The sequence below is a fragment of the Levilactobacillus lanxiensis genome (genome assembly GCF_016861655.1).
Taxonomy (GTDB): Bacteria; Bacillota; Bacilli; order Lactobacillales; family Lactobacillaceae; genus Levilactobacillus; species Levilactobacillus lanxiensis.
In genome coordinates this window covers 172,078-229,748 of sequence record NZ_BOLN01000002.1, presented here as the reverse complement: position 1 = coordinate 229,748, position 57,671 = coordinate 172,078, and the positions used below count along the sequence as shown (strand labels likewise).

General features: G+C 52.1%; 46 protein-coding genes (2 of these 46 only partly in view). 27 read left to right on the top strand and 19 right to left on the bottom strand.

Annotated features, from left to right (window positions below; genetic code table 11):
- From JUF22_RS03045 to JUF22_RS03025, 5 genes are all read right to left on the bottom strand, one after another.
- On the bottom strand, positions 1-559 hold the 5' portion of the coding sequence (locus tag JUF22_RS03045) for an ATP-binding cassette domain-containing protein (protein WP_203643174.1). Its footprint begins 53 nt before the window's first position; the window shows 559 of its 612 coding nt (coding positions 1-559); it begins with the start codon at positions 557-559; the stop codon falls past the left edge of the window.
- A complete protein-coding gene (locus JUF22_RS03040; RefSeq protein WP_203643165.1) occupies positions 559-2,565 on the bottom strand; it encodes a bacteriocin-associated integral membrane family protein in 2,007 nt (668 codons plus the stop codon). The genes JUF22_RS03045 and JUF22_RS03040 overlap by 1 nt, the downstream gene beginning before the upstream one ends.
- A 364-nt stretch (positions 2,566-2,929) precedes the next feature.
- Positions 2,930-3,895 carry an electron transfer flavoprotein subunit alpha/FixB family protein gene (locus tag JUF22_RS03035; protein ID WP_203643161.1) on the bottom strand — a complete coding sequence of 322 codons (966 nt, stop codon included), beginning with the start codon at positions 3,893-3,895 and terminating at the stop codon, positions 2,930-2,932.
- A 13-nt stretch (positions 3,896-3,908) separates the two neighbouring features.
- The gene (locus JUF22_RS03030) at positions 3,909-4,700 is read right to left on the bottom strand and encodes an electron transfer flavoprotein subunit beta/FixA family protein (RefSeq protein ID WP_203643159.1); all 792 of its coding nucleotides are present in this window, start codon (positions 4,698-4,700) and stop codon (positions 3,909-3,911) included.
- Between the two features lie 10 nt (positions 4,701-4,710).
- Positions 4,711-5,832: an acyl-CoA dehydrogenase family protein gene (locus JUF22_RS03025; protein ID WP_203643156.1), complete on the bottom strand. Its 1,122-nt coding sequence runs from the start codon at positions 5,830-5,832 to the stop codon at positions 4,711-4,713.
- Positions 5,833-6,086: 254 nt separating this feature from the next.
- Between JUF22_RS03025 and JUF22_RS03020 the strand changes: the two genes are divergently transcribed.
- The 8 genes from JUF22_RS03020 (at position 6,087) to JUF22_RS02985 (ending at position 19,232) form a co-directional block, all read left to right on the top strand.
- Entirely contained in the window at positions 6,087-7,109 is a 1,023-nt protein-coding gene (locus JUF22_RS03020) for an aldose epimerase family protein (RefSeq protein WP_203643154.1), read from the top strand.
- A gap of 1,044 nt (positions 7,110-8,153) precedes the next feature.
- Complete coding sequence (locus JUF22_RS03015) at positions 8,154-9,887, top strand: phospho-sugar mutase (protein ID WP_203637811.1); 1,734 nt, start codon at positions 8,154-8,156, stop codon at positions 9,885-9,887.
- 812 nt (positions 9,888-10,699) lie between these two features.
- A complete protein-coding gene (locus tag JUF22_RS03010; protein WP_203643153.1) occupies positions 10,700-10,945 on the top strand; it encodes a hypothetical protein in 246 nt (81 codons plus the stop codon).
- A gap of 62 nt (positions 10,946-11,007) precedes the next feature.
- On the top strand, positions 11,008-12,453 hold the full coding sequence (locus JUF22_RS03005) for a glycoside-pentoside-hexuronide (GPH):cation symporter (protein WP_203643151.1): 1,446 nt from the start codon (positions 11,008-11,010) through the stop codon (positions 12,451-12,453).
- A 767-nt stretch (positions 12,454-13,220) separates the two neighbouring features.
- Positions 13,221-14,390, top strand: a complete 1,170-nt coding sequence (locus tag JUF22_RS03000) for a galactokinase (protein WP_203643149.1) — start codon at positions 13,221-13,223, stop codon at positions 14,388-14,390.
- Positions 14,391-14,932: 542 nt separating this feature from the next.
- Positions 14,933-15,934, top strand: coding sequence for a UDP-glucose 4-epimerase GalE (gene galE / locus JUF22_RS02995; RefSeq protein WP_125763388.1), 1,002 nt, complete (start codon positions 14,933-14,935; stop codon positions 15,932-15,934).
- Between the two features lie 2 nt (positions 15,935-15,936).
- On the top strand, positions 15,937-17,400 hold the full coding sequence (locus JUF22_RS02990) for a UDP-glucose--hexose-1-phosphate uridylyltransferase (protein WP_203637805.1): 1,464 nt from the start codon (positions 15,937-15,939) through the stop codon (positions 17,398-17,400).
- Positions 17,401-18,221: 821 nt separating this feature from the next.
- Positions 18,222-19,232, top strand: coding sequence for a LacI family DNA-binding transcriptional regulator (locus JUF22_RS02985; RefSeq protein WP_203643147.1), 1,011 nt, complete (start codon positions 18,222-18,224; stop codon positions 19,230-19,232).
- 649 nt (positions 19,233-19,881) lie between these two features.
- Here JUF22_RS02985 and JUF22_RS02980 read toward each other — a convergent pair.
- Positions 19,882-20,379 carry an LURP-one-related/scramblase family protein gene (locus JUF22_RS02980; RefSeq protein WP_203643144.1) on the bottom strand — a complete coding sequence of 166 codons (498 nt, stop codon included), beginning with the start codon at positions 20,377-20,379 and terminating at the stop codon, positions 19,882-19,884.
- Positions 20,380-21,000: 621 nt separating this feature from the next.
- On the opposite strand from JUF22_RS02980, the gene nrdJ reads away from it, so the two are divergent.
- Together nrdJ and JUF22_RS02970 are read left to right on the top strand one after the other, a co-directional pair.
- Entirely contained in the window at positions 21,001-23,250 is a 2,250-nt protein-coding gene (nrdJ, locus tag JUF22_RS02975) for a ribonucleoside-triphosphate reductase, adenosylcobalamin-dependent (RefSeq protein ID WP_203643656.1), read from the top strand.
- Positions 23,251-23,572: 322 nt separating this feature from the next.
- Positions 23,573-24,160: a cob(I)yrinic acid a,c-diamide adenosyltransferase gene (locus JUF22_RS02970; protein WP_203643135.1), complete on the top strand. Its 588-nt coding sequence runs from the start codon at positions 23,573-23,575 to the stop codon at positions 24,158-24,160.
- Positions 24,161-24,535: 375 nt separating this feature from the next.
- Here the strand turns inward: JUF22_RS02970 and JUF22_RS02965 are convergent, their stop codons facing one another.
- Together JUF22_RS02965 and JUF22_RS02960 are read right to left on the bottom strand one after the other, a co-directional pair.
- Positions 24,536-26,494, bottom strand: coding sequence for a M13 family metallopeptidase (locus JUF22_RS02965; protein ID WP_373306102.1), 1,959 nt, complete (start codon positions 26,492-26,494; stop codon positions 24,536-24,538).
- A gap of 675 nt (positions 26,495-27,169) precedes the next feature.
- Positions 27,170-27,673, bottom strand: coding sequence for a MarR family winged helix-turn-helix transcriptional regulator (locus tag JUF22_RS02960; RefSeq protein ID WP_203637796.1), 504 nt, complete (start codon positions 27,671-27,673; stop codon positions 27,170-27,172).
- A gap of 330 nt (positions 27,674-28,003) precedes the next feature.
- On the opposite strand from JUF22_RS02960, the gene JUF22_RS02955 reads away from it, so the two are divergent.
- The 4 genes from JUF22_RS02955 (at position 28,004) to JUF22_RS02940 (ending at position 32,393) form a co-directional block, all read left to right on the top strand.
- The gene (locus JUF22_RS02955) at positions 28,004-28,462 is read left to right on the top strand and encodes a universal stress protein (protein WP_308439783.1); all 459 of its coding nucleotides are present in this window, start codon (positions 28,004-28,006) and stop codon (positions 28,460-28,462) included.
- Between the two features lie 257 nt (positions 28,463-28,719).
- Positions 28,720-29,604 (top strand): hypothetical protein, encoded by an 885-nt coding sequence (locus JUF22_RS02950; protein ID WP_203643127.1) that lies wholly within the window; start codon positions 28,720-28,722, stop codon positions 29,602-29,604.
- Between the two features lie 897 nt (positions 29,605-30,501).
- A complete protein-coding gene (locus JUF22_RS02945; protein WP_203643125.1) occupies positions 30,502-31,617 on the top strand; it encodes a YibE/F family protein in 1,116 nt (371 codons plus the stop codon).
- A complete protein-coding gene (locus JUF22_RS02940) occupies positions 31,614-32,393 on the top strand; it encodes a YibE/F family protein (RefSeq protein WP_203643122.1) in 780 nt (259 codons plus the stop codon). The genes JUF22_RS02945 and JUF22_RS02940 overlap by 4 nt, the downstream gene beginning before the upstream one ends.
- Before the next feature lie 51 nt (positions 32,394-32,444).
- On the opposite strand, the gene JUF22_RS02935 is transcribed toward JUF22_RS02940, so the two are convergent.
- From JUF22_RS02935 to JUF22_RS02925, 3 genes are all read right to left on the bottom strand, one after another.
- The gene (locus JUF22_RS02935) at positions 32,445-33,713 is read right to left on the bottom strand and encodes an SH3-like domain-containing protein (RefSeq protein ID WP_203643119.1); all 1,269 of its coding nucleotides are present in this window, start codon (positions 33,711-33,713) and stop codon (positions 32,445-32,447) included.
- Positions 33,714-34,188: 475 nt separating this feature from the next.
- Entirely contained in the window at positions 34,189-35,277 is a 1,089-nt protein-coding gene (locus JUF22_RS02930) for a peptidoglycan recognition protein family protein (RefSeq protein WP_203643116.1), read from the bottom strand.
- Between the two features lie 754 nt (positions 35,278-36,031).
- Positions 36,032-36,520, bottom strand: a complete 489-nt coding sequence (locus tag JUF22_RS02925) for a Fur family transcriptional regulator (RefSeq protein ID WP_225418118.1) — start codon at positions 36,518-36,520, stop codon at positions 36,032-36,034.
- A gap of 376 nt (positions 36,521-36,896) precedes the next feature.
- On the opposite strand from JUF22_RS02925, the gene JUF22_RS02920 reads away from it, so the two are divergent.
- The 5 genes from JUF22_RS02920 (at position 36,897) to JUF22_RS13760 (ending at position 42,496) form a co-directional block, all read left to right on the top strand.
- Positions 36,897-37,583, top strand: coding sequence for a VIT1/CCC1 transporter family protein (locus JUF22_RS02920; RefSeq protein ID WP_203643091.1), 687 nt, complete (start codon positions 36,897-36,899; stop codon positions 37,581-37,583).
- Between the two features lie 28 nt (positions 37,584-37,611).
- Positions 37,612-38,319 (top strand): VIT1/CCC1 transporter family protein, encoded by a 708-nt coding sequence (locus JUF22_RS02915; protein ID WP_203643089.1) that lies wholly within the window; start codon positions 37,612-37,614, stop codon positions 38,317-38,319.
- 832 nt (positions 38,320-39,151) lie between these two features.
- Positions 39,152-40,741 carry an APC family permease gene (locus JUF22_RS02910; RefSeq protein ID WP_373306101.1) on the top strand — a complete coding sequence of 530 codons (1,590 nt, stop codon included), beginning with the start codon at positions 39,152-39,154 and terminating at the stop codon, positions 40,739-40,741.
- A 393-nt stretch (positions 40,742-41,134) separates the two neighbouring features.
- Positions 41,135-41,422 (top strand): hypothetical protein, encoded by a 288-nt coding sequence (locus JUF22_RS02905; protein WP_203643087.1) that lies wholly within the window; start codon positions 41,135-41,137, stop codon positions 41,420-41,422.
- A 276-nt stretch (positions 41,423-41,698) separates the two neighbouring features.
- Positions 41,699-42,496 (top strand): hypothetical protein, encoded by a 798-nt coding sequence (locus JUF22_RS13760; protein WP_236000696.1) that lies wholly within the window; start codon positions 41,699-41,701, stop codon positions 42,494-42,496.
- Between the two features lie 48 nt (positions 42,497-42,544).
- Here JUF22_RS13760 and JUF22_RS02895 read toward each other — a convergent pair whose 3' ends face one another.
- Positions 42,545-42,994, bottom strand: coding sequence for a GNAT family N-acetyltransferase (locus JUF22_RS02895; protein ID WP_203643085.1), 450 nt, complete (start codon positions 42,992-42,994; stop codon positions 42,545-42,547).
- A gap of 278 nt (positions 42,995-43,272) precedes the next feature.
- Here JUF22_RS02895 and JUF22_RS02890 point away from each other — a divergent pair, with 278 nt between their 5' ends.
- Positions 43,273-44,319 carry a lactonase family protein gene (locus tag JUF22_RS02890; RefSeq protein ID WP_203643084.1) on the top strand — a complete coding sequence of 349 codons (1,047 nt, stop codon included), beginning with the start codon at positions 43,273-43,275 and terminating at the stop codon, positions 44,317-44,319.
- A gap of 653 nt (positions 44,320-44,972) precedes the next feature.
- Here JUF22_RS02890 and JUF22_RS02885 read toward each other — a convergent pair.
- The 3 genes from JUF22_RS02885 to JUF22_RS02875 are packed head-to-tail and all read right to left on the bottom strand — an operon-like array spanning position 44,973 to position 48,936.
- Positions 44,973-45,887, bottom strand: a complete 915-nt coding sequence (locus JUF22_RS02885; RefSeq protein WP_203643083.1) for a sce7725 family protein — start codon at positions 45,885-45,887, stop codon at positions 44,973-44,975.
- Positions 45,884-46,576, bottom strand: coding sequence for a hypothetical protein (locus JUF22_RS02880; protein ID WP_203643082.1), 693 nt, complete (start codon positions 46,574-46,576; stop codon positions 45,884-45,886). Before JUF22_RS02880 ends, JUF22_RS02885 begins: the two co-directional genes overlap by 4 nt.
- On the bottom strand, positions 46,573-48,936 hold the full coding sequence (locus tag JUF22_RS02875; RefSeq protein ID WP_203643081.1) for an ATP-dependent DNA helicase: 2,364 nt from the start codon (positions 48,934-48,936) through the stop codon (positions 46,573-46,575). Before JUF22_RS02875 ends, JUF22_RS02880 begins: the two co-directional genes overlap by 4 nt.
- A 209-nt stretch (positions 48,937-49,145) precedes the next feature.
- On the opposite strand from JUF22_RS02875, the gene JUF22_RS02870 reads away from it, so the two are divergent.
- Both JUF22_RS02870 and JUF22_RS02865 read left to right on the top strand, forming a co-directional pair.
- Complete coding sequence (locus tag JUF22_RS02870; RefSeq protein ID WP_203643080.1) at positions 49,146-49,409, top strand: HPr family phosphocarrier protein; 264 nt, start codon at positions 49,146-49,148, stop codon at positions 49,407-49,409.
- A 700-nt stretch (positions 49,410-50,109) separates the two neighbouring features.
- Positions 50,110-50,313: a hypothetical protein gene (locus JUF22_RS02865; RefSeq protein ID WP_203637778.1), complete on the top strand. Its 204-nt coding sequence runs from the start codon at positions 50,110-50,112 to the stop codon at positions 50,311-50,313.
- Between the two features lie 61 nt (positions 50,314-50,374).
- On the opposite strand, the gene JUF22_RS02860 is transcribed toward JUF22_RS02865, so the two are convergent.
- Positions 50,375-50,725 carry a hypothetical protein gene (locus JUF22_RS02860; protein WP_203643079.1) on the bottom strand — a complete coding sequence of 117 codons (351 nt, stop codon included), beginning with the start codon at positions 50,723-50,725 and terminating at the stop codon, positions 50,375-50,377.
- Between the two features lie 286 nt (positions 50,726-51,011).
- Between JUF22_RS02860 and JUF22_RS02855 the strand changes: the two genes are divergently transcribed.
- From JUF22_RS02855 to JUF22_RS02835, 5 genes are all read left to right on the top strand, one after another.
- The gene (locus JUF22_RS02855; RefSeq protein WP_203643077.1) at positions 51,012-51,908 is read left to right on the top strand and encodes a phosphate ABC transporter substrate-binding protein PstS family protein; all 897 of its coding nucleotides are present in this window, start codon (positions 51,012-51,014) and stop codon (positions 51,906-51,908) included.
- 180 nt (positions 51,909-52,088) lie between these two features.
- Positions 52,089-52,943, top strand: a complete 855-nt coding sequence (gene pstC / locus JUF22_RS02850) for a phosphate ABC transporter permease subunit PstC (RefSeq protein ID WP_225893636.1) — start codon at positions 52,089-52,091, stop codon at positions 52,941-52,943.
- A complete protein-coding gene (gene pstA / locus JUF22_RS02845; RefSeq protein WP_203643070.1) occupies positions 52,933-53,820 on the top strand; it encodes a phosphate ABC transporter permease PstA in 888 nt (295 codons plus the stop codon). Before pstC ends, pstA begins: the two co-directional genes overlap by 11 nt.
- 11 nt (positions 53,821-53,831) lie before the next feature.
- Positions 53,832-54,635, top strand: a complete 804-nt coding sequence (gene pstB / locus JUF22_RS02840) for a phosphate ABC transporter ATP-binding protein PstB (RefSeq protein ID WP_203643068.1) — start codon at positions 53,832-53,834, stop codon at positions 54,633-54,635.
- Between the two features lie 111 nt (positions 54,636-54,746).
- Complete coding sequence (locus JUF22_RS02835; protein WP_203643066.1) at positions 54,747-55,574, top strand: hypothetical protein; 828 nt, start codon at positions 54,747-54,749, stop codon at positions 55,572-55,574.
- Positions 55,575-55,723: 149 nt separating this feature from the next.
- On the opposite strand, the gene JUF22_RS02830 is transcribed toward JUF22_RS02835, so the two are convergent.
- The 3 genes in view from JUF22_RS02830 to JUF22_RS02820 are tightly spaced (each overlapping or abutting the next) and all read right to left on the bottom strand, a layout consistent with a single transcriptional unit that may run on beyond the window.
- The gene (locus JUF22_RS02830; RefSeq protein WP_203643064.1) at positions 55,724-56,794 is read right to left on the bottom strand and encodes an ABC transporter substrate-binding protein; all 1,071 of its coding nucleotides are present in this window, start codon (positions 56,792-56,794) and stop codon (positions 55,724-55,726) included.
- Complete coding sequence (locus tag JUF22_RS02825; RefSeq protein WP_203643062.1) at positions 56,791-57,594, bottom strand: ABC transporter permease; 804 nt, start codon at positions 57,592-57,594, stop codon at positions 56,791-56,793. Before JUF22_RS02825 ends, JUF22_RS02830 begins: the two co-directional genes overlap by 4 nt.
- Positions 57,591-57,671, bottom strand: partial view of an ABC transporter permease gene (locus JUF22_RS02820; protein ID WP_236000695.1) — the final stretch only. The gene runs 735 nt beyond the window's last position; the window shows 81 of its 816 coding nt (coding positions 736-816); its start codon lies off the right edge, out of view; the stop codon is at positions 57,591-57,593. The genes JUF22_RS02825 and JUF22_RS02820 overlap by 4 nt, the downstream gene beginning before the upstream one ends.

Here is a 57,671-nt window from a genome sequence, read left to right as displayed (position 1 = left end):
AGTGGGTAGCGACTATCACAATTTTACCCATTTTGGCAAAGTCGGCGAGGCTATTTAACACCAATGTTTCGTTTACCGTGTCTAATGCGCCAGTCGGTTCGTCAGCTAAGATGATTGGCGGATCCTTTAGCAATAATCTAGTTAAGGCCACCCGTTGACACTCCCCACCGGACAGCGTGTAAATTTTACGAGTGAGGTAGGTAGCGTCCAAGCCGAACTGGGCTAAGGCGTTAATCAGTTGCGAGCGCAGGTAACGTTTGGTCAGGGTTAAGTTGGCCTTCACTGTCTCATCGTCAATTAACGCATAGTTTTGAAAGAGGTAGCCCAGATAGTCACGGAAGTAAATGTGGTTGGCGATGTGGGTGATATCTTTCTCCTGAAAACTGATGGTTCCAGCATCTAAGGTGTCTAATGTTGCGATGCAGTTGAGAAGTGTTGATTTACCAGAGCCTGAGGGTCCGGATAACACGTAGATTTTGCCAGGGTGAAAATGGTGCGTCAATTCTGTAAAAATGACATGTTGTTCAAAGACTTTGGTCGCTGCTGAAATAGTTAACATTAGCTGTCCCCCTTGAGATTAGACTTAAGATGGTTCACGCTACGCTTAGCTTTGAGGAAAAGTGTGAGGAGTGTCAGGACACCAGCTACCAGATAATAGCCTAGAACGACGCGATAATTGCTCGTGACTAACAGGGTTAGTGCAAGCTCGACTGTAACCAATATCGTTAAAATAGATGCAAATTTGTAGTGAACCTTTAAGAGTGACTGGCCAGCCAGTAGGCGAATAGCATGGGTCTGCTGGTAGATTCCCAGGTAAAGGGCACTGGTCAGAACGCATTCAAATAGGAACAAGGCAATTAGCAAGACGAGAATGCTCGTTAACCGAAATATTTTTTCGCGTTGTGCTTGGTAAAGTTTCCCTGCATAGCTCTTGATATTAGTGTATCCGCCAATATTCTTGTATAGCCCCAGTGTCGTTAATTGGCGATTCAGTTGGTGATAATCGCTGAAGCTGAACGCCCCTTGTGAGAGCATGGAATTCCAGAGCCGGTCAGCATTTTCGTTGTCGCCACCCAGTGATTGCGGTGAAACTACCACAATCACTGGGTCGGGAACCCTGGCATCATAGTAACCTAAATCCAAGCCGTCTGGGTTGTAGGTTAATTGGTGCTGGTGGTTCTGGAGCAGATGGGTTTGCGTTCGAACCTTTGTTGACATGTGTTGTAACCCTAGTTGTTCAATGTAGGCATGAGTTAATTTTTGTTGTTGGCTGGCCAGCTTTTCTGGCAGCAGAATATGGGTGGTGGGATCGTTGTTGGCAAAGTGGAGGTGCTGACCAGACTGACTCTTCACCGAATTGCGTCGCAGGTACTCGGCATTGACAATCAGGACGTTACCACCGTTATAGACATCTGAGTAATCGTTGAAGTCTAACGTAGGTCGCTCGTCAGCTGCATTGTAGCCAGCGTAGTTCGAGATAAGGCCGTGATGGAGTGACGCCCAGGTCACTAGCTGGTAAGTTTGTTTGTCTTCGTTTGCTTGTTCTTGGGCGGTAATATTCAGGGTGAGACTCGGTGAGTAGCGGTTTGGTAGGCTGGACCAAGTGCCAACCTGTTTCTTGATAGCCTGATTTGTTAGGAGCTGTTGACCTAATGACAGTAGCGTAAATAGGACGATTAATTCCGTGACAACTTTCACCACCAGAACAATTACTAAGGTCAATTTACTTTTGGCGTGGCCTTTGATGGTTGGCAGAATAGTCGCGGGGCGATAGGACCAGGTCCAAATCAGACCGGCAATGAGATGCACCAGCAGTTGGGTAAGGTACAAAAGTAAGGCGAAAAAAGCAGTTAGCCAGAAAGTCCCTAGATGATGTGTCCAGAACAGACTGATAGTCAGGAGACCACAAACAAGCGTGTAACAGGCAAGGAAGAATCTCTGGTCGTGAACTAGGGTACGCTTGAAAATAGTCCATTTTGTTAGCCCTTGAAGTAACTGAATATTAGCGGCTCTTAACGCTTTAAAGTTGCGAATCACTAGGGTTAGGAACAGTAGTAGTAAGGTTAAAGCTAAGAAAATACTGCCGTCACTCTCGAGCAGAAAGTCCATGATTCGTGAAAGCCAGTTTTCCGAAGAGCGCGAGAATCCAAGTCCAAGGGATTTTAGTTCTTGCTGCATGGACTGTGGATTGATGTGGCCAAAAACATATAGGGGGTAACGCAGGTCGCTGGTTAAAAATTCAGAGCGTGAAGCGAGACTTGACTTTGGAATCTGATTTTGTGAAAAATGCTTAGCCGTCCCTAAGACGTAAAAACTCTGATGAGCGTGGTCATTCGTCGTGGGAATCCAGAAAGCCTTCACCAGATTGACCTGGTGGTGATTGGCGAAGTCCTCTAGTCGTTGATTAATCTCGTTAGGTGTAAATTTCTTAGAGGTGCTCGTGATGTTGTACGGTTGTTCTAGAGTTGAAAGCCCTGTGGAGCTAGCCGATTGACTGAGGCCCCAGAGTAAGAGGCCAAAGCATAATGAGACGACAATTAGAATTGAATTCTTAATAATCTTCAAGTAGAGCCTCCCTAGAATTTGTGGCGTCAGTGATTTACTGCTAAAGGATAGGATAGCTTTATTTCAAAAAATGTACAACTCTATTAACCTTATATGACGAGCACTATATAATTTGTTTAATAAGGCGATTACTGATACGCCGCGTTTAATCCGATGAAAAGCTGAAAATAGAGGACGACAATAAAAATTTATTGATAGTTTAAACTGAAATAACTACAAAATAAAAATCGTGCCATACCAGCAAATGGCGTGACACGATTTTTAAGTTGCAAGGAATTATCAAAGTGAGATTAGACAGATGCTTCAACGTAAAATTGACCAACAATCGTCCCCGGAAGCCGCAGGCGGTTTGGGGGTTAAATCTTTAGTTGAATTGCGCCAGCAGCGCCGTCATAAAGGCCTGGGCATCCCCAACGTAACCGTAATCAGCCACGTCAAAGATCGGGGCATTTTCGTCCGCGTTGATAGCGACGATTGTCTGGGAATCTTGCATCCCCACGAGGTATTGCACGGCGCCACTGATTCCGAAGTTAAGGATCAGTTCGGGATGAATCGTGTTACCACTCTGACCAATCTGGTCGTCATGGGTGAAGCGGTCCTGGTCCGTTAATGGCCGGGAAACACCGATGCGACCGCCCAGCTTTTCGGCGAGCTTGGTGGCACTGTCGATGGTGGCTGAACTGGCAGCACCACGACCTAACGCGACGACGCGGCTGGCATCGCCGACGGTCGTGGCCGTGTTGACCACGGGGGTGGCGGCTTTGACTTCCAGCCGGTCAACGGGGTGGAAGGTCACCGTGGCCGTGGTGACAGTTGCGTCACCGGTAGCGGGGGCCGCCACGAAGGTGTTGGGCCGGACCGTCGCCATTTGCGGCCGATGGTCGGGACAAATAATCTCGCACATGATGTTATCGCCGTAGGACGGCTTGGTGGCAACCAGGGTGTCGTCATCGAAGCGCAGGTCCAGGCAGTCGGCGGTCAGGCCGGTTTGGAGCTTGGCCTGTAGCCGCGGCGCAATTGAGCGGCCGGTAATTGTGGCGCCAAATAAGATTGAGTTGGGCTGGTAAGCGGTGACCAGTTGTTGCAGGGCGTCGGCGTGTTCCGCGTCGGTCGCCGTAGGGAAGCGGTCATCACGAACGACCCGAATCTCGTCGGGACCGTAAGCGGTGAGTTCGTTTTCCAACTGGTCGTTGGTGGCTTCCAGCAAGATAGCCACGACACTAAATTGGTCGCCGGCTAAACCCTTGGCTTTGGTAATGAGTTGTTGGGTCGTGGGTTCAATGTGATCTAAGCGGCGTTCCGCAATGACCCATAATTCTGGTTTTGACATAGCAGCTTCCTCCTTAGATTAATTGACGTTGCTTCAGCGCGGTGATCAACTGACTGGCGGCCTCGCTCGGCGTCCCGGTCAGTGGGGTGAGTGCCCGTTTAACGGGTTCTGGCGCGTAGACCTTGGTCACAATGGTAGGTGAGCCGGCCTGTCCCAAACGGGAATCGTCCAGGTCGAGGTCGTCGTGATGCCAAGTGGTCAGCGGTTTGTTAAAACTCAATTGGATGTTCCGCGGTGTGGGGTAGCGCGGCGTGTTCAGCTCGCTACGGACACTGACGACGGCGGGAAGTTGGGCGACCAGCGTCTGCTTAGTGTCTTCCAACAGGCGTTCGGCCGTGACCTCGTTGGCGCCGCTCAGCCGTAAGTTGGCGGCATAGGTGATTTGCGGTTGGTGTAAAAATTCGGCAACGATGGGGCCAACCTGGCCCGTATCGGCATCGACGGCTTGACGACCAAATAAAATCAGGTCGGCGTCGCCAATTTTCTTCACGGCCTGGGCCAAGACGTAGCCGGTCGCCAGGGTATCGGCCCCAGCAAAGGCTCGGTCGGACAGGAGAACCCCTTCGTCGGCCCCCATGGCCATGCCTTCGCGCAGGGAGTCGGCGTAGTCGTCGGGCCCCATGGTGAGGAGGACGACTTGAACATCGTCGCGACTGTCCTTTAAGTTTAAGGCGAGTTCAATCGCGTTCTTATCAAATGGATTCATGACGCCGGCCAATCCACGCCGGTCCAGGTTATGGGTGACGGGATCGATGGTCACGTCGTTGGTTTCTGGGACTTGTTTGAGACAAACCACAATTTTCATGGGGAACCTCCTATTTAGTAAATTCAGCTTTGGCAATGGCGGAACGCATCTTCTCGACGGTCCCTTCGGCAATTTCCATGGCGCGGGCGTCGCGGATCAGGTGTTCCACGGGGTATTCACGACTATAGCCGTAGCCTGCTAAAATTTGCAAGGCGTCGTCACCGGCGCTCACGGCGGCCCGGGAACCGTGGGCCTTGGCCATCGCGGCTTCCTCGCTGTACGGTTGGCCCGCAGCCTTTAATTGCGCGGCCCGTTGGTACAGGAGCTTCGTGGTTTCCTTGCGCATCGCCATATCGGCGACCTTGCGGTGGGTGACTTGCAGGTCGGTCAGTGGCGTGTTGCCAGCCTTACGCTCCTTGGCGTAGTCGGTGGAAATTTTCAATTCGTGTTCCATGATGCCGGTCAGTACGGCGCCCATCAAGATTCGAGCGTCATCGTGCGCGGAGTCACCGATGACCCCACCATCGCCGAGCTTGCCCAGCAGGTGGTCGTTGTCGACAACGATGTGGTCCATGACGATTTCACCGACGGGGGTGCCACGCAGGCCGATGAAGTCTTCGCGCTTCCCAAATGAAAAGCCGGGCATGTCCTGGTCGACCACGAAGACGGATAATTCAGCCGGGGCGGTCTTGACCAGCACACAGTAGACCTGAGCCAAGCCACCGTTGGTAATCATAATTTTATCGCCGTTGATGACCCAGTGATCACCTTCACGAGTGGCCGTGGAACTGATGCCCATGGGATTCGATCCCCCGGAGGCCTCGGTCATGGAAAAGGCGAAGATACGGTCGTTAGCGGTGGGGAGCAGCGCCTGTTGTAAGGCGGGCGTCCCGTATTTTAGGATTTGGTCAATCGTTTTGAAATGGCCTTCAAGGGTGACAGCCGTGCTGGCGTTCCCCCGGGCAATGTGGTTCAGCACCGTGGCCGTAACCTCGGGACCGAAGCCGGCACCACCGAATTCTTGGGGTAGCATGATGCCTAAGAAACCGGTCTTGGTGAGCTTCTCAACGAAACCTTTTGGGAAGTCCTGAGCAGCGTCCATGGACATGTCGTAGGGACTAATTTCCCGTTGGGTGTAGTCGTCGACCATTTGTAATAACAGTTTCTCAGCGGCAGCAGTTGTAGCTGGCATAAATATTTCCTCCTTATCAAGCACAAATTGTGTAGTTCTGAACGATTGAGGCCAGTATAGCGAATAATCATTTGATAAGTCCAGTGAAACTTTATGATTGTTGAATATCCGTCATGCCTATTAGGAATAAAACGGATTCCTGAATTGTATGGTCGTTAGTAAAAGTTCTAGAAAAATTTAGTAAATAAATTGGTACTTACCGCCCGGTTAGAGTACAATGAAAACGGATTCTTTTATGGAGGTGCCAATTTATTATGAAGATTACGAAGAGCTCAGCTGGAACATTGCATGAACAAGCTGTTACGAAATACTTACTTACGAACCAACAGGGGACCCGCGTGGCCATCCTGACTTGGGGCGCGACCTTACAGGAATTTAGCGTGGTCGAAGACGGCCAGAAGCACAACCTGATCGTGAACCTGCCCGACTTAAAGGGTTACGATCACAACCCTTACTACTTATGCCAAGCTTTAGGCCGGGTCGCCGGTCGTATCGCCGGGGCCCAATTTGACCTCGATGGCAAGACGGTCCACCTCGACCAAAATGAAAAGCCTAACGCTAGTCACGGTGGTCCCCACGGCTTTACCTTTGCCAACTGGGATGCCACGACGACGGAAACGGCCGACACGGCCAGCGTTGTGCTGACCCACACGTCCACGGAAGCCGACGACAAATACCCCGGCACCATGAACACGACCATTACCTACACGTTGACGGAAGAAAACCGCTTGGACATAACCTTTGATGCCAAGAGTGATGCCGCCACGTTGTTCAACCCAACGGTCCACACCTACTTTAACGTGACCGACGACCAACACAGTTTGGACGATCAATGGTTGAAGTTGAGCGGGGACAAGCGCCTGGTCTTAAATGGTGAAAAGATTCCAACCGGTGAAATGAGCCAAACGGCTGGTACCGGCTACGACTTCAGTAAGCCTCGGACCATCAAGGATGGCTTGGATCAATTACACAAGACGGGCCAAGTCGAATACGATGATGCCTTTGTCGTTGAACCTAGCAAGGACACACCAATCGCTACGGTTGGTGACGCTGCTGGCCACCGTGAGGTCGAAGTCTACTCCGACCGGAACGCCTTGGTCGTCTTCACGGCTAACCCAACCGATGCTAAACGTGCTGATGCCCGGGACTACAATGCCTTGGCTATGGAAGCGCAAACTTTGCCGGATGCGATTCACCATGACGGCTTCGGCGACGTCATCCTGCCAGCCAACCAACCTGTCACCCACTTCATCAGCTACCAATACACGCGTAAGTAACGGGTTGCGGTGTGTTCTGGCCGCTTCGGCGGCTAGGTACTCCCGTCCTGTGGGGCAACCTGTGAAGCCGAAAAGCGGTCTTCACAGGCGCACTTGAGCCTTGTAAAAAACACAAGTCTCAAGTACGTCCCAGTTTCTAAGGCCGAGAAGAACGCTCGACCTAAGAAACTCGTCACAGGTCGTCCGTACCTAGCCGTCTTCAGCTAACACACCGCCACCTAACTTACGGTTGTATTCGTAGGTTTCGTGGGTGACGGTGGTGTGGCTACGTTCTTGTTGGATTTTTCTGACAAGAGGCAGTTGGTGCGTGTTCTGGAGCATCACCCAAACCGTGAGTCTCCAAGGCGTCCCAGGTTCTAAGGTCGGGAAGTTCGCCCGACCTTAGAACCTCGACACGGGCATCCGCACCTGTTCACCTCCGGCTAAAGTTAGCGCAAGTTACTGACGCTAGTATTCGTAGGTGACGGTGGTGTGGCTGCGTCCTTGTGGGGTGTGGTTGTGCTACGGTGACTGTCCGATTAATTTTTAGGATTAGTCGGGACACGATTACGCTGGAAAATTGCGTTTGATGATATATTTAGAGAGTAATTCCTACTGGTGAAAGCTAGGGGATGGTTGCGGTTGTTATTGCGGTCATCCGTTAGGTGAAACCAGTTTAAATACCATGGACTAGTTTGCCCATGAATGAATAGAATAGACACATTGTTGCGGGTTAAACGCGTGTCAGCCGCAGGGATGGTGAAAATGGCCTGGCTTGGTCAGTGTTAGTGACCAGAGGCGGGGCAAAATGCACAGCTGTGTCGATGGTCTTAACTGAGTGGTTTTCTCAGTTTAGTCCATGGGACGACCTTTGAGACCGCTCTATGGCTCAAAGTCGAGGTGGAAGCCAGCTTCTCAGGCTGGAACCGACCCCACAGCAGGGCGTTTTGAACCCGCTGCCGGGAACGGACAGCGGCCGTCACGTCCCAGTTTTCACCATCCCGGAGGCGCTGACAACGACAAAGTTTAACCCAAGTGCAAGAAAACATAAGGAGAGATTTGAACATGAGTTGGCAAGATAATTATCAAGTTTGGCAACAACAGCAAACGATGATCCCTTACATTAAGCATGAACTGGACGCCATCGCCACTGATGACGCCGCTAAGAAAGCCGCATTCACGGCGCCCATGAGCTTTGGGACCGCTGGGATGCGGGGCGTGATGGGACCCGGTATCGGTCAGATGAACGTTTACACCGTTCGTCAAGCTACCGAAGGGGTTGCCCGTTACCTGGACACCCTGGATGACGCCACCAAGCAACGCGGGGTTGCCATCAGCTTTGATTCCCGTTACCACTCCCGTGAGTTTGCCCACGAGGCCGCTCACGTCTTGGGTGCGCACCACATTCCTAGCTTCGTCTTCGATGACATGCGGCCCACGCCCGAACTGTCCTTTGCGGTGCGGCATTTAAACACGGCAATGGGTATCATGATCACGGCCAGCCACAACCCTAAGCAATACAACGGGTTTAAGATCTACGGCCCAGACGGTGGGCAAATGCCACCCAAGGCTTCTGACATGATCACCGATTTCGTGCGTTCCGCCAAGGATGTCTTTGCGATTGCCGTGGCCGACGAACAAGAACTGCGGGCCGCTAAGACCTTGCAGATCATCGGTGAAAACGTTGACCAGCCTTACCTGAAGAACGTTGAGAGCGTCACCATCAACGCCGATTTGGTCCACTCAGTGGGGAAGACCATGAAGTTGATCTACACGCCACTCCACGGGACCGGTAAGGTGATTGGCGAACGGGCCTTACGTGGTGCTGGTTTTGAAAACTTCACCATGGTGCCCGAACAAGCCATTGCTGACCCTGAATTCCCAACGGTGCCATTTCCCAACCCTGAGTTCGCTCAGGCTTTTGATATGGCGATTGCCCTCGGGAAAAAGGAAGGCGCCGACCTGTTAGTCGCCACCGACCCCGATGCCGACCGGTTAGGGGCTGCCGTGCGCCAACCAGACGGTGAATATCAACTGTTATCCGGGAACCAGATTGCGTCGATTTTGTTGGCTTACATTTTAAAAGCCCGCAAAGCAGCGGGTCAGTTGCCAGCCAACAGTCGTGTCGTGAAGTCCATCGTTTCCACCGAATTGGCCACTAAGATTGCGGCCGCTTATGGCGTTGAAATGAAGAACGTGCTGACCGGCTTTAAGTTTATCGCCGAACAGATTCACGAATACGAAACGACTCATGAACACACCTTCCTGTTTGGTTTCGAGGAAAGCTACGGCTACCTGATCAAGCCATTCGTTCGGGACAAGGACGCCATCCAATCGACGGTGCTCTTGGCCGAAGTCGCTGCCGACTACAAGCAGCGGGGGATGACCCTTTACGACGGCATCGAAGAACTCTACGCGACCTACGGCTACTTTGCTGAAAAGACCACATTTGAGGAATTCCCTGGCGTCGATGGGGCTGACCAAATGGCCCACTTGATGAGTGAGTTCCGTGAGAATGCGCCGAAGTCCTTTGCCGACAGTACGATTGACACGGTGGAAGACTTCTCGACGAGCACCAAGACCGAAGCCGATGGCACGACCAGCACGATTGATCTGCCCCAGTCTAACGTCTTGAAGTACTGGTTGAGCGATGGCACCTGGATCTGCATCCGGCCTTCAGGGACCGAACCTAAGGTCAAGTTCTACATCGGAACCAGTGACACGACCGATGCCGCTGCACAAAAGCGGTTGGCAGGGTACGAGTCCGCTCTCAAGCAATACGTCGACTCCGTTAAATAGCAGATGCGTGTTGATTTCGTTCCCGGCGGCGGGCTCAAGGTGCCCTGCTATGGGGCCGGTTTCAGCCAAAGGGCGGGCTTTCACCTCAACTTTGAGCCTGAGGGTCGGTCTCAAAGGTTGTCCCGTGGGCTAGGCTGAGTAAGAACCTCAGCCAAGACCACCGACACAGCTGGCCAACTTGGCCCGCCTCTGGTCACTGACACGGATCAGCTCTTTAACTTCTCCGTGTCGGGGGCATTTAATTCAATAAAGTTGTACATGAACAGTCTGTGACTGGTCCTTCTGTGAGGGGGCCGGCGCGGCTGTTTTTTCTTTTGGCGTATTTATTGGTCGTGCCTAGCTATTCGATCAGTGGTGGGGAAATGGGCTTGGCGTTTTGAAGACTGGCTGTTGGGGTTCATTGGTTGTGGCTAGGATTCAGAAATTTATCCGGCAATCATGACGAGGTGACTGGTTACCGTTCCGAAGAAGGAAAGGACAACCGGTTGTTGCCGACAGTTTCGCCTCGGTCTGTTCATTTTCACAAACTTTCAGAACGGGTGATTGACTGTTTTCGTGAAAAACAGGGGATTTTGGATATTTACTACGTGCTTTACTAAATTTTTTATCAAGAAAAAGCAACCGGTTGCAATCGCTTACAATTGCATGATTCATCAATAGTTAGTATATTTTTACACAATGAAAGTGGTTGCATTTATCCGGACATGTCCTTAGAATAATGATTGTAAAGCGCTTACATTTTACTTAAACCGTTGGCGCAGGTTTTACCAGATTTAGCTAAACTTTATTTTAGAAAACAGAGGTGTTTCAAAATGGCTAAGAAGGATGAAAAGATTACGTTGGACCCAGCGAAGTTTGCTGCTGCGGTATTGGGCGGGAACGCACAATATCCAGATGAAGAAAACAAGTTGTACATCAAACGGCAACTGACCCTTTACCTGGAAGCAACGTTATTGGCCCAAGACTTTAACCGGCTGGAAGAATCCCAGTTCGATATGGCGAAGGCTCAGCAACGGGAAGAAGTTCTTTCCAAGATCATTGAACACCGGTACCACTAAGACTAAGTGGTCGCCGTTAATTGTCTGCAACATTTCTCCCGTTGAAAGGTGTGAAACAGAAAATGATTAAGCAATATGTCTCATATGCTTTGGGGGCGTTCGGTCACGATGCCTTCTACGCAACCCTAAATACTTATTTTGCTATTTTTGTTACCAGTGCGCTGTTCGTTGGCAAGGGTTCCGCTGCTGAAGCCGGAATCGTTACCTCGATGGTTGTTATTATTCGTTTAATTGAAATTGCTTTTGACCCCATGATTGGTGGGATGGTTGATAACACCAATACCAAAATGGGTAAGTTTAAACCTTGGCTGCTTGCCGGGGCTATCGTTAGTTCCGCTGGGTTGATCCTGATGTTCTCTAGCCTGTTTGGGTTAGCGGACTCCAACTCATCCATGTACTTCATGCTCTTTGGGATTGTCTTCGTCATCATGGATATCTTCTATTCATTCAAAGACATTTCCTTCTGGTCCATGTTACCTGCTTTGAGTGTTGATACCAAGGTTCGTAACAAGTTCGGGACGGTTGGTCGTTTCGGTTCTACCTTGGGTTCTCAAGGGGTTATCATTGTCGTTACCCCATTGGTTATCTACTTCTCACAACAGTTCTCAGGCACTCACGGCAGTACCCAAACCCGTGCCGGTTGGTTAGGGTTTGCAACGGTTATCGGGTTAGTTTCACTGTTAGGTGCCTTGGCAACCTTCTTTGGGACTAAGGAAACTACCAGCTTGATTCGGGAAAACACTGAACGGACACGGTTCCGCGATGTCTTCAAGGTTATTGGTGAAAATGACCAATTGATGTGGTTAGGTTTCTCATACCTGTTGTTTGCCTTAAGCTACGTGGTTACCAACTCACTGTTGATCTACTACTTCCGTTACGTTATCGGGAACGCCGCTGCTTACAGTGTTATCGGGATTGTCACCGCTATTCTGGGGATTCTCTCCGTACCATTGTTCCCAATCATCGTTTCCAAGATTACGCGTAAAGGTGTTTACATCGGCGGTATCTGCATGATGCTGGTTGGTTACATTCTGTTTAACCTTGCCGGTAGCAGTGCCATCATGATGTACATTGCCGACGCCATCTTCTTCTTCCCATACCCAATGATCTTCTTAGCTGCCTTGATGACCATCACCGACAGTGTGGAATACGGGCAATGGAAGAACGGCACGCGGAACGAATCCGTCACCTTGTCTGTTCGTCCTTTGATCGATAAATTAGCTGGGGCCTTCTCAACGGGGATCGTTGTGCTGGCCGCTGTGCACGCCGGCATGACCGGTAACGCTAAGCCTAGCGACATTACCGCTCACGGGATGTTCGTCTTCCATTCCTTCATCTTCTACATGCCAATGATCTTACTGATCGTGGCTGCCCTGATTTACCAATTCAAGGTCACCTTGTCAGAAAAGAAGCATGCTGAAATCGTTAAGGAACTGGAATCTAAACTAGAAACTGAAAAAGTTGAAGAAGAAGCCGAAGAAAAGGCTGAATCCGCAACTGAAGACTAATGTTAAATGTGAGCCCTGGGAGGTTTTCTCCTAGGGTTTTTCTTTTAGCCAGTGTGCGTGGGGGAGGGCGTTCCCGCCTGCGGTCGTTAGGGCCACGGGTCGTGTTCTAGAACCGAGAAACCCGCTCGTTTCAAGAACACCGACACAGAATTCGCTATCCAGCTACCTCCGGCTCCCACTCACACTGCCTGGGATTACTAAATGGGATGAAAACATTTCTTCAGTCGATTCACTCTAATGATTAAAACTGACGCTATTACCTATTGAAAAATTGCGTTCAGTTTGCCGTTTTGAGAGCTGTATGATCAATGAATAATGAAGATGATTTGTTGCCACGAACCGCAACGATAGCCGTAGGGCTGGTGAAAGTAGGCCAGTTGTAGTAGCTCACCGTCGGGAACGGCGGCAGACAGTAGAAACCTGTTATCGGGAGGAAAGAAGCAGCTACGTGCGGACACAATATCAGCCGAGAGGGTGGTCAAAATGAACTCAGCCGTGGGAGTTACCTTAGCGGCGGTTCTGGCCGGTTAGGTAACTGGTGTCTTTGAAACTCGGTTCTCAGAGGTTCAAAGCATGCCGGAGACCGCTCTTTGGCTCCGGGTGTCCGCCCACAGCGTTCCGGTTCGTTTTGACCGCCCGGTAAGGCAATGCAGAGGACTATGTAGCAATAAAGAAAGCGCTTCATAAAATCGTTGACATTAGCAGTAAAAGCGACTATGATAATTACAGTAAAGTTTTACTAAAAATTTATTAAGGAGTTAATAGCCATGGATTTCGCCAGCTTAGCAACTGAATACCAAGAAAAATTTGATGTCGCACCACAACGGGTGTTCTTCTCCCCCGGCCGAATCAACTTGATCGGTGAATACACCGACTTCAACGGTGGGCACGTCTTCCCAGCTGCCATCAGCATGGGAACCTACGCCGCTTACTCAGCCCGTGATGACAAGGAATTCCGCGTTTACTCGGCCAATGTGCCAGACGCCGGAATGTTAACGTTCTCACTGGACGACCTTGCTTTTAACAAGGCTGACAACTGGGCCAACTACCTGAAGGGTATGCTGTTCGAGCTGGCTAAGCAAAACTTAACCATCGACCATGGCTTTGACCTCTTTGTTCACGGGAACTTACCAGATGCTTCCGGCTTGTCTTCATCCGCATCAATGGAAATGTTGATGGGTGAAATTCTCCACGCCGCTTATGGCATGAAGTTAGATGAAGTTGAAATGGTTAAGGTCGGCCAACAAGTTGAAAATGATTACTTCGGTTTGAACACCGGGATCATGGACCAATTTGCTATCGGCATGGGTAAGAAGGACCAAGCCATTCTCTTGGATACCAACACCATGGACTACGAATACGCACCGCTTGCCTTGGGTGATAACGTGGTTGTCATCATGAACACCAAGAAGCGCCGTGAGTTAACGGACTCCAAGTACAACGAACGTCGGGCACAATGTGAAGAAGCCCTTCGTCGTTTGCAAACGAAGCTCGACATCAAGACGTTGGGTGACTTGACCGAAGACGAATTTGACCAAAACGCTTACCTGATCAACGATGAAACCTTGATCAAGCGGGCCCGTCACGCCGTCTTCGAAAACCAACGGACGTTGAAGGCCTTCAAGGCACTGCAAGACAACGACCTGGAAAGCTTTGGCCACTTGGTCAACGCGTCTCACATTTCCTTGCACTACGACTTTGCCGTAACCGGTAAGGAACTCGACACGTTAGTCGAAACGGCTTGGAAGCAACCAGGCGTCTTAGGTGCCCGGATGACCGGTGCCGGCTTCGGTGGCTGTGCCATTGCCATCGTCAAGAAGGCTAACGTCAAGGACTTCGAAGAAAAGGTCGGTAAGGTCTACGAAGACACCATCGGCCACAAGGCAGAATTCTACGTCGCAGAAATTGCAGACGGCCCTAAGGAATTAGAAAAGTAGAGTGCAACGAAGGGCGGTTAGCCGGCGAGCATTAACGTCACTAGTCAGATAATCCCGGTTTTGGATTATTTGGCTAGTGGGGTTAAGCGGAACCGACTGCCCGTTAGTTGCACGTTTCGGCAACGAGGCAGTGGAGGCCTAACGACTAGAAATAGTTACAACCACCAAGAAACCGAAACAGCTTAACACCCAAAACAAACAAGTTTAAAATAAACACATGTCACAAAGCAAAGTGATTAGTGGAAAGGTGATAACCAAGTAGGCCGCACAAACAGGGAAATGAGTGCGTGTGAGCCGTGGTTGTTGCCGTAGCCGTAGGAGGCTAGGTACGGAGCACCTGTGTCGGTGGCGTTAGCCCGGTGAATTTCCGGGTTTACACCACGGGTCGCGTTTAAAGACTGATGGTTTATATCAGGCTTTGAACCGCCCCTGAAGACCGCACCTCAGGCTTCAGGGGAACACCCCACAGGAGCGGAGTACCTAGCATCCGTAGGCGAAACCCGCCAATCGCGGCGCTACATAATTGAGGAGGAATTTGATCAATGACAGTTTTAGTCTTAGGTGGTGCCGGTTACATCGGCTCCCACGCCGTAGATCGTTTAGTAGAAAAGGGTTACGATGTCGCCGTAGTTGATAACTTGGTTACGGGTCACCGCGCCGCAGTTAACAGCAAGGCACGCTTCTACGAAGGAGACGTGCGGGATCAAAAATTCCTGAACGACGTCTTTGATAAGGAAGACATCGAAGGGGTTATTCACTTCGCCGCCTTCTCCGTGGTTCCTGAATCCATGGAAAAGCCATTGAAGTACTTTGACAACAACACGGCCGGCATGGTTTCCTTACTGGAAGTCATGAACAAGCACAACGTGAAGCGGATTGTCTTCTCTTCAACCGCCGCAACTTACGGTGAACCCAAGCAAATCCCAATCAAGGAAACGGATCCTCAAATCCCAACCAATCCTTATGGTGAAAGCAAGCTGATGATGGAAAAGATCATGGGCTGGTCCGACAAGGCTTACGGCATCAAGTTTGTGGCTTTACGCTACTTCAACGTTGCCGGTGCTAAGGAAGACGGCAGCATTGGTGAAGACCACCATCCAGAAACCCACTTGGTTCCAATCATCTTGCAGGTTGCCGCTGGCGAACGGAAGGAATTATCCATCTTCGGTAGCGATTACCCAACCAAGGACGGCACCAACGTTCGGGACTACGTGCACGTCGTTGATTTAGCCGATGCCCACATTTTAGCCCTGGAATACCTGAAGGCCGGTCACGACAGCAATGCCTTTAACCTCGGTTCTTCAACTGGGTTCTCCAACAAGGAAATGCTGGAAGCCGCTCGTAAAGTGACGGGTAAGGAAATTCCTGCTAAGATGGCCCCTCGTCGTGCCGGTGACCCAAGTACTTTGATTGCGGCTAGTGACAAGGCCCGTGAAGTCTTGAACTGGAAGCCACAATTTGACAACGTTGAGGACATCATTCGGACGGCCTGGAACTGGAAGCAAACGCATCCACAAGGCTACAACGACCGGGAGACGAAGTAATTATGGCTAAAGACACAATTCAAACGTTCATTGATCATATTGTTTCCTCTCCAGCGCCCTACACGGAACTGGACCGGCAGTACGTGACGAACCGCATCTTCGCCTTGATCGGTGACGGCGTGGCCCGTGCGGCTGCTTCCGACGAACCCATCGACCTGGTTAACGCCATGATCGAAACGGCCATCGCTAACGGTAAAATCGAAGACTCACCAAGTCCCAAGGAAATCTTGGAATCGCAATTGATGGACTTCATGACGCCACTCCCATCCGCACTCAACCGCGGTTTCTGGGACCGGTATCAAGAGAGTCCTAGCAAGGCGACCGACTGGTTCTACCAGTTGAGCCAAGCCAACAACTACATTAAGACGCGCAACATTGCCAAAAATGTGGTCTTCCCAGCCAAGACACCCGCTGGTGAATTAGAAATCACCATCAACCTGTCGAAGCCGGAAAAGGACCCCAAGGCCATCGCTGCAGCTTTGACCCAGAAGAGTACCAGCTACCCACTGGACCAACTGTGCATGACCAACGAAGGGTACTTGGGCCGTTTAGGCTATCCCGCTCGTAGCAATCACCGGATCATCCGGATGATGCTGGGCGGCGAAACCTGGGGCTTCCAGTACTCCCCATACGCCTACTTCTCAGAACACGCCATCTTCTTGGCCAAAGAACACCGGCCAATGGTTATCAACCAACACACGTTTACCAACCTGTTGGAAATCGTCCGGACGCTGCCAACCTACTTTGTCGGCAGTAACGCCGATTTGCCAATCGTTGGGGGCTCCATGTTGACGCATGACCATTACCAAGGTGGGAAGCACACCTTCCCAATGATGAAGGCTGGCATCGACCGGGAAATTGATCTCGGTGTTGCCGGGGTCAAGGCTGGGGTCGTTAACTGGCCAATGACCGATATCCGGTTGACCGGGAGTCAGCCAGAACCCCTGATCAACGCCGCTACCAAGGTGCTGAACAGCTGGATCGGTTACTCAGATGAATCCGTGGATGTCCGGGCCTACACCGGGGATACGCGCCATCACACGATTACGCCAATCGCGTACCGTGACGGTGCCGACTACGTTTTGGATTTAGTCCTGCGAGACAACCAAACGTCAGACAAGTATCCTGACGGCATTTTCCACCCACATCAGGATGTCCAACACATCAAGAAGGAAAATATTGGGTTGATCGAAGTCATGGGGCGGGCCATCCTGCCAGCACGACTCAAGGACGAAATGGCGGAAGTCACGAAGTACTTACTTGACCAACCTAATGAGATGGTCGACATGCACAAGGCTTGGGCCGATGACATCAAGCAAAACAACAAGGTGACGCCAGAGAACGTTACGGCTGTTTTGCACCAAGCAATTGGTGATGTGTTTGCTCGGGTGTTGGCCGACGCCGGCGTCTTCAAGCGCGACGCCAAGGGCCAAGCAGCCCTGGACGCATTTATCGCGCAAATCTAGCGGGCTTCACTGTGTGTTGACAGCGCCTCCGGGCTGGTGAAAATGGGCCGTGGCGCTGTGGGCGAACGCCCGGAGCCAAAAGGCGGTCTCCGTGCTTACTTTGAGCCTCATAGACCGAGTCTCAAAGATATCAGTTGCCTAAGCGGTAAACCGCTAAGGCAACTCCCACGGCTGAGCCCATTTTCACCAGCCCTGCGGCTCACAATGGTTTAGCCCGTAGATTTGCGGGTAACTGGTCTGAGCTGTTGGCCTTGGCTGCTGGGGTGGTTGTGGTGGTATCTGAGCTTTGGGTGCCACGTGCCGTGGTCAGCTAAGCTGGGTAGAGTTTCAATCAACTAAATAATCAAACCATGGGGTTGTTGTGGTTCGGTGTGGTTTTGGCCATGCTGGACGGCTCAACCCCATGTGACGTTTCAAAAGAATTCACTGGTTGAACTAGTGGTTGCGGTAATTGGTTGGTTATTAATATGTTTGTTTGAACCGCGACTGCTGGTTTAGCTAGTACATACGTTGTTGCGTAGGTGCTGACATCATGTAGTCTATCTTTATGGTAGAAAACTATCGTGACATGGACTGTGGATTGCCAGCAACCACTGAATAATTGTAGAAGGAAACGTTGCCGTGGTAACTGATGCCTGGTTCGCTGACGGAGCCGGAGGTAGATAGGGACCGAACCCGAGGCTAAAGACCGCACCTCAGGCTTTAGTCGGGTCCCACAGGTTGAAGCGTCCCTAATCTACCGTAGGCGGAGTCAACGAACCGCAGGCGGAATCAGTTACCACGCAGCATTAGTTTAATGATAAAATGATATGAAGGGGGTGATGGCAATCGCAGCCACGCTAAAGGATATTGCAAAATCAGTCGGGGTCTCCCTGGCAACCGTGTCGCGGGTCTTAAACTACGACAGAACGCTGTCAGTCAGTGAGTCCACCAGGAAACAGATTTTTGAGGTCGCAGAGGAACTGAACTACACCAAGTTAAAGCACCGAACGGCCACACCTAGTAAGCAGTTGAAGATTGCCATTGTCCAGTGGTACTCGAAAACCAAAGAACTGGATGATTTGTATTACATGTCGATTCGCTTAGGCCTGGAAAAACGCTGTGAGGAACGGCGGATTCTGGCGACCCGGACGTTTCAAAACGACCTGCAGGCCATTGATCCCGATGTTGATGCGATTATTGCCATCGGAAAATTCAGTGACGCGCAGGTCGAGGCGATGTCTCAGCTGACACCGAACCTGGTCTTTGTCGATCAGGATCAATTGTGCCACGGGTATGACAGCGTCGTCACCGACTTCCGTTTCGCCGTGACCCAGGTGCTCGACTTTTATGCCAAGCACGGTCACCAAGAAGTCGGGTTATTATATGGAAGTGAATGGACGACGGACGGGCAGCTCGAAGTCGTTGATCCCCGGTACAAGGCCTTCCGCCGTGAAATGGAAGCCCGGGGCACCTACAATCCGAAGCTGGTCTTTGGCGGCGACTACACCAATCATTCAGGTTATCAGGAAATGCAGACGGCCATTGCCCAATTGGGGGATGATCTGCCGTCAGCATTTTTCATCACCAACGATCCCATGGCGGCGGGCGCGCTCAAGGCACTACATGAAAATAACATCGACGTGCCACAACGGGTCAGCCTGTTTAGCTTTAACGACACGACGATTGCCAAGTACGTGTTCCCTGAGCTGAGTAGCGTGCACGTGAATACGGAATTGCTGGGCGCAACGGCGGTGGACTTGGTCGAAAACCGCTTGCAGACTGGGCGGACGACGCCACAGTTGGTTACTGTGGGGACTGAGCTCAAGCTCCGCGAAAGCACCAAGGGTTAAGCTGGTCTTTGGTGGTGCCTCCGGGCTGGTGAAAACTGGGCCGTGACGCTGTGGGCGAACGCCCGGAGCCTGAAAGGCGGTCTCCAGACTTACTTTGAGCCGCAGACCGCGTCTCAAAGATATCAGTTGCCTAAGCGGTAAACCGCTAAGGCAACTCCCACGGCTGAGCCCATTTTCACCAGCCCTGCGGCTGACACTGGCTTAACCCGGGTTGAAGCTTGTCTGTAGTATTGGGTTGTGAAAACCGGGCCGTGGCGTGGTGCTGGTCGTTCCCGGCGGCGCGCTACGGTAACCACCCTGCTGTGGGGCCGGTTCCAGCCGAAGGGCGAACTTCCACCTCAACTTTGAGCCTGAAGTGCGGTCTCAAAGGTTGTCCCATGCTCTAAGTAGAGAAAATCACTCTACTAAGACCATCGACACAGCCGGGCACCTTGGCTCGCCTCTGGTCACTCCCACGACTGGCACAGTTTTCCCAGCCCTGCGGCTGACGCTAGCTTAACCCGGATTCTGTGAGTGTAGAATTGTATCTTTAATTGAATACTATCTTCTAGTCGGGCTGAAGTTTGTTGCCCGGCTTTTTCTTTAACACTAGATTTACAAGCAAACGAAAGGGACTTGAGCGATTGCCCAAGTCCCTTTGCGTGTTCATTTAAAATGTGGTGCCTACGGCCGCGGCGGCTGCCATGTGTCTGCCGTAGTCGATGGCTAGAACCAAGCCGACCAGAATCAGTTGGCTGTCGTCATCCAGGACCACGATTTCGTACTTGTTGTTGATGCTCAGGCCGGCCCTTCTGACGCGGCCGACGACTTGGTCTTGGCGTTTGATTTCAAAATTCAAATCCCAGAGGGAACCGGTGACGGTTAGTCCGACCGTCGTCAGGTCGTAGCTGGGCCGCAGGAAGGTGGGACGCTTTTGAATCGTGGCCACCGTCTTGCCGCCAATCTGCAGGTAGTAGGTCGCCACCAGGCTCAGGGGTTTCTTCGTGACGGTTGCCACGACCTGATTGTTGACGTCTAAAATTTCAAAAAACTTGGGCATTTGAAACTTACTGCTGACGACCTGGTAGACGGGGGCGTTATGGTCGTCGTGCACGCTGAATCGTTCTTGCAACGCCCATGGTTGTTGGGTCAAATATAGCTTGTGCATTCATTCCATCTCATTTCTCTGACGGTTGTGCTAGTCAGGTGGTCGTCACTGGCCGTGAGGGGTCGTGCATACGGTGATGACTGGCTGATTGGGTGACAAGGTTGCCACCGAGTTGCGAGCCGGCTCACGGGATTAGACGGTGCCCTCAAGGAGAAACATCATTAGGTGATCCCATCATAGTCGGCACAAGCTTGAAGGTAAAGCGCTTTGCCCAATCTTAAGGAAAATAGCGTGGAGTGGGCCAGGTCAGCAGATCACCCCCAAGATATGGGGGATGTAGTTAGCAAAGTGAGCGCCCATTGGCTGATCGAAAAAAATAAAATTTTTTGTTTTGGCGCGGCAATGATTTTGAAATTAAATTGCGTCCTAAACAGTTAGTTTACTGCGTCAGGTGTTGGCCGTTCACCTTTGCTGATTTCGGCGTTCTTGTAGGGGGCAGTTTGTTTGTCCAATTACAATTAACTGGGCGGACGAAAAGGGTTGCTTTTTCGGCCATTTTTGGTAGTAGCGTCTCAGGTGGAAATGTCCAGGGGACAGTTAAATATATCCATATATTGTATTTGCTTGGCGAATGCGATACTATATCTGGTATAGACTTAAAGAACGGGAGAGATTGTTATGATGAACGTAGAAACCGCTGCGCCAGTACGCCTGACGCCCGAATTTATCGCCAAAACAGAAAACGAAGTAACACCACATTGGGGTGAACTCGGCTGGGTAACCTACAAGCGGACCTACGCTCGCTGGCTACCGGACCAACAACGCAACGAAGAGTGGCCAGAAACGGTCCAACGGGTGGTCGAAGGCAACATTAACCTCGACCCTCGCTTGCAGGCCGACCACGTCGCTGCCCAAGTGATTACCGAACTGACCACCGAAGCCCAGAACCTGTTTAAACTGATCTACGGCCTGGCCGCAACGCCCTCTGGCCGGAACCTGTGGATCTCCGGGACCGACTACCAACACCGCAATGGGGATGCCCTCAACAACTGTTGGTTCATCGCCGTGCGGCCGCAAGCCTACGGGGACAGCCACATTATCCCCAGCTATCTGAAGCCGGAACAAATCGCGGCCTCAATGCCATTTTCCTTCATGTTTGACCAACTGATGAAGGGTGGCGGTGTGGGCTTCTCCGTGACGCCTAACAACGTCCGGCAGATGCCTCAGGTCGACAACCACGTGGACCTGACCGTCGTCATTGACAGCGAGAGCGACTCCTACGACGCTTCATTGAAGTTGGGTGCCGTCGACAAGACCGACTGGATGCACGCCCATTCCTTGGCCGACACCCGCTACTACCGGTTGCCAGACACGCGTGAGGGCTGGGTCTTAGCCAACGCCAACATGATTGATGCCCATTTCAACGGTACCAATCCCGATGACAAGACCAAGGTCGTCTTGGACATTAGCGACATCCGGCCCAAGGACGCGCCGATTCATGGCTTTGGGGGAACGGCCTCTGGTCCCATGCCATTAGTAGAAATGTTATTTGATATCAATACGATTTTAAACGGCGCCGTTGGCCGTAAGCTGACCGCCGTCGACTGCACCGACATGGGCAACATGATCGGCAAGACCGTCGTCGCTGGGAACGTCCGGCGTTCGGCTGAATTGGCCTTAGGTGGCGCCGAAGACGATGACTTCATCACCATGAAACAGGATAAAGACAAGCTTTACCATCACCGTTGGGCCTCCAACAACAGTGTGGCCGTGGACAGCGACTTCACCGATTACCAGCCCATCGCCGATTCCATTCAACACAACGGGGAACCTGGCATCGTGAACCTCGGCCTGTCCCGTAACTACGGCCGCTTGATTGATGGCCGGCAGGAGGGCATTGACGAAGCCGTTGAGGGCACCAACCCGTGTGGCGAAATTTCCCTGAGCAACGGGGAACCCTGCAACCTGTTTGAAGTCTTCCCAGGTGTTGCTGAGGACCAAGGCTGGCAACTCGAGGACGCCTTTGGTTTAGGCGCCCGGTACACCAAGCGGGTCACGTTCAGTCACTATGACTGGGAAGTTTCCCGCAAGGCCATCCAGAAGAACCGGCGCATCGGGGTCTCCATGTCCGGCATTCAAGACTGGATCTTAAAGACCTTCAAGCAACGTGTGGTCACTGGTTTTGAGGCCAAGCGCGATGCGGAGACTGGCAAGACGTTCATGGCGCCTATTTACAATCAGACGGCTGTTAAACGCTTCAGTGACCTGTACGCGGCCGTGGTCAAGGCGGACAAGGATTACTCCGCCACGTTGGGTTGCCAACCCTCCATCAAGCACACGACGGTCAAGCCTTCCGGAACGGTTGCTAAATTAGCCGGCGTTTCCGAGGGGATGCATTTCCACTACGCCCGTTACCTGATTCAACGGATTCGGTTCCAGGACAGCGACCCGTTGCTGCCAGCCTTGAAGGCTAGTGGCTACAAGGTTGAGCCCGACGTGTACAGTCAAAACACGATGTGCGTGGAATTCCCAGTGAAGGCCGCTCACGCCGATCAATCTGCTTTTGCGTCCGCTGGTGAGGTCTCCATCGCCGAACAATTTGCGACCCAGGCCTTCCTCCAGACGTACTGGTCCGACAACGCGGTTAGTTGTACCGTGACGTTCCAACCCGAAGAGGGCGACCAGATCAGCGACCTACTGATGCAATACCGCAACACCATCAAGTCCACGTCCCTGTTGCCATACAGCGGCGCCGACTTCAAGCAAGCGCCTAAGGAACCCATCGACGCCAACACCTACACGGAAAAGTGTGCGGAAATCACGGCCGACGTGGCAGAAACCTTTGCGGCTATGACCGGGAACCATGATCAGAAGGATATTGAGTTGGTAGACCAGTCCGATTGTGCCGGCGGTGCCTGCCCAATCCGTTAGGTTCAACGACTTGCCTTGCCGCCTACGGTAGCCAGACGCCGCTCCCGTGGGCAGACCTGAAGCCGAAGAGCGGTCTTCAGGGCGACTGTGAACTTCACTAAACCCGTGAGTTTCAAAGCTCGGCCGTGGCCTAACCCGAGCAAACCACTCGGCTAATGCCACCGACACGGGGCTCTGTCTGGCTACCTCCGGCTGGGGCTAGTGTTAACCCTAACGTTTGGTGCTTTTAATTAAATATGTGTATGCTTGAGGCGTTGATTATTTTTGATCAACGCTTCTTGTTGTATCTGGACTAAAAATTAACGAAATGGTGGCTAATAACATGAAAATTTATACGGGTGTTGGTGATCAGGGGATGACCAAGCAGGTTAGTGGCAAGATGGTGTCGAAGACCGATGCTCAGATTGTGACCCTGGGCGACATTGATGAGTTCCAGTCCTACCTTGGCGTTGTGGTGGCTAGCTTGGGCGCACATCCAGACCTGGTGGTTGAGCTCAGCGAGGTGCAACGCAAGCTGTATCAGTTGGAGGCCGACATCAGTGTGAAACGCCACCAGGAGATAACCTTGGCGGATACGACGACGCTAGAGGAACGGGTCGACTTCTTTATGGACAATACGCCTGAGTTACGGGAGTTCATTTTACCCGGTGGTTCTGAGTCCGGGGCACGGCTGCAGTATGCCCGCACGGTGGCGCGGCGTGCCGAACGGTCAGCCGTTGCATTGAATCTCGAGCAGCCGTTGGAACCAGCCATTTTGAAGTACCTCAACCGCTTATCGGATTACCTTTTCGCGATGGCCCGGTACGTGAACCATTTGGATGGGTATCAGGAAGTGCCTAGCAATAAGGAAAAGGCCGAGTTGAAGGCGGCACGTGATGCTAAGCGGTTGGCTAAGAAGGCATCAAAATAGAGTGTCAGCGGGCGTTCCCGGCAGTGGATTCAAGCGGCCCTGCTAGGGGATGTAGGTTGTCTGCACTAGTCGCAAGTAAAAATGATTCCACGAAAAAACTCTCGTAGCCGATAATGGTTACGAGAGTTTTTATAATTGACACTGATTTAGAAAACAGAGGATAAGTTGCTGGTTAAAACTAGTGTCAGCCGAGAGGGCGGTCAAAATAGGCCTAGCCGTGGGATTTTCTGAGCAAACCACTCAGAAAATGGTGACTTTGAGACGCGTTCTTGGCGGCTCAAAGCAAGGTTGAAGACCGCTCTTTGGCTTCGACCGGCCTTCCACAGCGGACCGGTCCTATTTTGACCGCCCGGCAGGCGCTGACAGGGACTAGTCTTACCAGATCTTAACCCGCTTGTCTGGTGCCAGGTACATGTTGTCCGTTGGCTTGACGTCGAAGGTCTTGAAGAAGTCGTCGAGGTTCTTGACCTGGACGTTGGCCCGCAGTTTAGCTGGGGCATGGACGTCGATTGACAGCAACAGTTGCATGTATTCAGTCGTGGCCTTCATCCGCCAAACGTTGGCCCAGTTGATGAAGAACGCCTTCAGGTCGATTTCGCTGGAAGACTTGGCGGCCTCTAAGGCACAGCTCAGTCCGCCGGCGTCGGCGATGTTTTCGGAGACGGTCAGCTTCCCGTTGACCTTTTGGCCAGCGAATTCGATGCCGTCAAACTCATCGATCATGGCTTGGGCCAAGTCCTTGAAGTGGGCTAAGTCTTGGTCGGTCCACCAGTTGTTCAGGTTCCCAAATTCATCGAATTGTGAACCGTTGTTATCGAACGCGTGAGAAATTTCATGGGCAATGACGGCCCCGATACCGCCGTAGTTCGCGCTGCTTGGTTGGTCCAAACTGTAGAATGGCTTCTGCAGGATAGCAGCGGGGAAGACGATTTCGTTGTTCGATGGGGAGTAGTAGGCGTTGACGGTGTTGGCGCTCATGTCCCAACGCTTCCGGTCAACGGGTTGACCCCAGTGGCCAAAGTGATTCTTGATGATGATTTCGGTAATGTTTTGTAAGTTTTCAAAGAGTGAGGCGTTTTCGTCGATCGTAAACTTGCTGTAAAGTGGGTCGATTTCGTCTGGGTAGCCGACCTTGATGGTTAACTTCTGCAGCTTGACGATGGCTTTTTCGCTGGTGGCGGTGCTCAGCCAGTCGTTTGACTTGAGCCGGTTTTGGTAAACGCGCGCCATCTTCAGGACCATTTCACGGACGTCGGCCTTGGCAGCTTCACCAAAGTACTTGCGACCGTAGTAGTCACCGACGACTTGGCCAAACGTACCGGTTGCCAGGTAGTAGGCGGCCTTCTTAGGTGAGCGCGCTTCCTTTTGACCGGACAGGGCCCGACGGTAAGTGCCACCGACTTGGCGGAAGTCCTCGGTCAAAGCACCCGTGGCGCCAAGAACCGTGTTGACCAGCATCCAGCTCTTTAAGTTATCAAAGTTGGCTGGCGTCAAAAGGTCGTTAACGGCATCAAAGTAGGTGGGTTGTGGCAGGATGACTTGGGCAGGCACGTCGTTGATCAAGCCCTTGATGGTGCTGGTCAAATCGAGGTTGTCAATCTTGGCATCCACGTCGGCCAGTGGGAAGGGGTTGTACATCTTAACGTAGTCGGCAGATTCTTCTGCGGACTTCACGTGTGGCGCAATCTGTGCATCGAAGGCCTTCGCTTGTTCCACGATTTCCTTGGCCCGGTCTTCAGCGTAACCAGCCAAAACTAAGACCTTGACGGCGGTCGTCGTGAAGACGGGCATCAATTGCTTAGCGGCGGGGTTATCCTTTTCGTAGTAAGTTTTATCAGGGAGAATCAGGCTTGGGGCGTCCAAATAAAGGGCGTAGTTGCTGGTGTCCTTCATGTCGGCTTCAACACTGATGTCGACGGGGGTTGGCAGGTCGGTTTGGAACCATTCAACCAGGTGGGCGTTCAGGTCAGCGAGGTCTTTCAGGCCTTCAATTTTAGCCAGGTAAGGCTTGAGGGGCGTTACGCCGTCTTTGTTGCGACGGTCGGCATCCAGGGCCAAGGTGTATAGCTTCTTGAACTCAGCCATCTCAGGGTTAGCCGGGGTGAGCTTGCCAGCCAACAGGTCGTCGAAGTCGCTCATCAGGGTGTGTTCAATGTTGTCGACCAGGTCCATGAAGCCACCAGTCGAGGAGTGGTCCCCAGGAATGGTCGCCTGTTCGGCCCATTTGCCGTTGACCGCATCGTACAGGTCGTCGGTCAGTTTAGCTGTATCCACCGGGAAGCCACTAGCCATGGTTGGCAGGGTTTGGTTGGACGAATAATTATCAAGTCGCATACAGAAATCCTCCTTAAAACTATTTGTTAAGAACAGGTTAACCCTTTCACGGGTAAAAGGAAACTTTTTTATCATGATTTTCTCATAATGTCCCGGAAAGACCATAAAAATAAGCCTGAGAGCGATAAATGGGCTCCCAGACTTAAGCAAAACTGGGTGTAAAACGAACCAACGATGAAACCTGTCAGTGGGTGAAAATAGTCGAAGTTTGAAACCATTACGGTGAAAATGTCAGTAGCCGAAAAGGGCTAGGTGGAAAATGACTAACGCCAATTAGTGTTCCGGAGATTGTTGGCGGTACCAGTGGTTTGGGTTAAATCTTAGTTGCCCCCAGAATCACGAGTCAGGAACACTAATCTGTCGATGATCTTAGTCGAGGTGCAACCAGAGTAAAAATGGAAAACACCCAAAGCAGAAAATCAACTGACAATAGCTGATGCCAACGACTAACTCGGGTTAAACAAGTGTAAGCCGTAGGGCTGGTGAAAATGGGCTCAGCCGTGGGAGTTGCCTTAGCGGGTTTCCCGCTTAGGCAACTGCTATCTTTGAGACGCGTTTCTCAGCGGCTCAAAGTAAGTCTGGAGACCGCCTTTCGGCTCCAGACGTGCGCCCACAGCGCCACGGCCCATTTTCACCAGCCCGAAGGCGCTGCCCACACACAGCATAACCAGACCGTTAGTCGTTGCCAGCAGCAGGTTTCTTGGCGCGGAGAACGGGGCGCCGGAACTTAGGCCGCGTCCGGTCCCAAATCGCAATGTTCTGTTGATACTGCGTAAAGAACTGGTTAATGTCTTCGCCGGTCAGGTCGCTAGGAATCTCTTCCCAGGTCGTGGCGCTCTGCAGAAAGGCTTGCCGGATGTCATGCTCTACGTTAGCCCCCTTGGCGGTCAGGCGCAGGTACTTGACCCGCCGATCGTCCATCTTGGCTTCTTGTTCCACGAAGCCATCTAACAGTAAAGCCCGTAACTTCCGAGCAGCAGCGGAACGGGTGGTCCGGGTGGAATCCGCCAGTTCACTCAACGTAATGTTGCGTTGTTCATGAATCTGTTTCAACAGTAAATATTGTTCGAAACTCACTGAATACTGACTGGTAATCTGCTCGGCCGCATTGATCAACACCCGAAAGATTGACCGATATTGCCGTAGAAACGTCTCGAATACTCTATCTTCGTTTTTCATGATTAAATCCTCCCCCAAAACGAATTGCTGCTTCAGCAAAGTTATCGCGCAAAATGACCGTTCTTCTTCACTAACTCAGCATACCGTTATTATGCGGCCTGAAGAGTGGGGATGAAAATGATTGCGCTCGCGGAGGGTAGTTAAGATAATTCAGCTTGTATTCTAAGGACAAAAGGTAAGTAACCTTTGCGGGAAAGCGCGGAATTTTGCCGGGAAATGAGAATTGCCTAACATTTCAGCGCGTACCCTAAAAATCTCGTGAAAAAAAGGGTAAAACGCTTCCACGTCAGCCGTTTAATTGTTATGATAAAACTGTAGAAACGATACCACATGGATGGTTTACTATGGAAAGGACGGGATATTATGTATGAACGGATCTTAGTACCAATGGACGGTAGCAAAAATGCGCACGCCGCACTGATTGAGGCCACCAAATTAGCCAAGGAGCTGGGTTCTAAATTGTTCATCGTTTCCGTCGCCAGCGATCAGACCTATGCCCACTACGGCGCGGAATTCGGTAGTGAAATCGTGACCCATTTCAAGGACGCGGCTTCAAAATTCTTGGAGAGTGCGGTTGCGGAAGTGGAAGCACAGGGCGTGCCGGTCGAAACTTCTTTCCGAGTAGGCCTGCCAAAACCCACGATTGCCAAGACATTGCCAGCTGAACTACACACCTCACTGACGGTCATCGGCCGTTCCGGGGTTCACGGCTTTGGGCGCGCCATCATGGGGTCCACCACTAGCTATGTCGTTCACAATTCAGACACGAGTGTCTTGGTTGTCGACTAATTCAGTTTAAAAGTCTCTTGCTATTATTGAAGTTCACGGCTCATTTCAGAGTTGGTGGACTTTTTTGATGGGGTAAATCAGTGGCAGCGGGGGATTACTGGCTCGCAAAATCAGTGCGTCATTAAATGGAAATGTCCCGTATAAAGTTTGCCCCATAGTGTGAAAGAATGTGGTAAGATAAACCAAGTATATGTGTAGCGGTGCAACCGATGGCCGGTGCCAGTAAACGGATATTAATCATTGAGGGATGGAAAAATATGAAAAAGTTTTTGTTGGGCGCCGTTGGGTTGTTAGCCTTGACCCTTGCCGGCTGCTCGAGTAACGCACTGACCACGAACAAGACCAGTTACCACCCAACGGCTTTGACCGCGGTGATTAAGGGTGACGCCAAGACCAAGACCGTGAACTACCAGGTTGATGGTGGGGCCAAGCACAGCGTCAAAGTGAACGGCGGGACCTACTTCTTCCAAGTGCCAGCAGCGGCCAAGCAACAGACGGTCAAGCTGACGGCGGGCAACGCCAAGAAGACGGTGACGGTCAAGTCGGTCACGGCCTTAGGCAACTACAAGAAGTTAGCGGCCACTTACAACCAGATGGTGATTGGGACCCATTTGCCAAAGAAGGTCCAAAAGCAATTACAACAGGCGCAAAAGACCCAAGCAGCGACTAAGAAAAAGTTGGCAGCCTTAGCCAAGACCGACCCAATGGCCGCCGCAGCCGCTGCTAAGCAGCAACAAGCTGCCGCCAAGCAATTACAGGCACAGATGGCTACGGCTAAGAAGCAGGCCAAGGACGACCTGTTGCCAACCACGGCCAAGGATGGCGTGCAAAACCTCATCGACACCAAGGACGTGACGGTGCGGGGCAACGTGCAGGACGGCAAGCTGATGGGCTTAGCGCTGATCGTGCCAACCAAGCAGATGAAGACCAAGGACGGTCAGAAGCAGTTTGGGACCACGTTTGCCTTGTTGGGGACGACGCTGAAGGCCAAGCCGAAGTACGTCATCAACAAGTTTGAAAAGGTTCTGAAGGATGCTAAGAAGAACAGCTCGTCCACGACGACTAAGACGATTCGGTCGAATGGCGTGCGGTTCAACACTGGTTTCTCAACGGACCACCTCTACATCTACATGACCAAGTAACCGGGCTTTTATTCTTGGTGTTATCCGCGCCTCCGGGCTGGTGAAAACTGGGCCTGGTCGCGTCCGTTCCCGGCGGCGCGCTCAAGGCGCCCTGCTGTGGGGTCGGCTCCAGCCAAAGGGCGGGCTTCCACCTCAACTTTGAGCCTGAGAAGCGGTCTCAAAGGTTGCCCCGTGAACTAGGCTGGAAAAGAACTCCAGCCAAGGTCACCGACACAGCCGGGCACCTTGGCTCGCCTCTGGTCACTTCCACGACCGGCCCAGTTTTCCCAGCCCTGCGGCTGACACTGGCTCAGCCCGCTTACTTGGTGGGTGGCTGTTACTGATGGGGTTAGATTCTTCGTTAGTGATGATGACCTGTAGGATTGGCTGGCAGTTAGCCAGGTAGAGTAGATAACACCAATTAAATGACAATCGTGAAGTCTGGGAATTAATCCCAGACTTTTTCTTTTACCTTTCGTTCTGTCTGAATAGGGAGGAAAATTATCTGAAAGCAAAATAAAACGCACCAACAATTATAAATTGTCAGTGCGTTCTATGGTATTGGCGTCCAGCTTACTTTTTGTTCTTTAACCAACGTTGTAAGTCAGAAATTTCGTCGCGGCGCTTACGGTCCTTTTTACGGTTAACCTTGCGGCGGCCTTGTACGCCATTTGGATGTGCTTTTCTCATTGTAAAAACCCTCGCTTAATTAAAATAACAATCGACTGTAAGTGTACTGGTTTTTATTCGAAAATGCAAGGCTTTCACGGGATTTAGCTGGGTTCGACCACTCTGGAGCCTTGACAGAACGCGGGTTGCTGTGATTTTGTTAAAATTTTCCGGGAAGCCAATTCAACCTGTCAGAAAGTGGTATATTGGGTTCAACGCGGCAAATGCGGTGAGAAAGGGACGGGCAACATGCAATTTTTTAAAACGAAAAAGGGACGTTGGTGGACCTGGGTCCTGGCCATTTTGGTCGGTGGCCTGCTGGTCTGGGGCACCCAACACGATGCGGCCATTTACAGCGACCCCATTATGCAGGTGACCAGCGTTGACACGGGGGCGGCGACCAAGGAGACGGATGACTTCCACAACGTTGACCGCCAAACCAAGCAGACGCTGCACGGCAAAATTTTAAACGGTACTTATAAGGGGCAACGGCTGACCGTGACCAACACGTATTCTCAGTCGGGCGCCATGGATCAACGCTACCACGTCGGCAGCCAACTCTTCGTGGTGGTCCATGCCCACAGCGCGACTCATTTGACGGCGAGTGCCAAGGATGTAAAGCGTGACGCACCGTTAGTCTTCATGATCTGGCTGGTCGTCGGGTTACTTCTATTGATTATGCAGTTCAGCGGGTTCATGGCCTTTCTGAGCGTGGCGGCGAACGGGGTCCTCTTCCTGATTGCGATTCTGTTAAATGGTTCAACGCAGGGGGCACAGGTGCTGTGGATCTTCGGCAGCCTCTCCGTGGTATTTGCGACGCTGACCCTGTGGCTGGTGCTGGGGGCCAACCGGCAAATGCTGATCACCCTGGCGACCACACTGGGGGGCACGGCCTTGGCGTTGGTGACGGCGTTGTTGGTCTTCCATTTCACCCACGAAAAGGGGATGTACTACGAGTCCATGCAGTACGTGACCCAATTGCCACGGCCACTATTTCTGGCCGAGACCTTGCTGGGGTCCTTGGGGGCCGTGATGGACGAGTCAACCGACATTATCTCGTCGCTCTTCGCGTTGAAACGGGAGCGCCCGGAGCTGTCGGCAACGCAGATTTTTAAATCGGGTCGGCAAATCGGCAGTACCATCATGGGGCCACTGATCAACGTGCTCTTCTTCATTTTCGTGGCCGATACCTTCCCGATGGCGATGCTGTACCTGAAAAATGGCAACAGCTGGGGCTACACCTTCTCGATGAACATGTCGATGGGCGTCGTCCAAAGCTTGATCAGTGGGATTGGCATCGTCTTGGCGGTACCGCTAGCGAGCTTCTTGGCTAGCCGGTTCATGGCAAAGAAGGTGACCGCATGAGTACGATTAGTGTTTTGGGGCTCGTCCTCTTGATTTTGATGGTCCTCGTCGGTGGCAAGGCCGGGGCCCAGTCGTTTCTGGCACTGATTTTAAACTTCGGCCTGTTGTACTTGGCCATTGTCTTGGTGGCCTTTCAATTTTCACCATTGATCGTCACGCTGGTCGTGGGGATGCTGGTGCTGGCACTGACCATCTTCATGAGCAGTGGCGACGATCTCTCCAGCACGGTGGCCTTCATCGCGTCGGCCGTGGTGCTGGTCATGCTGATCATTTTGATTGTGCCGGTCGAACACTGGGCACTGGTCCAGGGATTCGGCCCCGAGGACAGTGAAGACCTGGAAGGCCTCTCCGTCTTGGTCGGGGTGAACTTTGTGCAGGTAACCACCGCCACAGCCATTCTCAGCACGCTGGGGGCCATTGCCGAGGCAGCCATGGCCATTTCAGCCGGGCTCAGTGAAATCCTTGAGCAACACCCGCAGGTCGCTTTAAAGGCCTTGCTGGGAGATGGTATCGCCGTGGGCAAGCAAATCATCGGGACCACGTTTAATACGTTGTTCTTCGGTTTCTTCGGCGGTTTCCTGGCCTTGTTCATCTGGTTCACCGGGGTTCACTACTCGGTGGGTGAAATCTTAAACGATAAAATATTTGTCTCTGAAATCTTGATGATTCTCTTTGCCATGGTCAGCGTGATTCTGACCGTGCCCATCACGACGTGGGTCATGACCCGTGCCGTGGCCGGTCAACGGAAACGGGCGGCCAAGGATACTTCTAAATAGGCAGTCAAAAGGCCTGCACTGGACGTTGATCCGGTGCAGGTCTTTTCGTGTCTATTCCAAGGATGCCATGCCCGAACTCTTCATGACGGCGTAACCAGAGTGGGAAACGGAAATGGTCCCGTAGGTCGATTCGGGGTCCTCCAAGCCGTCTTCTAGATAGTATAGTTCATCCGAGTTTTTGTCATTAAAGGCGGCGTAGCGCGAGTTGTCGTCCCAATAATCCAAGGTCCCTGGCTTAGGATTGACCGTGACGCTCTTTAAGCCCTTGGCGTTGTGCACACTTTTGACGACGTGATAATAGTGGTCATAGAACTTTGCGGTGACCACCCGATTATTTTTGATGATGAACAGGTTGGGGTAAAAGAGATAGCTCATCGCCAGACTGCGTGTCAGCCGGCCGTAACGGTCGTAAACGTTGTAGACGCGTTGGGACAGGTGATAGCCATGTCGCGTGGCCAACGGTTGAATCTGCCGGGTTAGGCGTTCGTGCTGTTGGACGTGTAGGAGGCGGGTGACAGGGCTGATGTATTTACCCTGAGAAAGTTGGTGGCTTTTGCGCACCCAACCAATTGGCCCCTTTTTGTTGTGCAGGTACAGGTACGTGCGTCCTTGGTTATTGGTGGCTTCGCGGGTGGCATAAAGTTGTTGGTACATGTAGGGACTCACGTCATTGCTGGTGACGTTGGGCTGACTACCGGGAATGGCGTTCCAGACCCGCATGACCGTCATTTTGTAGGTGTTCGCCATGTGGTAGCCGTCAAACATATTGAGGTAATAGGGCACGTTGGCTAATTTTTTCCGGTGAACGACGGGTTGGACCTCGTGAAGCGCTTGGATGGGGACGTACCCGGTGATGGGTTCGTAGTCAAAATCATAGACTGCTAGTTGCGTCGGGGCGGGGGCCTGACTGAGCGGCTTATACGTGTCGTATAGGTCGTACATCCGCACGGCGACGAGGGTCTGCTTACTCCCATAATAGGTTCGAACGGCCATAAAATTGTAGCGGTGTGCGTGCTCTTCTGATGCCAAGTCACCCAAGATGGACGTGTGTTTCTCACGGTCCGTTAGCTCGTAGTAGCCACGAACTTTTTTGTCGAGGCGGTAGGCGATGTGTCGATCGTCGGTCACGACTTTCTGCAGGGTGCCCAATTTGTCACGGAGATTCTGGAGTTTGCGATGGGTCTTGGCCTGTTGACGAAGAGTACTGACAGCAGACTGGTCAGCGGCCGATGCTGGCGTGTATGAGTTTACAGCGCCTAAACAAGTCACGAGACTACTAAGCAGGATGAATTTTCCTATCCGAAATTTTGAAGTAACCATATATGTTTCCTCCCCAATGGTTTAATAAGGATATTGTAGCAAGGAGGTCTTAAGACGGGGGCAAGTTTTCGGTAAGGTTTGTTTAAGGTGACAGGGGAGCTTAAAACTGACAAAGGCTGGAAGCGTAAATAGAAAAAATGAGAATTGGCGGTAGTCGGTACAGTTCGCAACGGACTTGAAAGGGCTAGGACTGTTTTGTTTGCGTGATCAGTGTCAGTGACCAGAGGTGGGCCAAACTGCTCAGCTGTGTCGGTGGCCTTGGCTGAGGTTCTTTCTCAGCCTAGCCCACGGGGCAACCTTTGAGACCGGTTTGTGGCTCAAAGTTGAGGTGGAAGCCCGCTCCACAGGCTGGAACCGACCCCACAGCAGGGCAGTTTGAGCCCACCGCCGGGAACGAACAGATCCAGCAGACCATGCAACGCAAAAAAAACGGTCCCGCCAATGAAGGGGGACCGTTCAGGGATGTCACGTTTAATTAGTTACTGCTGCTAGCACTGCTAGTTTCAGTCGTGCTGGCACCGGTACTAGAAGCAGCGGAAGTTGGCACCGTGCTTTCGGAACTGGCACTGGAGCTTGAGCTGGTTGTCGTCGTAGCTGGCACGTTCTTCACGCCAGTCAGATTTTCGGAGTAAACCCAGTAGCGGGTCTTGCTCTTGGTGTTCTTAGAAGTTCTGATGCGGTACCAGGTTTGACCGGTACTCTTCTTAGCCTGCATGTCGATGTAGTAGGTCTTCCCAACCTTAGGGGAAATCTTGGACCACTTTTGACGCTTGGCGTTCTTGCTGACGTTCTTCACGTGATTGTAGAGGTTAAACTTCTTGTACTTGCTGCTTAACTTCGCTTGTTTGTTCACTGAAGTATATTTAGCACTCACCAACTTGGTGTGTTTAACGTTCATGGCGTTATAGTATTTCTGAACCATTTCGTAGAACATTGCCATGGTGTACTTTTGACCGAAGTACTTGCTACCGGCGCTAGCGTAGTAGCCAACCGGGTCGGTATGGGTGGAGCCACCAAGATGTTTGGCAACTGAACCATGTGACCAGACCGTCCCCTTACCATCGTAAGCGGCATCGTTTGGTTTCAAGTTGTATTCGTTTAAGAGGTAAGCCGTATACCAAGCCGCGTTGGAAACTTCATGGGCAAAGGCAGACTTACTGTGAACTTCGACCTGTTCAAATTGGACGAAGCGGGCGTTCCCAGGGAACCCAACACCCCAAGCTAAGTAGTCGGTGTTGGCGATGTTGATGATCCGGGAGCCATCAACGAAACTGTGCACGAAGGCGTTGTTGTAGTTACGCTTCATGTAGGCAATTTCGTTGTAAATCGTTGAAGAAGGATTGGCCGTTTCGTGAATCACGACCCCTTCAGGCTTAGCCTTGCCGTGACGGTACTTGTTCTTTGGAAAGCCGCTCCAGATGGACTTGGTTACCTTAGCTGGTGTGATTTTCTCACTACTAATGTAACTATTGACCTTAGAACTAGCAGATGCTGTCGTGGTAGACAAGCCTAAAACGCCGGCGGCTCCCAGAGTAGCCAGTGCAGTTAAAACGATTTTATGCATTTTCACCGTGATCATCCCTCAAATCTTTCGTCGTTATTTTTTATGACAACCGGTTTCCCCGGTTGCTCAGTCGTTATTGCTTAATATTCGTTATCAACTATATACATTATCAGTGGCCACGACAACCGTCAGACGGGGCTTTATGCGTAATATTACGCGGCTTATATCGACGGTGACGGCGTTTGTTCGGGGTGTTTGCAAATAGATTAAAACTTAGCGTCACCTGTAATGTGGCTGTAACATTGCCACGCCGGGCCTGCGGGCACTTTCTATGAAAAGGATTGTGAAAATTAGGAAGGCCAACGGTTGGAAGGGCTAACAAGCCAAAGGTAGGCACTAAAAATCAGCTAACCCTAGGCGCCGTAGCACTCTAACTAAGCGGTCGACCAAAGAAAAAGCCTAGGCAGTGTCGCCTGGGCCAAGTGGTCATCAGTAAGTGTATAAGTTGTTTTAATCTTGTATAGAATGGAATCGAATCAAATTGAATTCATTCCAACTAGAGGAGGGTCACACGACACCGAGCACAACAGAAATGGTATGGCCAGTGTCAGTGACCAGAGGTGGGCCAAACTGCCCAGCTGTGTCGGTGGCCTTGGCTGAGGTTCTTTCTCAGCCTAGCCCATGGGGCAACCTTTGAGACCGATTTGTGGCTCAAAGTTGAGGTGGAAGCCCGCACCACAGGCCGCAGTCGTTCCCCACAGCAGGGCAGTTTGAGCCCACCGCCGGGAACGAACCCCAAACACAAGGACAAGACCTATTTCTGTTGCGCCCAGGTCTGGCGTTGCGGATCGATGTGAAGTTTCTGCTGGCACTCGGGGCACAACCCGTAAACTTCCACATGATTACTCGTCACGAGGTAGCCGGTCTGCTCGCTGGCCTGTTGATTCAGTTCGTTTTCAATTTTAGAAAAGTCAGGTGTGAAGACGTCGGTAATCTTGCCACAGTTTTCACAGATGACGTGGTAGTGGGGCCGCCCGTAGAAATCGTAGCGAATCCCCCCGTTGTCGTTGGGCAATTCAATGACGATGCCCAAGTCCACCAATAGGTTTAAGGTGTTGTAGACGGTCGCCATGCTAAGGTTGGGTAGCTCGGTCGCCAGGGCACTGAAAATCGTGTCGACGGACGGGTGATTGTGATGAGTCACGAGGTAGGTCAAGATGACCTGCCGCTGCGGGGTGACCCGGACGTGGTGTTCTTTTAAAGTTTGTAGTGCGTGCGTTAAAAGCTGTTGCTGACCAGCCAAGGGTAGTCCCTCCTTATATATGATGAGCCAGTTAGGCAGGTCGGGGGCGTGTCCACCCCGAAAAAAACTCGACCTGACCATTATAACCATCTTCCATAGAAACAGTAAATCCTTTTTTGGAATCAATCTAGTTTGACTCTATTAAACCACATTTAGCCAGGAGTTCCAGTAAAACGCCTTATTTAGAATCAATCGCATTTATTTTAAGAAAATGGCCAATTTAAGTTTACATTTCCTAGTCAGGTGAGTACAATGGATTTTGGCTACAGTTAATAACGATTCTAATCTAGCAGAAAGTGTTAGTTATCCCGAACTTTTATTTCTGCTAGTGTTAAAATGAAACATGAGTGTTAAAAACTATCTGGGGGCGGATACGATGAAGAAAGCAAAGAAGCCAGCAACCTTGGCGCAACGGATCAACGTGTTACGGGCGAGCGTCATGGGCGCCAATGATGGCATCCTGTCAGTAGCTGGGATTGTTGTGGGGGTGGCCGGCGCGGCGACCAGCAGTTATGCCATCTTTATTTCTGGGATTGCCGGCATGATTGCCGGGACGGTGTCGATGGCCATGGGTGAGTACGTCTCGGTCAACACGCAAAAGGATGCGCAACGCAAAGCGATTGAAACGCAGACGGTGGCGTTGGATGAAGACTATGAGGGCGAGTACGGGTTTGTCCGGGATAAATACCTGGCCAGCGGCATTCAGCCAGAGTTGGCGGAACAGGCGACTAAGGAAATGATGGCAGATGACCCAGTCAAGACGACCGTGCGGGAACGGTTTGGCTTTAACGTCGGGGAGTACACCAATCCATTTTCTGCGGCCATTGCGTCAATGATTTCATTTCCGACCGGTTCGATTTTGCCGCTAGTCTCTATCAGTTTATTACCAAAGAATTGGCGGATCATTGGGACCTTCCTAGCCGTGGTGGTGGCGTTATCGATTACCGGTTACGTGGCGGCGGTTTTGGGAAATGCCAACCGGCGTAACGGGACCGCCCGAAACGTGATTGCGGGGATCTTAACCATGTTAGTCACGTACGGCATTGGCCGGTTATTTGCGTAAGCGTCAGGCATAAGGGAGGATATACACAATGGTTGCGAATCAAGAATTGAAAACGAAGAAGCAAAAGAAACAGCTGACCATGGATGAAAAATTAAACACCTTACGGGCCGGCGTCTTAGGCTCAAACGATGGGATTCTGACCGTCGTTGGGGTGCTGTTCAGTGTGGCGGCAGCGACGACGAACCAGTTCACTATTTTTATCGCCGGGCTGTCGGACCTGTTAGCCTGTGCGTTTTCCATGGCGTCCGGCGAATACGCCTCGGTCAGCACGCAAAAGGATACAGAAAAAGCCGCGGTCGCTAAGGAAGCGGCGCTGTTAAAATCAAACTACAACGATCAGCAGGCGGCCGTGCAACAGTTTTATGAAGACCGCGGCGTGTCTGCGAAAACGTCGCTAGCGATTGCCCAAGACTTGATGGCCAAGGACGCGTTGAAGACGGTGGTCAACGTGAAGGATGACATCCAACTGGGCCATTACATGAACCCGTGGGATGCCGCGTTCTCTTCATTATTTGCGGCTAGTCTGGGGGGCATCTTCCCCTTGGCGGCCATGACCCTCTTCCCAGCCGCGACGCAGTGGCCCGCAACCATCGTGGCCGTGCTGATTTCGGTGACGTTGACTGGGTTCCTGAGCGCTAAGCTGGGGCATGGGCTGGTTAAGACGGCTATTATTCGGAATTTAATCGTGGGAATCATCACGATGTTTATCCACTACTACGTCGGCCAATTCTTCTAAACGGGTTGAACTGGCGTGTTTACTTCGCCTCCGGGCTGGTGAAAACTGGGCCGTGACGCTGTGGGCGCAAGTCCGAAGCCTGAGAAGCGGTCTTCGGACTTACTTTGAGCCGAAGTTCACGTCTCAAAGATAGCAGTTGCCTAAGCGGGAGACCCGCTAAGGCAACTCCCACGGCTTAGCCCATTTTCACCAGCCCTGCGGCTGACATGGATTTAACCCGTTGAGCTGACTTTCCTTTGGTTTGATGGAATTGAGATGGTCGTGGTGGAGTCCGTTCCCGGCGGCGCGCTCAAGGCGCCTTGCTGTGGGGCCGGTTCCAGCCGGAGGGCGGGCTTCCACCTCAACTTTGAGCCTGAGGGGCGGTCTCAAAGATTGTCCCATGCTCTAAGATGAGTGAGAAACCTCAGCTAAGACCATCGACACAGCCGGGCACCTTGGCTCGCCTCTGGTCACTTCCACGAACGGTCCGGTTTTCCCAGCCCTGTGGTTGACACGGGTTTAACCCGTTAGCTGATCGATTGTGTGACACTGGCTGACTGGGAAGATTATTACCAAGAGTTATCTATCTTTATGAGACAAGCTATTTTACTTATAACTAACGACAGGCAGTGCGACTATTCTTTGGAGATATGTCTGCTGCCTGTTTTGGTTTTGTCATGAGATATGGGTCAGCGCCTTCTAAGCAAAGACTTTGCACTTTCTTATTGCAATGCCAGATAGCAAGTGTAAAATAAGTCGAACATATCAGAAGTAGTTTTGGGGGTTGGTCAGTGCGACCGGCTACCGATCACTGTTTTGAGTAATTTTTTTTTTTGAAAGTGAGGAATTTGGCTTGAAGCGCAAGATGAGTTTGTTTTCGCTAGTCATGTTAACGCTGAGTGCCATCATTGGCTCGGGTTGGCTGTTTGGAGCGGGGATGGCCGCCCAGATTGCCGGTCCGGCCGCAGTCTTATCATGGATTTTAGGGGCCGTGGTCATTGGCCTGATTGCCCTGAATTATATCGAGTTGGGGACCATGTTTCCGACCAGCGGGGGGATGAGCCAGTACGCGGCCTTCTCCCACGGGCCCTTGTTGGGGTTCGTTGCCGGATGGGCGAACTGGTTGTCACTCTTAACCATTATCCCGATTGAGGCCGTGGCGGCCGTACAGTACATGGCGTCCTGGCCGTGGTCATGGGCCAACTGGACCCGGGGATTTTTGAAAAATGGCAATATCACCAACGAAGGGTTAGTCATTGTCTTTTTGTTTATCCTAGCCTTTACGTTGCTAAACTTTTGGTCAGTCAAATTACTGACACGTTTTACCAGTTTCATTTCAATCTTTAAATTACTGATTCCCACGCTGACGATTATCGTGCTGATTTGGACTGGGTTTGATCCCCACAATTTCAGCCAGACAGCGGGCTTCATGCCGGGGGGCAGTGCGTCGATTTTCTCGGCCACGACCGCCGCAGGGATTATTTTCTCCTACAATGCCTTTCAAACGACCATTAATATGGGCAATGAAATCGAGCATCCGGAGCGCAATATTCTCTGGGGCATCGTGATTGCCTTTGGGATTAGCACCGTCATCTACACGATGCTGCAGGTGGCCTTCATTGGCGCCGTCCCCGCTGGCAACCTGGCACACGGCTGGCAAGGGGTCAACTTCCAGTCACCATTCGCCGACCTGGCCATTCTCTTGAATCTGGGCTGGCTGTCGACGTTGCTGTACCTGGACGCCTTCGTCTCGCCATTTGGGACCGGGGTCTCGTTCGTGGCTACCACGAGTCGGGCGCTGGCCGCGATGACGGGGACCAAGCACATGCCGACGCGGTTGGGTGAAATCAATCGGAAATACCAAACGCCACGGCGGGCGATGATTGTCGACATGTTTCTGGGCGTCGTGCTGGTCGCGGGCTTCCGGAACTGGAGTGCTTTATCAAATGTCATCTCCACGTCCACGTTGATTGCTTATCTGACGGGACCGGTCACGGTGGCAGCGCTGCGGCATCAAGGCAAAAAGTTTGTCCGACCATTTCGCCTGCAAGGCCTACATTGGTGGGCACCGCTGGCTTACATTTTAGCCAGTCTGGCCATCTACTGGGCCAAGTGGCCGACGACGATTGAGGTCTTCGGCGTGATTGCGTTGGGCCTGGTGTTCTACGTGTATTACGAAGTCCGGCAACCGGCTGGCTGGCGGGCGTTACGCGCGAGTCTCAAAGGGAGTCGGTGGTTGTTGGCCGAAATGATTTGGCTGACGATTATGTCGTTGGTTGGAAGCCATGAGTTTGGCGGTGTTGGCTGGTTGCCATATCCGTTGGACTTTGTGGTAGTGGCGTTGGGAAGCCTGGGGTGTTACTACCTGGGCGTGCACGACGCTTATTACAGCGAGTCGTTCAGCATCGCCGAAGAACTAAACCAGCGCGTCACCGAGGATTAAACTAAACGTCTTACCATCGCCTCCGGACTGGTGAAAATGGGCCGTGACGCTGTGGGCGCACGTCCGAAGCCTGAGAAGCGGTCTTCGAACTTACTTTGAGCCGAAGACCACGTTTCAAAGATAGCAGTTGCCTAAGCGGTAAACCGCTAAGGCAACTCCCACGGCTTAGCCCATTTTCACCAGCCCTGCGGCTGACGTGGGTTTAACCCGGTGACTTACGAGTAACTGGGGTGTTGCTCTGGTAGGTCTGTGAACTTGAGAGATGCGCCCCGGGTCACTGCCACGATCGATCCAGTTTTCCCAGCCCTGCGGCTGACACGGGTTTGAATGGTGACTTGCATGTCTATTGACCTGCTGGGAGTTTAGAATGAATCTGTGTGAGAGGGAGTACTCATGAAACCAAAAATGAAATCAATTATGGCATTACATGTCTCACAGAAAGCTAAAGCTGTAAAAGGATTTGGAGCATTAAAAACACTGGATCGAAATCGAATAGCTTCTGCTAGATTCTTATTTGCTACTAGAGAACAGAAACAAATGGATGACCAATCTACGTTCACGCGGGTGCAGCCTGACATACGTCCTGAAATCCAAAAGGAAATTGATGATGTTGTTAATGAAACTGCAAAATTAACAACTATTCGCAACAAAGAAGACCTTTTCAAGTCTTTAGGTATTTAGTTTTCAATCTTCAGCTCGTGAACTTAGGAATGACTAAACGGAGTCTTGCCAATAGGCAGGGCTCTTTTATTGTTGGAAGTTTCACCGAATTATTTTGTCCTCACTCGCAGCGGCAGTAACTGACGGTGAAAGTCTATCTCAAGGGACCATTTCTGGCTCTGGTGGCTACCTCTTTACGTACGGGGATTGCTTAATTTTGCGCAACGATTGAAAAATTCCAGTAGACTTTAACTCGTTTCCCACCTAAACTAAAAGGAGAATCGGGGAGGTTTGAACATGAAACAATTTGTTAAGGGAATCATTGCGTTAGGCGTCGGTGTCAGTTTAGTTGGCGGCCTGGGGACGGTTACGGCTTCAGCTAAGTCGCAGTATTCGGCCAGTCGGTCCAAGTCCGTTCGGTTGGTTTGGCGTGCTAGCATGAAGCGGCACGCGCTGACCGCCGTAAAGGGGAGTCGGTACTCCAAGCATTTGGGCACCTGGTATGGGTACAACAGCAGTCTGCCAGATGTGACGTGGTACACGAATGCCCATGAAAAGCTGTACGACGTGGCTACCGGGAAATACTTAATTTACTATCACGTGAACAGCGCCGATGGCCAGCACGGTGGGTGGATCTGGCGCGGCTACTTGAAGTCCGCAGCCAGCACGCCCGCAGCGGCAACGACTTCGACGATGAACTGGGCAACGGCCACCAAGACGGCCGGGCTACAACCAACCGACATCAGTTTGATGAAGTTGTTCCCACATGCGGCCTACGACAGTGACCTGATGGCCGTGGTTAATCAGGTCTTTGCCTCAGCGGACAATCAGCCCATTTTGACGGAGCAGATTACTAGTGCCGAAGATGACTTTGATCAGCTGTTGACCGCTAACAACGCCAGCTACAGTGCCCTTTACCTGGTGAGGTTCCATGTGAGCGACCCGACCAACGCGGCCGCGGTCAAGCAGGCGGTGGATGGGCAGTTGACTGCCCAACAGCAAAAAGACCTACAACGGTGGCAGATTGCCGGTAAGATTGGCACGCCAACGGGCACCACTGGTGGCACGGGATTATTAGTTTTTGCCTCGAAATAAGAAAAAAGCCCATTTCGCGTAGAAATGGGCTTTTGTTTACACTTATTTTTAGCGGCGGAACGTCCAGCGCCACTGGCCGTCTGCTTGTACGAAGCCAGCAGCGGCCAGTACGGCATCGTCTAATTTACCGGCGCTGGTCAGGGTCATGTCCGTCAGTTGGAGTTCTTCGTGGCCGAAATGAACCAGCCGGTCAACGATTTCCTGTTGTTCGTTGACCGGTACGCGCTTGCCGTTGAAGCCAATTTTACCGGTGTGAGCGGTCAGGTCGAGGTCACTGAAGCCGCCCCAGGCAATGAGTTTGTGGGTCCGGCGCCGTTCGATGCCCCAGGTGAGCGCGGAACGGTCCATGGTGTCGTGCATGGTGGCGTTGACCCAGTCGGCAGTGGCCCCCAGGTCGTTAGCGGTGAGATCCGCCACATTTTTTAAGTTGAATTGGGTGAGCCAGTCGAAACGAAATTGCGGTGTCAAAAGGGGATGATACCCTTCGAAACTAGACATGTGCGGTGAGTCCTTTCTTGGCAGTCATTCTGTAGGTACGGACATTGGCTTAGGGATAAGGGGTTCTGGTCAGTGTGAGCCGACCGTCAAACGACTTATTCTTTAAGCGAGTGGTTATATTACATCATACTAATCTCAGGGGGCGGTTGCAACTAAGTTTCAGAGATATTTGGCAACTACCGGGGTGACTGCCCAAGGTAAAATGACTTCACCGGCCTTTGTCTGCCAGCTGTGCTATACTTAAGAGTGATATTGGCAAGTTGAAAGGGGCAGCACACATGACGGAAGATTTTTACATTGGAACTTATACCAAGCGCATTAGTCGTGGGATTTACCGGGTAACCGTAGACACCGCAGCGCCTAAGTTAATGGACTGCGAATGGTTAGCATCAGCTGGGAGCCCGACTTACATCGCAAAGGCTGCAGCTAAGCGCCTGTACGTCATCAACAAAAAAGAAACGGATGGCACGACCCACGGTGGGTTGATCATCTATGATGTATCTGAAGAAAAGCCACGGGCCATTCAACAGGTCTTGGAATTGGGCGCCTCACCAGCCTATGTATCAGTTGATGAAGCTCGGCAGTTGGTCTACACGGCCAATTACCACACGGCCGCTGTGACGGTCTACGCCATCGCCACTGACGGGACGTTGAAGGAAACGGATAGAGTCGTTGACCAAGATCCCGTTGGTCCAGCGCCCGAACAAGCTGACGGTCCTCATCCGCATTTCGCTGACCTGACGCCGGACAACCGTTTAGTCGTTTGTGACTTAGGGTCCGACAAGGTTTACGTATACGACGTTTCTGATGATGGCAAATTATCTCCCGTCAGTCAACTCGACATGCCAGCCGGCTACGGCCCACGGCACATCGTCTTCGATGACAAAAAGGGTGTCGCTTACCTCGTTGGCGAATTAAGCAGCAACGTAGCCACGTTAAGCTACGACGCTACCACCGGCAAATTGGCTGTGAAGAGTATCATCTCCACGATTCCAGCCGACTGGACCACGCACAACGGTGCCGCAGCCATTCGCATGAGCCAGGACGGGCGGTTCATTTACGTCTCAAACCGCGGGAACAACTCCCTGGCCGTCTTCGCCACCGCTGATGATGGTACGTTGACGCTGGTTCAACGAATCTCCACGGAAGGTGACTTCCCACGGGACTTCAACTGGACGTCAGACCAAAGCTTACTGTTAGTCGTTAACCAAAACTCCGACAACGCTTCGTTATTCAGTCGCGACGCTGAGAGTGGTAAGTTAACGTTGGCCCAAAAGGACTTCATGGTCCCAGAAGGTGTCAGCGTCTTACCAGCTAAATTCTAAATAGTTAAACGAATAGCGCTTGGGAATTTTTTCCCAGGTGCTATTTTTTATGGCTTAAAATTCTGCGCCTCCGGACTAGTGCAATTCTGCCGTGTGGAGAGTGTCGTTCCCGACGGCAGATTCAACCTTCCCTGCTATGGGGTCGGTTCCAGCCGAAGGGCGGGCTTCCACCTCAACTTTGAGCCTAAGGAGCGGTCTCAAAGGTTGCCCCGTGGGCTAGGCTGGGAAAAATCTCCCCAGCCAAGACCACCGACACAGCTGGGAAAGTTGATCTGCCTCTGGTCACTAACATGGAGCAGCGTGGCTAATTTTCACCAGTCCTGCGGCGGATAGCGATTGTGCCACGCAATCTAGTGACGTGTTGTGAGAAAATTTCTCCAGCAGCCAGTGACGTTAACCAGTCGTGACTTGGTTTGATTTCGCAAATCAAGAATGAGATGACTAGTGTGAGTGACCAGAGGCGGATCAACCTGGGCAGCTGTGTCGGTGGTCTTAACTGAGTGAATTTCTCAGTTTAGAGCACGGGGCGACCTGGGAGACTGGTGGCTTTCCAGGCTTTCAGGCGAGGTGTAGGACCGCTTCACAGGCCGGAACCGTTCCCCACAGCAGAACAGGTTGAATCCGCCGCCGGGAACGAAAGACACGTACCAATCTCATTCTGGATAATGCAGTTTGAAGTAAGCGGCCATCGTCTGTAGGTGGTGCTCCAGGCTGAGGCGCTTTACCACGCCCAGTCCCGGAAAATGTTGCGACGTATGGTAGTCCGCCAGAGCCAGGGCTGCCGGCGTTTGGACGTCCGGGTGGTCTGGCAACCAGGCGGCCAGTTTCGCGACTGCTTGGAAAAACTTCTCCTTGGGATGGCGGAAGTCTTCGCGGTCATCGGAAACGAAGCGGTGGATGCGGAGCTGGTCGCCGTGAAAGTAGGTGAGGTGCAGGGTGACGGCGCGAGCTGGATAGCCGTGCTCGCTGTAGTGCGCGCCACCAATCGTGTAGTCACTGACGCCGTGATAGCCGTCGAGGGTGGCGAGCACCCAGTCATCACTGAAGAAGCCGTCGGTGATATCGGCGTAACTGCGCTCGTGTTCCGGCAGCCAGGCATGGTCAAAGAGACTGACGGTGGGCCGGGTGATGAGCTGGCGAATCCGCGCCTCGGGCGGCACTAGCAAATAACTCGGGTCGTTGAGCCAACCAGCATGTTGGGCGGCAACCAGTTCATCGTATTGGCGACCGACCAACAACGTTCGGTGATTTGCGGCTGGTTGGAGGCTAGCGGGGATGACGGTAGGCGTCAGAATGTGGCCGACAATCAATTGCGGATTGTCCGCGTAGGGCCGCCAGTCGTGGAGCTTTTGTTTGGTCAAGGCGTAGTCGCTGACGGTTGGATTGGCAATCACCACTAGTGGTTGGTCGTGTTCGACGAAGGCCGCCACGGTTTGGGGCAGGGCTCGGATGTCCCGGACGGGTTCGATAATCGGAATAATGTTAGGCGGCAGAATGTGTTGTTGGGCAATGTTTTTCAGGGCCAAAAGGTCGTACTGTCGCCCCCGAAAATAAGGAAAATAAATCATGGCCGCTGCTCCTTTAGCTGTTGCTGGAGGTCGTGGCGTTCCAGGTTCAGGGCATCGATTTCACTCTGCAGGGCCGTGACCGCCGTCGATTGGGTGTCCTCGATGAACTGATCATAGAAGTTGGCATCTGGATCGTAGATATCATAATGTTGGTGGCGTTTCTTCAATTCCTGGTAGAGCCGGTCAGTTGAATACTGTTTGAGACCGGTCGCCATCTGCTTGGCCTTGCCGACCTCCCGTGCCTGCGAAGCGATGAATCGGGTCGTCAGCTCCGAGGCAGGCACTTGCAGGTCCTGATGGCGGGGCGGCCGAGCAACGGTCAGGTAGCCCGGGGTGCTGGGCGCTTCGGTCGCGGTCGCCAGCATTTCCGCATCAAAGGGTCGGTAAATCAGGACGCCGATGCGGGGCGGAATCTCGTCTTGAACCGTTTGGTAGAGCTTGAGCGGCAGGACGAAGTAGTTGTAGTGGCCGACGAAGGAGAGTTTGGCCTTCGAGTGAAAATCACTCTTGGTGACCTTCAGCTCGTAGCAGCGCCACTCGATGGATTTATCGGGCATCTCCTGGTAGCTCAGGGTGTCCACAATCCCAGCGTCGTCGGGCATGGTGACCTCTTCGACCGCAAACGCGCCGGCTTCTCGGCAGTACGCGTAGAGTGTCGCTTCCATTTCTAAAGTGAGTTTGGTTTTCATTGGGGCACCTCCTGATGCCAGAAATTTTCAATCGCGGGACTGAGCTGTTCGGGCCGATAAATTCGGTGGAAGTGTTGCCAGTGCCGCGGATACAGGTTGGTGTAGCGGGGGCTGGCGAATCGTTGATCCATCAGTAAAATAATCCCCACGTCCTTCGACCCACGAATCAGACGACCAGCCGCCTGGAACACGTTATTCAGACCGGGCAGCTGGTAGGCGTAGGCAAAGCCACGATGAGAACGCTCGTCAAAGTAGTCGCGCAGCAGATTGGTCTCCGGGTTGAGTCCGGGCAGGCCAACGCTAACAATGCCGACGCCAATCAAGCGGTCGGCTTTCAAGTCGATACCCTCGGAGAAAATGCCACCGAGCAGGGCAAAGCCGACCAGTGTTTCACTGGGGTTGGCCGTGAAGCTGGCGAGGAAGGCCGTCCGGTTGGCCTCGGCCATTTGGGACTCCTGGCAGACGGTTTTGACGTGCGGGTAGGCCAGATGAAAGGCCTGGCTGACGTCAAGTAGATAACTATAGGAAGGCAAAAAAATCAGGTAGTTGCCGGTCTTGCCGTCAATCAAGTTTTTAATCGCCAGTAAGATGTTGGCCAGATTGGCGTTACGCTGTTTGTAGGTCGTTTGAATGTAGGTCGTGACCAGGATTTCTTGGTGCGCGGGTTCAAACGGGGAGTCGAGTTGGTAGGCCAGACTGTCCTGGTCGCCGCCCAACACGTTTTGGTAATAGTCCATGGGCGACAGGGTGGCCGAGAAGAGCACGGCGCCGTGGCCCAGCGCGAGACTGTCGGCGAGAAAGGCGCTGGGGTCCAGGCACAATTCCTTGAGCATGATGTTGCCGTTGTCCAGCTCGAGGCGCATGCGGTAGGTGTCGTCGTAGTACTCGCCGATGCGCTGGTAGCTGATGGCGGCGAAGTAGTAGTCGAGGATGGCCTGGGTGAAGGGCGTCTGTGGCTGGTCAACTAGCCAGTCGTGAATAGCCTCCACCAAGCGGCTGAGGTCGTGGTCGAAGTTTTCCGGCGGCATCAAAAAGGTGCTGTCGGTCTGGCCGTCGTCGATCAATGGTTGGGCGATATCACTAAAAGTGGCACGCAGGTCTTGGAGCCGCCGTCGCAGTTTGGGCGTGGCTTGGGCCAGGTCCCGACTGGTTTCAATCAAGCGGTCCAGCGGCTGACTATTGATTTCCGCCGAGTACATATCGCGGGACCGACTGACCAGGTTGTGGGCTTCGTCGATTAGGAAAAAGTTGTCGGGGTCCTCGGTCGCAAAGAAGCGTTGGAGGTGAACTTGCGGGTCGAAGAGGTAGTTGTAATCGCCGATGATGATATCACAAAAGAGGCTCGCGTCCAGCTGAAATTCAAACGGGTCCAGCGTGTGTTTGCGCGCGTATTCTTCGATGACCGGGCGGGTGAGCTGGTCATTGTGTTGAATGAGGTCCAGCAAGGCCGGCTTTAATCGGTCGTAATAGCCCAGCATATAAGGGTTCTCATCGGGCTGGAGGTCGGCCTCCTCAGGAAACTTGATCTTGTCCTTGGCCGTCAGGGTGATGCTCTTGAGCTTCAGTCCCTGACTGGCCATCAGGTCGACGGCTTCCTCGGCCACCCGCCGCGTGCTCTGCTTGGCGGTCAGGTAGAAGATGCGTTGAATCACGCCCTCGCCAATCGCCTTGATGGTGGGAAAAAGCGTGGAGATGGTCTTTCCGGTCCCAGTTGGGGCCTCGGCGAAAAGGCGTTTGCTGGTGAGAACGGTCTTGTAGACGGCCACGGCGAGCTCGCGTTGGCCCGGCCGGTACTGGCCAAATGGGAAGGTCAGCGCCTGAATAGTGGGGTCTCGCCGCTCGCGCAGGTCCGAGCGAAATTTAAGCCAGGTAATGTATTCCGTGATGACCTTATCAAAGAAGGCTGCGGCCTCTTCACGCGTGATGGTTTGGTCCGTTTGGGTCGTCGTTTCCGTGTTGGTCTGAAAGTAGGTCAGGGTCAACGTGACCTGATCTAAATCAGATTCTTTTTCCATTAAAAGGTAGGCATAAATTTTCACCTGCGCCCAGTAGAGGGTCAGGGTGTTGTCGCTCAGCTGATCAAAGACGGTTTCAGACGTCTTGATTTCCTCGATGCTGGCGGCGTCTTCAGTCAAAGTGACCCCGTCGGCCCGGCCGTGAAGCAGGTAGTCGTCGCCGTTTAGCGTCAATTCTTTGTCGAGGTAGTATTCCTTTTGATAATTTTCACCGCGTTGTTTCTGTAGACGACGGTGGATCTGTGCGCCCAGTAAGGCCGTATTCTGGCTGCCGGAAGTGGCACTGAGGTCGCCGGTACGGAGCGTGAACTCCACTAATTCCCGGACGCCAAGTTTGGTGGTCATGCCGCCATCGCCTCCATTTCTGGCAATATCATACCACACTTTGCCCTGGGTTTGAACGCGTGTTCGGAAAGTCATAGGTCAAAGCGCTATGTGATTTTTCCCAGAGCAGTGGTTGCGAGAAGGGTTCGGTCAGTGACTTTGTGAAAATTGGTAAAAGGTATTGGCAAAGCCGATGTAATCGCTTACAATTAATTCAGAGGTGATTACAGATGAAAACAATCGGATTCCCATTATACCAAGAAATGCCTGCAACTGACGAAAGTGTCGCGCTCCAGAAAATTTGTCAGCGTTACACCGGAACGGCCACGATTCGGGTGCGCAACACGGACCTCAATCCCAAACGAGCCCAGGAGGTCGCGGAGCTTTCGAAGCATGGGGGTGACTTTGTGCAGGTGGTGACGGATGGTCCAGACGAGGCCCAATTAGCCGCCGCCATTCATCAGCAATTAGCCAAAGACAAGTATTGTTATTAAGCTGATCGTTGTCAGCGCCTTACCGGGCGGCGAAAATAACCTGGAACGCTGGGGCGGACGGGCGAAGCCAAAGAGCGGTCTTCGCCCTCGCTTTGAGCCGTAAGAGCACGTCTCAAAGACGCCAATGCCCTAAGCAGCTAAAAGCGCTACTAAGGGCATTCCCACGGCTGAAGTTATTTTCGCCGCCCTCACGGCTTACACGTTGGTTGTGAGAACCAGTTGTGTTGCCAATTGCTCCACGACAGTTGTCAGGTTTGTTCTTGACGGTATCGTTTCTAAGCCTGGTAGCTGACAATGATTGGTATTTAAAATTGAACTTTTTGCCCCATGGCTTATTCCGTAGTCATGGGGTTTGTTTATTAGCAATCGGGGTGGAAGATAGTTAAGAAGACAAACGACAAGGGCCGGCCACAGGCGGTCAAGTTGGGGTTGGGCGAGTGTCAGCCGCAGGGATGGTAAAAATGGGCTCAGCCGTGGGATTTACTGGGCGATTAAGCCCAGTAAATGGCGACTTTGAGACTCGTTCCTTAGAGGCTCAAAGCGAGCTGGAAGACCGTCCTTTGGCTTCCAGCGTCCTGCCCACCGCGTTCCGGCCCAGTTTTTACCATCCCGGAGGCGACAACAAAGACAGGACCAACTTGACGTGGCTGGGGGGATTGGCTAAGCTCGTCTTAAAGACACTAGACAAGGAGGACCTCCCGTGAACGAAGAACAAGTCGAACGGCTCTGCCAGATTGCCCCCAAGTATGGGCTGACTCTTGAACATCAAGGCCTGACCATCACCAAGGTCAATGACCAAGCAACGACACTGGATACGACCGCCTACATGCCCGATCAGTTTGTTGATCTACTGGCCAAAATCATTGCGACTAACATGAAGGCTGACCTCTGGCAGTGGAAGTAAAGCAAAATAAAAACACCTCACGAATTTTTTTCGTGAGGTGTTTTGTGTTTCAGTCAAAATCTTATTCTTCTTCCCAGCGGTCGAATTCGTTGGTGTGACTGCTAAGGTAAGCCATCGCTTCTTTAGCCAAGGCGTCGCTAGCAGCGGTAAAGTCATGACTGGTGTCTTCATCGTCAGCATCGGCTTCGTCGCGGAGAAAACCTGCAGCGAGGTCCAAGTACTTGGTCCGTCGACCGACACCGTTGTCTTTAAATAGGTTGTCTAATTCTGAAAGATCATTCTTTGCGGCAGCTGCTACCTTTTCAGCCAAGTCGGGTTGTTTCCCTAACTTGTTGGCAGCGTAGTCCATCAAAAAGTCGTTCATATCAACGATGATGGCGTGCCGTGCGGCTTTTACATTTTTATTTGCCACTTCTGGTCACCTCTTACCTTTAATTCTAGCCATTCTCTTGATATTACGCAATTAATCACCCGTAATTAGTTGATTAATCGTGTTTGGGGGTTAAGTATCTCAATATAAACGAATTTATAGAGATTTCGGCAACATTTACCGAAAATTTACACGATTGCGACGAAAAACATAAATTCACCACGTAGAATTGGCCTTGTAAGTTAAGGGGAGGCACCACGAAACATTTGCGACTTAGCTTACGTTGTGGTGGTTCTACTATATCTTAAAAAGACATGGAGTGACAGAGATGAATAAGGGAACAAAGTTAGCGATGGGGATTGCAACAATCAGTTTACTATTAGTGGGCTGTGGTAAGGCAACCAGTTCGACTAGCAGCAAGAGCAGCAGTAGTAGTGAAGCACTTTCTGGCAAGGTCACGGCTGTGGGGTCAACCGCCTTACAACCATTGGCTGCCAAGGCCGGCGCCAACTTCCAAGCTAAGAACAGCAAGGTTAACTTGACCGTTCAAGGTGGGGGTTCCGGGACTGGGTTAAGCCAAGTGCAAGCTGGGGCCGTTTCAATTGGGAACTCAGATATCTTCGCTGAAGAAAAAGAAGGTATCAAGGCAGACAAATTGACTGACCACAAGGTTGCCGTTGTTGGGATGGCACCCGTTGTGAACAAGGATGCCGGCATCAAGAACTTAAAGATGGCGCAAGTAAAACAAATCTTTACCGGTAAGATTACCAACTGGAAAGAAGTTGGCGGTAAAGACCAAAAGATCGTCATCATCAACCGTGCGCAAGGTAGTGGGACACGAGCAACCTTTGAAAATGCTGTTCTCAAGGGCGCAACCGCTGTGAAGTCACAAGAACAAGACTCTAACGGTGCCGTTCAAAAGATTGTTGCGACGACGCCTGGTGCCATTAGCTACTTGGCCTTCTCATACTTCACGAACAAGTTACAAGCTGTTTCCATTGACAACGTTACGCCAACGGACAACAACGTTGAAAGTAACAAGTGGAAGATCTGGTCCTACGAACACATGTACACGAAGGGCACGCCTGACAAAGCCGTTGCTGCTTTCCTGAAGTACATGGATTCCAAGACTGTTCAAGACAGTTTGGTTAAAGACATGGGCTACATCAGTATCCATGATATGAAAGTTACTAAGGACGCTAAGGGGACTGTGACCCAGAACTAAGCGCCACGAACAAATTGTCGTAGTCACATGGGTGGAGGTGCGGTCGTAGCACCTTCACTTTTTTTAAGGGGGAGTCAACAGATGGAGCAAACAAATTTTCAACTTAAGAAACAGAAATCGCAGTCCAACGACTGGTCAGCGCGCTTGCATCACGCCACGCGGGCCACACGTGAGGACTGGATGGGTAAGGGTATCAGTTACCTCTGTATTGGGGTCATCATCTTGGTGGTGGCGTCAATGCTCTGGTTCATCACGTCTAAAGGGGTCGCCACGTTTACCCAGAACCACGTCAGCCTGACCAAGTTCTTGTTTGGGACTAACTGGGCGCCTGATCAGGGCCATATTGGGGCCTTACCTATGATTGTCGGGTCGTTCGCAGTGACCTTTGCCGCCGCGATTGTGGCCACACCCTTTGCTGTTGGGACGGCCATCTTCATGACCGAAATCTCACCAAACAAGGGCCGAAAGCTCTTACAACCCGTGATTGAATTACTGGTTGGAATTCCTTCCGTTGTGTACGGGTTCATTGGCCTGGCCGTGGTGGTGCCATTCATGCGCCACGTGGTCGGTGGTTCCGGATTCGGGATTATCTCGGCCACCTTCGTGCTGTTTGTCATGGTTCTGCCAACGATTACGTCCATGACGGTCGATAGCTTACGGGCAGTGCCCCGGCACTTCAAGGAAGCTTCCTTGGCGTTGGGTGCAACGCGTTGGCAAACGGTGTCACGGGTAATCCTGCGTTCAGCGACGCCTGGAATCTTAACGGCCGTGATCTTTGGGATGGCCCGGGCTTTCGGGGAAGCCTTAGCCGTTCAAATGGTTATCGGGAACGCGGCGATTATGCCTAAGAACTTAATTTCACCCGCTTCAACATTGACCAGTCAACTAACCACTGGTATCGGGGATACGATTGATGGGACGCTGCCAAACAACGCCTTATGGTCCTTGGCTTTGATCCTGTTACTGATGTCATTATTCTTCAACGCACTCGTGCGGGTCATTGCTAAGAGGGGGCAACTGAAACATGAACGCTAAACGAACTGATTTTTTGGCGACGGTCGTGATTAATCTAATCGTGGCGACGGTCGTGGGTATCTTGGTCTTCTTACTGGCTTACATCCTGATTTCAGGACTGCCGCACGTGAGCTGGTCATTCCTGACGGGGACGACGGATGCCTTTAGTGGTGCTGGCGGAATTGGTGTTCAGCTGTTTAACTCCTTCTATCTGTTGGTTCTGACCATGTTGATTTCCGTGCCCATTTCCTTGGGTGCCGGGATCTACTTGGCAGAATATGCCAAGGACAACTGGCGGACGAGTTTAATTCGTTCAGCGATTGAAGTCCTGAGCTCACTGCCTTCCGTGGTCGTGGGGCTGTTCGGCTTCTTACTGTTCGTGGTGAAATTTAAAATTGGTTTCTCCGTTATCTCTGGGGCCATCGCGCTGACGTTCTTCAACCTCCCGTTATTAACGCGGAACATTGAAGAATCATTGAGTGCTGTGTCCCGGAGTCAACGGGAAGCGGGCCTGTCATTAGGCTTATCCAAATGGAAAACGGAAATCGGCATTATTTTGCCAGTGGCCTTACCAGGAATCGTGACCGGGATTGTGTTGAGTGCTGGGCGGGTCTTCGGGGAAGCCGCTGCCTTGATTTACACGGCCGGTCAAAGTGCGCCTGTGACCAACTTTGGCGACTGGAATCCCATGGATCCAGCCAGTCCATTGAATCCTTTCCGGCCAGCGGAAACGTTAGCGGTCCACATCTGGAAGGTTAACACGGAAGGCTTAGCCAACAATGCGGCCCAACTGTCCGCGGCAGCCTCAGCTGTGTTGATCATTGCCGTTCTGTTATTCAACTTGGGTGCCCGGTTACTGGGGAACTTCCTGTACCGGCGCGTCACGGCTAGCAAATAGGGGGAGCAACCATGTTAAAACAATATTCATTTGAAGAAACTGCGGTGCAAACCTTTGATGAGAAGACATCGCTAGCCATGAAGACCGAGAACCTGCAAGTCTTCTATGGCGCCAACCATGCCATGCATGACGCCGACCTGGCCTTTCCGAAGAACCAGATCACCGCGTTGATTGGCGCCTCTGGTTCTGGGAAGTCCACGTATCTGCGGTCATTGAATCGCATGAACGATGGGATTGCCACGGTGACCGGGAAAATTTGGTACCACAACGTGGATATCAATGAACCGACCGTAAACATTTACGAGATTCGCCGGCACATCGGGATGGTCTTCCAACGGCCTAACCCCTTTGCCAAGTCGATTCGGGAAAATATTGTGTATGCGTTGCGGGCCAATGGCCTGAAGAATAAGGCAGAATTGGAAGAACGGGTGGAGAAGAGCCTGCGGGGCGCCGCACTCTGGGATGAAGTTAAGGACAGTCTGGATAAGAGTGCCCTGTCCCTCTCCGGTGGGCAACAACAACGGTTATGTATTGCTCGTTCGATTGCCATGGAACCCGACGTGCTCCTGCTCGATGAACCTTGTAGCGCGCTGGATCCTATCTCGACGGTGAAGGTGGAAGAAACGCTGTTGGAATTACAGAAAAAGTATTCCATCATCATCGTGACCCATAACATGCAACAGGCCGCGCGGGTCAGCAGCCAATGTGCCTTTTTCCACCTCGGTCACGTGATGGAGTACACGCCGACCGGGACCATGTTTAGCAATCCGCAAATTCCAGTGACCCAAGATTATATCGCTGGGAGTTTCGGTTAAAGAAGTTCGTGAGTGGGTGCGGAGACGCCCATTCACGAGCTTTTTTTACTGCCGTCTTTTCCCAGGTTGGCGTATAATAAGTGCAAACCTTATTTTGGGAGGATGTTCAAGTTGATTAAAGGTAAATGGATTGTGGCGGGGCTAATCGCTGCTGGCATGTGTGGGGTCGGGACCTTACCGGCGCAGGCCAGTACGCAGTATTTAGGCGTGACCACGCATAAATTTTTAAAGACGCAACGAAAGATTGTGACCAAGAATTCGGTGAAGAAGGGGACCATTACGATTCCTAAGGGCACCGTGGTCCAGATTCAAGCTATCAGTGCTAGCAATGGCAAGACCTGGGTCGGCCTCAACATCAATCAATTGAGCTATAACATTCGCAAGTCTTACAAGCTGTCGCCAACCATGACGGAATCAATTCCGGCGACAACCAAGAATTTCAAACACGTGTCAGTACCAAAGTACCTTGGTTTCTACGCAACCCAGAAGACCTATCCGGACGGGGCTTTGCGGAACTACAAGGCCGATGGCAACCTGTATAAGGGGACCAAATACCCCAAGAACGATACCAAGGCCAAAATGGCGCGGGTCCACGTGACGCCGAATGGCTACCTGGAATACTACAAGAGCAGTCCCTTCAGGGTGGACGGCGTGGATAAAAAGCCCACGACTTCCGTGAAGATCACCAAGACTTCAAAGTCTAAGAGTACGCTGACCCTCTATTCCAAAGGGGCCGTGCCTAAGGCAATCGGGAGCAAGGTCAGCAAGAAGGGCAATTACCGCTACAAGGTAACGATTAAGCGGCTCAACCAGTTCTACGGGACGATGTTCTACAACGCCAAGTCTAAGAACGTCCTGAACTCGGTCGAAATCGCTGCGGGGTACAAGGTGGGCAAGACCCAATACTTCTTAAGCGAATCAACGATTTACCCAGGATAAAATAGTGAATTCTATATAAGCTACATCAAAAAACTACGACTATCTGTAAGCGTACAGATAATCGTAGTTTTTTCGAATCATTAGCAAAGTTAATCTCAGTCAGTAAGTTGTCAGAAGCCGCAGGTGACGATGCCCGCTGACAGGACAACCTAGTGGTGCATCTTAAATTCTAGATAGCGGTCGTTGTAGAGTTCAACCTTAGTTGGCGACAAGTCACGGTAGACCTGCAAGTGGTCGATGGTGGCCTGGGTGGGATAGAACTGGCGGTCATCGCGCACCGACTTGGGCAGGAGTGCCTTGGCCTTGCGGTTTGGAGTGGCGTAGCCAATGTATTCCGCGTTCTGGGCCGCATTTTTCGGCTGACTCATGAAGTTGAGGAAGGCGTAGATGGCGTTGGTATGCTGGGCCGTCTTGGGGATGACCAAGTTGTCGAACCACAGATTACTGCCCTCACTCGGGACGACATAGTGCAGGTGCTGATTGTTGGCCAGCATTTCTGCCGCCTCACCGGACCAGTCGACGGCCAGTGGGGCCTCGTTTTGCGTCATGTACATCTTGATTTCATCCGCTACGATGGCCTTCACGTTGGGCGCCAGCTGATTGAGCTTGTGTTCGGCCGCCAGCAACGTTGCCGGGTCCGTGGTATTCATCGACTTGTGCAGCGTCACGAGGGACATCCCCATGATATCGCGCGCCGAGTCAATCAACATGATCTTGTCGCGGAACTTCGGGGACCACAAGTCTTGCCAGTGCTGGACCTGACTGGCCTTGACGAATTTATCATTGTAAATGATGCCCAGCGTGCCCCAGAAGTAGGGCATGGAGTAGCGATTGCCGCGGTCAAACGGCTGGTTGAGAAACTGTGAATCGTAGTTTTGCCAACCGGTCAGCCGGCTCTGATCCAACGGCTTCAAGAGGTGGGCGCGCTTCATCTTGGCGACCATGTATTCACTCGGCACGGCCAGGTCGTAGTGAGTGCCCCCCTGATTGATCTTGGTGTACATGGCCTCGTTGCTGTCGAAGGTCTCGACGTTCACGTGGTAGCCGGTTTCCTTTTGAAATTTGGTCAGCAGGCTGGGGTCGATGTAGTCGCCCCAATTGTACAGGTTCAGCACCTTGTCGCCCGTGCTCCCACTGGACCGTTCCAGGCGATTGCTGGTATAACCCAGCAGGCCACAAATGGCGAGCAGACCCACGACCATGGTCACTAAACGTTTCATGAGACCACCTCCCGCTTACGGTGCTTGCGTTTCTGGCTGGCCTGTTGAATCCAGTAGTAGCCGCCAACCAGCAACAGAGAAAAGAGGAACATGACGCCGGACAGCGCGTTGATTTCGAGGTTGATGCCTTGGCGAGCCCGTGAGTAAATTTCCACGGACAGCGTCGAGAAGCCGTTGCCGGTGACGAAGAAGGTCACGGCAAAGTCGTCCAGCGAGTAGGTGAGCGCCATGAAGAAGCCGGCGAAGATTCCCGGTGAGATGAAGGGAATGATGACCCGCGATAGTAGCTGGCGGGTCGTGGCGCCGAGGTCTTGGGCGGCGTCCAGCATGGACGTGGACATTTCCCGTAACCGGGGCAGCACCATCAGGACCACGATGGGAATTTCAAAGGCGATGTGGCTCATCAGCACGGAGCCGAAGCCCAGGGGAATCTTGAGCATCGTGAAGAAAATCAGGAAGCTAGCCCCAATGATGACGTCGGGCGAGACCATCAGGACGTTGTTTAGGGTCAGGAGGGATTCGCGGGTCACGCGTTTGGTCGTCCGGTTAATGCTGAGCGCGCCCAGGGTACCGATGAAGGTGGCAATCAGCGAGGACAGCAGGGCCACCAGCAGCGTGTTGGCCACAATGGCCAGCATGCGGGCGTCACTGAACAGTGTTTGGTAGTGGCGCCAGGTGAAGCCGTGGTAGTTGGTCATGGTATCACCCTGGCTGAAGGAGTAGACGATGAGAAACAGGATGGGCGCGTACAAAATAATGAAGACCAGGACTAAGTAGCTGTTGGCTAAATGGCGTTTCATCGGGGCGTCCCTCCCTTCGGCTTCTGGTCGCCGGTCAGGGTCATCACGATGATCATGGCGACGATTAAGACGACGCC

What these genes read in the sequence shown, in the direction of transcription:
- JUF22_RS03035 (WP_203643161.1), bottom strand. Translation starts at nt 3,895, where the DNA reads ATGTCAAAACCAGAATTATGGGTCATTGCGGAACGCCGCTTAGATCAC.
- JUF22_RS03030 (WP_203643159.1), bottom strand. Translation starts at nt 4,700, where the DNA reads ATGAAAATTGTGGTTTGTCTCAAACAAGTCCCAGAAACCAACGACGTG.
- JUF22_RS03025 (WP_203643156.1), bottom strand. Translation starts at nt 5,832, where the DNA reads ATGCCAGCTACAACTGCTGCCGCTGAGAAACTGTTATTACAAATGGTC.
- JUF22_RS03020 (WP_203643154.1), top strand. Translation starts at nt 6,087, where the DNA reads ATGAAGATTACGAAGAGCTCAGCTGGAACATTGCATGAACAAGCTGTT.
- JUF22_RS03015 (WP_203637811.1), top strand. Translation starts at nt 8,154, where the DNA reads ATGAGTTGGCAAGATAATTATCAAGTTTGGCAACAACAGCAAACGATG.
- JUF22_RS03010 (WP_203643153.1), top strand. Translation starts at nt 10,700, where the DNA reads ATGGCTAAGAAGGATGAAAAGATTACGTTGGACCCAGCGAAGTTTGCT.
- JUF22_RS03005 (WP_203643151.1), top strand. Translation starts at nt 11,008, where the DNA reads ATGATTAAGCAATATGTCTCATATGCTTTGGGGGCGTTCGGTCACGAT.
- JUF22_RS03000 (WP_203643149.1), top strand. Translation starts at nt 13,221, where the DNA reads ATGGATTTCGCCAGCTTAGCAACTGAATACCAAGAAAAATTTGATGTC.
- galE (WP_125763388.1), top strand. Translation starts at nt 14,933, where the DNA reads ATGACAGTTTTAGTCTTAGGTGGTGCCGGTTACATCGGCTCCCACGCC.
- JUF22_RS02990 (WP_203637805.1), top strand. Translation starts at nt 15,937, where the DNA reads ATGGCTAAAGACACAATTCAAACGTTCATTGATCATATTGTTTCCTCT.
- JUF22_RS02985 (WP_203643147.1), top strand. Translation starts at nt 18,222, where the DNA reads ATGGCAATCGCAGCCACGCTAAAGGATATTGCAAAATCAGTCGGGGTC.
- JUF22_RS02980 (WP_203643144.1), bottom strand. Translation starts at nt 20,379, where the DNA reads ATGCACAAGCTATATTTGACCCAACAACCATGGGCGTTGCAAGAACGA.
- nrdJ (WP_203643656.1), top strand. Translation starts at nt 21,001, where the DNA reads ATGAACGTAGAAACCGCTGCGCCAGTACGCCTGACGCCCGAATTTATC.
- JUF22_RS02970 (WP_203643135.1), top strand. Translation starts at nt 23,573, where the DNA reads ATGAAAATTTATACGGGTGTTGGTGATCAGGGGATGACCAAGCAGGTT.
- JUF22_RS02965 (WP_373306102.1), bottom strand. Translation starts at nt 26,494, where the DNA reads ATGCGACTTGATAATTATTCGTCCAACCAAACCCTGCCAACCATGGCT.
- JUF22_RS02960 (WP_203637796.1), bottom strand. Translation starts at nt 27,673, where the DNA reads ATGAAAAACGAAGATAGAGTATTCGAGACGTTTCTACGGCAATATCGG.
- JUF22_RS02955 (WP_308439783.1), top strand. Translation starts at nt 28,004, where the DNA reads ATGGATGGTTTACTATGGAAAGGACGGGATATTATGTATGAACGGATC.
- JUF22_RS02950 (WP_203643127.1), top strand. Translation starts at nt 28,720, where the DNA reads ATGAAAAAGTTTTTGTTGGGCGCCGTTGGGTTGTTAGCCTTGACCCTT.
- JUF22_RS02945 (WP_203643125.1), top strand. Translation starts at nt 30,502, where the DNA reads ATGCAATTTTTTAAAACGAAAAAGGGACGTTGGTGGACCTGGGTCCTG.
- JUF22_RS02940 (WP_203643122.1), top strand. Translation starts at nt 31,614, where the DNA reads ATGAGTACGATTAGTGTTTTGGGGCTCGTCCTCTTGATTTTGATGGTC.
- JUF22_RS02935 (WP_203643119.1), bottom strand. Translation starts at nt 33,713, where the DNA reads ATGGTTACTTCAAAATTTCGGATAGGAAAATTCATCCTGCTTAGTAGT.
- JUF22_RS02930 (WP_203643116.1), bottom strand. Translation starts at nt 35,277, where the DNA reads ATGCATAAAATCGTTTTAACTGCACTGGCTACTCTGGGAGCCGCCGGC.
- JUF22_RS02920 (WP_203643091.1), top strand. Translation starts at nt 36,897, where the DNA reads ATGAAGAAAGCAAAGAAGCCAGCAACCTTGGCGCAACGGATCAACGTG.
- JUF22_RS02915 (WP_203643089.1), top strand. Translation starts at nt 37,612, where the DNA reads ATGGTTGCGAATCAAGAATTGAAAACGAAGAAGCAAAAGAAACAGCTG.
- JUF22_RS02905 (WP_203643087.1), top strand. Translation starts at nt 41,135, where the DNA reads ATGAAACCAAAAATGAAATCAATTATGGCATTACATGTCTCACAGAAA.
- JUF22_RS13760 (WP_236000696.1), top strand. Translation starts at nt 41,699, where the DNA reads ATGAAACAATTTGTTAAGGGAATCATTGCGTTAGGCGTCGGTGTCAGT.
- JUF22_RS02895 (WP_203643085.1), bottom strand. Translation starts at nt 42,994, where the DNA reads ATGTCTAGTTTCGAAGGGTATCATCCCCTTTTGACACCGCAATTTCGT.
- JUF22_RS02890 (WP_203643084.1), top strand. Translation starts at nt 43,273, where the DNA reads ATGACGGAAGATTTTTACATTGGAACTTATACCAAGCGCATTAGTCGT.
- JUF22_RS02885 (WP_203643083.1), bottom strand. Translation starts at nt 45,887, where the DNA reads ATGATTTATTTTCCTTATTTTCGGGGGCGACAGTACGACCTTTTGGCC.
- JUF22_RS02880 (WP_203643082.1), bottom strand. Translation starts at nt 46,576, where the DNA reads ATGAAAACCAAACTCACTTTAGAAATGGAAGCGACACTCTACGCGTAC.
- JUF22_RS02875 (WP_203643081.1), bottom strand. Translation starts at nt 48,936, where the DNA reads ATGACCACCAAACTTGGCGTCCGGGAATTAGTGGAGTTCACGCTCCGT.
- JUF22_RS02870 (WP_203643080.1), top strand. Translation starts at nt 49,146, where the DNA reads ATGAAAACAATCGGATTCCCATTATACCAAGAAATGCCTGCAACTGAC.
- JUF22_RS02855 (WP_203643077.1), top strand. Translation starts at nt 51,012, where the DNA reads ATGAATAAGGGAACAAAGTTAGCGATGGGGATTGCAACAATCAGTTTA.
- pstC (WP_225893636.1), top strand. Translation starts at nt 52,089, where the DNA reads ATGGGTAAGGGTATCAGTTACCTCTGTATTGGGGTCATCATCTTGGTG.
- pstA (WP_203643070.1), top strand. Translation starts at nt 52,933, where the DNA reads ATGAACGCTAAACGAACTGATTTTTTGGCGACGGTCGTGATTAATCTA.
- pstB (WP_203643068.1), top strand. Translation starts at nt 53,832, where the DNA reads ATGTTAAAACAATATTCATTTGAAGAAACTGCGGTGCAAACCTTTGAT.
- JUF22_RS02830 (WP_203643064.1), bottom strand. Translation starts at nt 56,794, where the DNA reads ATGAAACGTTTAGTGACCATGGTCGTGGGTCTGCTCGCCATTTGTGGC.
- JUF22_RS02825 (WP_203643062.1), bottom strand. Translation starts at nt 57,594, where the DNA reads ATGAAACGCCATTTAGCCAACAGCTACTTAGTCCTGGTCTTCATTATT.